General features: G+C 62.3%; 45 protein-coding genes and 3 pseudogenes. 33 read left to right on the top strand and 15 right to left on the bottom strand.

Annotated features, from left to right (window positions below):
- Window positions 1-42 precede the first annotated feature (42 nt).
- From ASE82_RS05650 to ASE82_RS05590, 15 genes and pseudogenes are all read left to right on the top strand, one after another.
- Window positions 43-1,413, top strand: coding sequence for a TolC family protein (locus ASE82_RS05650; RefSeq protein WP_056060090.1), 1,371 nt, complete (start codon window positions 43-45; stop codon window positions 1,411-1,413).
- The gene (locus ASE82_RS05645) at window positions 1,413-2,576 is read left to right on the top strand and encodes an efflux RND transporter periplasmic adaptor subunit (protein ID WP_200910678.1); all 1,164 of its coding nucleotides are present in this window, start codon (window positions 1,413-1,415) and stop codon (window positions 2,574-2,576) included. Before ASE82_RS05650 ends, ASE82_RS05645 begins: the two co-directional genes overlap by 1 nt.
- Window positions 2,577-2,579: 3 nt before the next feature.
- A complete protein-coding gene (locus ASE82_RS05640; protein WP_056060082.1) occupies window positions 2,580-5,825 on the top strand; it encodes an efflux RND transporter permease subunit in 3,246 nt (1,081 codons plus the stop codon).
- The gene (locus ASE82_RS05635; RefSeq protein ID WP_056060080.1) at window positions 5,822-6,163 is read left to right on the top strand and encodes a DUF190 domain-containing protein; all 342 of its coding nucleotides are present in this window, start codon (window positions 5,822-5,824) and stop codon (window positions 6,161-6,163) included. The genes ASE82_RS05640 and ASE82_RS05635 overlap by 4 nt, the downstream gene beginning before the upstream one ends.
- A complete protein-coding gene (locus ASE82_RS05630) occupies window positions 6,150-6,725 on the top strand; it encodes an SRPBCC family protein (protein WP_056405879.1) in 576 nt (191 codons plus the stop codon). The genes ASE82_RS05635 and ASE82_RS05630 overlap by 14 nt, the downstream gene beginning before the upstream one ends.
- 41 nt (window positions 6,726-6,766) lie before the next feature.
- Window positions 6,767-7,102, top strand: coding sequence for a hypothetical protein (locus tag ASE82_RS05625; protein WP_235524600.1), 336 nt, complete (start codon window positions 6,767-6,769; stop codon window positions 7,100-7,102).
- Complete coding sequence (locus ASE82_RS05620; protein ID WP_056060071.1) at window positions 7,099-7,716, top strand: cation transporter; 618 nt, start codon at window positions 7,099-7,101, stop codon at window positions 7,714-7,716. Before ASE82_RS05625 ends, ASE82_RS05620 begins: the two co-directional genes overlap by 4 nt.
- Window positions 7,709-10,284, top strand: a pseudogene (locus ASE82_RS05615) (heavy metal translocating P-type ATPase). Before ASE82_RS05620 ends, ASE82_RS05615 begins: the two are co-directional and overlap by 8 nt.
- A gap of 59 nt (window positions 10,285-10,343) precedes the next feature.
- Window positions 10,344-10,589 (top strand): annotated as a pseudogene (locus tag ASE82_RS20360) (flagellar hook-basal body complex protein FliE); the annotation flags it as partial.
- A gap of 1 nt (window position 10,590) precedes the next feature.
- The coding region (gene fliE, locus ASE82_RS20010; RefSeq protein WP_443025073.1) for a flagellar hook-basal body complex protein FliE at window positions 10,591-10,934 on the top strand (344 nt) is incomplete at its 5' end.
- Window positions 10,935-10,936: 2 nt separating this feature from the next.
- On the top strand, window positions 10,937-11,041 hold a 105-nt coding region (locus tag ASE82_RS19815), incomplete at its 5' end, for a flagellar hook-basal body complex protein FliE (protein ID WP_235524598.1).
- Complete coding sequence (locus ASE82_RS05605; RefSeq protein ID WP_056060068.1) at window positions 11,038-11,442, top strand: hypothetical protein; 405 nt, start codon at window positions 11,038-11,040, stop codon at window positions 11,440-11,442. The genes ASE82_RS19815 and ASE82_RS05605, both read left to right, overlap by 4 nt.
- Before the next feature lie 191 nt (window positions 11,443-11,633).
- Window positions 11,634-12,316 (top strand): annotated as a pseudogene (locus ASE82_RS20005) (transporter).
- 59 nt (window positions 12,317-12,375) lie between these two features.
- The gene (copM, locus tag ASE82_RS05595) at window positions 12,376-12,750 is read left to right on the top strand and encodes a CopM family metallochaperone (protein ID WP_056060065.1); all 375 of its coding nucleotides are present in this window, start codon (window positions 12,376-12,378) and stop codon (window positions 12,748-12,750) included.
- A gap of 76 nt (window positions 12,751-12,826) precedes the next feature.
- Entirely contained in the window at window positions 12,827-13,744 is a 918-nt protein-coding gene (locus ASE82_RS05590) for an NAD(P)/FAD-dependent oxidoreductase (protein ID WP_056060062.1), read from the top strand.
- Window positions 13,745-14,114: 370 nt separating this feature from the next.
- On the opposite strand, the gene ASE82_RS05585 is transcribed toward ASE82_RS05590, so the two are convergent.
- Window positions 14,115-14,810, bottom strand: coding sequence for a DUF6118 family protein (locus ASE82_RS05585; protein WP_183937714.1), 696 nt, complete (start codon window positions 14,808-14,810; stop codon window positions 14,115-14,117).
- Between the two features lie 62 nt (window positions 14,811-14,872).
- Window positions 14,873-17,794, bottom strand: a complete 2,922-nt coding sequence (gene traA, locus ASE82_RS05580; protein WP_056060059.1) for a Ti-type conjugative transfer relaxase TraA — start codon at window positions 17,792-17,794, stop codon at window positions 14,873-14,875.
- A gap of 152 nt (window positions 17,795-17,946) precedes the next feature.
- On the opposite strand from traA, the gene ASE82_RS05575 reads away from it, so the two are divergent.
- The 6 genes from ASE82_RS05575 (at window position 17,947) to ASE82_RS05550 (ending at window position 21,129) form a co-directional block, all read left to right on the top strand.
- On the top strand, window positions 17,947-18,204 hold the full coding sequence (locus ASE82_RS05575) for a hypothetical protein (protein WP_056060056.1): 258 nt from the start codon (window positions 17,947-17,949) through the stop codon (window positions 18,202-18,204).
- Window positions 18,204-18,533: a conjugal transfer protein TraD gene (locus ASE82_RS05570; RefSeq protein WP_056060053.1), complete on the top strand. Its 330-nt coding sequence runs from the start codon at window positions 18,204-18,206 to the stop codon at window positions 18,531-18,533. The genes ASE82_RS05575 and ASE82_RS05570 overlap by 1 nt, the downstream gene beginning before the upstream one ends.
- A gap of 13 nt (window positions 18,534-18,546) precedes the next feature.
- On the top strand, window positions 18,547-18,771 hold the full coding sequence (locus ASE82_RS05565) for a conjugal transfer protein TraD (RefSeq protein ID WP_056060050.1): 225 nt from the start codon (window positions 18,547-18,549) through the stop codon (window positions 18,769-18,771).
- Entirely contained in the window at window positions 18,768-19,052 is a 285-nt protein-coding gene (locus ASE82_RS05560) for a hypothetical protein (protein WP_056060047.1), read from the top strand. Before ASE82_RS05565 ends, ASE82_RS05560 begins: the two co-directional genes overlap by 4 nt.
- Window positions 19,052-19,390, top strand: a complete 339-nt coding sequence (locus tag ASE82_RS05555; protein ID WP_056060044.1) for a hypothetical protein — start codon at window positions 19,052-19,054, stop codon at window positions 19,388-19,390. Before ASE82_RS05560 ends, ASE82_RS05555 begins: the two co-directional genes overlap by 1 nt.
- Before the next feature lie 95 nt (window positions 19,391-19,485).
- Window positions 19,486-21,129 (top strand): type IV secretory system conjugative DNA transfer family protein, encoded by a 1,644-nt coding sequence (locus ASE82_RS05550; RefSeq protein ID WP_056060041.1) that lies wholly within the window; start codon window positions 19,486-19,488, stop codon window positions 21,127-21,129.
- Window positions 21,130-21,712: 583 nt separating this feature from the next.
- On the opposite strand, the gene ASE82_RS05545 is transcribed toward ASE82_RS05550, so the two are convergent.
- Genes ASE82_RS05545 through ASE82_RS05540 form a run of 3 tightly spaced genes read right to left on the bottom strand, consistent with a single transcriptional unit; the run spans window position 21,713 to window position 23,652 of the window.
- Window positions 21,713-22,666, bottom strand: a complete 954-nt coding sequence (locus ASE82_RS05545) for a replication initiator protein A (protein ID WP_056060039.1) — start codon at window positions 22,664-22,666, stop codon at window positions 21,713-21,715.
- Window positions 22,667-22,709: 43 nt separating this feature from the next.
- A complete protein-coding gene (locus ASE82_RS20320; RefSeq protein WP_311725827.1) occupies window positions 22,710-23,000 on the bottom strand; it encodes a ribbon-helix-helix domain-containing protein in 291 nt (96 codons plus the stop codon).
- Between the two features lie 4 nt (window positions 23,001-23,004).
- Window positions 23,005-23,652: a ParA family protein gene (locus ASE82_RS05540; protein WP_056060036.1), complete on the bottom strand. Its 648-nt coding sequence runs from the start codon at window positions 23,650-23,652 to the stop codon at window positions 23,005-23,007.
- Window positions 23,653-23,924: 272 nt separating this feature from the next.
- Between ASE82_RS05540 and ASE82_RS05535 the strand changes: the two genes are divergently transcribed.
- The 3 genes from ASE82_RS05535 to ASE82_RS05525 all read left to right on the top strand — a co-directional run bounded on the left by ASE82_RS05535 (window position 23,925) and on the right by ASE82_RS05525 (window position 25,090).
- Window positions 23,925-24,260, top strand: coding sequence for a type II toxin-antitoxin system RelE/ParE family toxin (locus tag ASE82_RS05535; RefSeq protein WP_321164094.1), 336 nt, complete (start codon window positions 23,925-23,927; stop codon window positions 24,258-24,260).
- Window positions 24,260-24,574 carry a helix-turn-helix domain-containing transcriptional regulator gene (locus ASE82_RS05530; RefSeq protein WP_056060032.1) on the top strand — a complete coding sequence of 105 codons (315 nt, stop codon included), beginning with the start codon at window positions 24,260-24,262 and terminating at the stop codon, window positions 24,572-24,574. The genes ASE82_RS05535 and ASE82_RS05530 overlap by 1 nt, the downstream gene beginning before the upstream one ends.
- Before the next feature lie 63 nt (window positions 24,575-24,637).
- Window positions 24,638-25,090 carry a hypothetical protein gene (locus ASE82_RS05525; protein WP_056060030.1) on the top strand — a complete coding sequence of 151 codons (453 nt, stop codon included), beginning with the start codon at window positions 24,638-24,640 and terminating at the stop codon, window positions 25,088-25,090.
- 76 nt (window positions 25,091-25,166) lie between these two features.
- Here the strand turns inward: ASE82_RS05525 and ASE82_RS05520 are convergent, their stop codons facing one another.
- Together ASE82_RS05520 and ASE82_RS18800 are read right to left on the bottom strand one after the other, a co-directional pair.
- A complete protein-coding gene (locus ASE82_RS05520) occupies window positions 25,167-25,742 on the bottom strand; it encodes a recombinase family protein (protein ID WP_056060027.1) in 576 nt (191 codons plus the stop codon).
- A gap of 590 nt (window positions 25,743-26,332) precedes the next feature.
- Window positions 26,333-27,775 carry a TolC family outer membrane protein gene (locus ASE82_RS18800; RefSeq protein WP_082441329.1) on the bottom strand — a complete coding sequence of 481 codons (1,443 nt, stop codon included), beginning with the start codon at window positions 27,773-27,775 and terminating at the stop codon, window positions 26,333-26,335.
- Between the two features lie 489 nt (window positions 27,776-28,264).
- Between ASE82_RS18800 and lpdA the strand changes: the two genes are divergently transcribed.
- Window positions 28,265-29,659, top strand: coding sequence for a dihydrolipoyl dehydrogenase (lpdA, locus tag ASE82_RS05515; protein ID WP_056060025.1), 1,395 nt, complete (start codon window positions 28,265-28,267; stop codon window positions 29,657-29,659).
- 117 nt (window positions 29,660-29,776) lie between these two features.
- On the opposite strand, the gene ASE82_RS05510 is transcribed toward lpdA, so the two are convergent.
- Entirely contained in the window at window positions 29,777-30,043 is a 267-nt protein-coding gene (locus ASE82_RS05510; RefSeq protein WP_056060022.1) for a hypothetical protein, read from the bottom strand.
- Between the two features lie 108 nt (window positions 30,044-30,151).
- On the opposite strand from ASE82_RS05510, the gene ASE82_RS05505 reads away from it, so the two are divergent.
- The 6 genes from ASE82_RS05505 (at window position 30,152) to fliE (ASE82_RS05480) (ending at window position 35,134) form a co-directional block, all read left to right on the top strand.
- Window positions 30,152-31,321 carry a sodium:proton exchanger gene (locus tag ASE82_RS05505; RefSeq protein WP_082441328.1) on the top strand — a complete coding sequence of 390 codons (1,170 nt, stop codon included), beginning with the start codon at window positions 30,152-30,154 and terminating at the stop codon, window positions 31,319-31,321.
- 502 nt (window positions 31,322-31,823) lie between these two features.
- Window positions 31,824-32,009: a hypothetical protein gene (locus ASE82_RS19275; protein WP_056060019.1), complete on the top strand. Its 186-nt coding sequence runs from the start codon at window positions 31,824-31,826 to the stop codon at window positions 32,007-32,009.
- 29 nt (window positions 32,010-32,038) lie between these two features.
- Window positions 32,039-32,530, top strand: a complete 492-nt coding sequence (locus tag ASE82_RS05495; RefSeq protein ID WP_056060015.1) for an MgtC/SapB family protein — start codon at window positions 32,039-32,041, stop codon at window positions 32,528-32,530.
- A 58-nt stretch (window positions 32,531-32,588) separates the two neighbouring features.
- Entirely contained in the window at window positions 32,589-33,194 is a 606-nt protein-coding gene (locus ASE82_RS05490) for a DedA family protein (RefSeq protein ID WP_082441326.1), read from the top strand.
- 13 nt (window positions 33,195-33,207) lie between these two features.
- Window positions 33,208-34,665 (top strand): phospholipase D-like domain-containing protein, encoded by a 1,458-nt coding sequence (locus ASE82_RS05485; RefSeq protein ID WP_056060094.1) that lies wholly within the window; start codon window positions 33,208-33,210, stop codon window positions 34,663-34,665.
- A gap of 118 nt (window positions 34,666-34,783) precedes the next feature.
- Complete coding sequence (gene fliE / locus ASE82_RS05480) at window positions 34,784-35,134, top strand: flagellar hook-basal body complex protein FliE (protein WP_056060013.1); 351 nt, start codon at window positions 34,784-34,786, stop codon at window positions 35,132-35,134.
- 454 nt (window positions 35,135-35,588) lie between these two features.
- Here fliE (ASE82_RS05480) and ASE82_RS18790 read toward each other — a convergent pair whose 3' ends face one another.
- From ASE82_RS18790 to ASE82_RS20355, 7 genes are all read right to left on the bottom strand, one after another.
- Window positions 35,589-35,915 carry a TFIIB-type zinc ribbon-containing protein gene (locus ASE82_RS18790; RefSeq protein ID WP_082441332.1) on the bottom strand — a complete coding sequence of 109 codons (327 nt, stop codon included), beginning with the start codon at window positions 35,913-35,915 and terminating at the stop codon, window positions 35,589-35,591.
- A 108-nt stretch (window positions 35,916-36,023) separates the two neighbouring features.
- A complete protein-coding gene (locus ASE82_RS05470) occupies window positions 36,024-36,338 on the bottom strand; it encodes a hypothetical protein (RefSeq protein WP_156348781.1) in 315 nt (104 codons plus the stop codon).
- A 196-nt stretch (window positions 36,339-36,534) separates the two neighbouring features.
- Window positions 36,535-37,503 (bottom strand): magnesium and cobalt transport protein CorA, encoded by a 969-nt coding sequence (locus ASE82_RS05465; RefSeq protein ID WP_056060002.1) that lies wholly within the window; start codon window positions 37,501-37,503, stop codon window positions 36,535-36,537.
- A 305-nt stretch (window positions 37,504-37,808) separates the two neighbouring features.
- The gene (locus ASE82_RS05460; RefSeq protein ID WP_056059999.1) at window positions 37,809-38,768 is read right to left on the bottom strand and encodes an IS481 family transposase; all 960 of its coding nucleotides are present in this window, start codon (window positions 38,766-38,768) and stop codon (window positions 37,809-37,811) included.
- Between the two features lie 64 nt (window positions 38,769-38,832).
- Window positions 38,833-39,282, bottom strand: coding sequence for a DUF411 domain-containing protein (locus ASE82_RS05455; RefSeq protein ID WP_056059997.1), 450 nt, complete (start codon window positions 39,280-39,282; stop codon window positions 38,833-38,835).
- Between the two features lie 659 nt (window positions 39,283-39,941).
- Complete coding sequence (locus tag ASE82_RS19810) at window positions 39,942-40,304, bottom strand: hypothetical protein (protein WP_200910677.1); 363 nt, start codon at window positions 40,302-40,304, stop codon at window positions 39,942-39,944.
- A gap of 368 nt (window positions 40,305-40,672) precedes the next feature.
- Entirely contained in the window at window positions 40,673-41,047 is a 375-nt protein-coding gene (locus ASE82_RS20355; RefSeq protein ID WP_443025072.1) for a zf-TFIIB domain-containing protein, read from the bottom strand.
- 56 nt (window positions 41,048-41,103) lie between these two features.
- Between ASE82_RS20355 and ASE82_RS19270 the strand changes: the two genes are divergently transcribed.
- Window positions 41,104-41,370, top strand: a complete 267-nt coding sequence (locus ASE82_RS19270; RefSeq protein WP_156348780.1) for a hypothetical protein — start codon at window positions 41,104-41,106, stop codon at window positions 41,368-41,370.
- Window positions 41,371-41,791: 421 nt separating this feature from the next.
- The gene (locus tag ASE82_RS05440; protein ID WP_056059988.1) at window positions 41,792-42,109 is read left to right on the top strand and encodes a hypothetical protein; all 318 of its coding nucleotides are present in this window, start codon (window positions 41,792-41,794) and stop codon (window positions 42,107-42,109) included.
- The last annotated feature ends 122 nt before the right edge of the window (window positions 42,110-42,231 follow it).

The following is a 42,231-nucleotide window of genomic DNA, read 5'->3' as shown; positions in this document are numbered from 1 at the left end:
CTGCCGCGCGGGGCGAACTAGGTTCGTCAGGAGTCATCATCGATGCATCGTACAATCGCGACCTTCATGGTCGCGGCGTCCTTGGCCAGTGCGGCCGAGGCGCAGACATCACCGCCGCCGGGTCTTCCGGCGGCGACCACCTCGTCACAGGCGACGCCCGCCTTTTCGCTCGATGCCGCGCTCGGCGCTGCCGGCATGCCATCGGCTTCTCGCACGACGGCAACAGACACCACAACAGGCGGGGCGGCGTCCGGTCCCGGCGGGAGCACGCAATCCGCGCTGCCTTCGATCGGAGCGGCGACCGCGAACGTCGCGGCCGCAACCGCCGCAAGGCGTGTAGCGGGGCTGCGCCCCAATCCCGAATTACAAACGCAGGTTGAGAATATCAGCGGCAGTGGTGCCTACAGGGGGGTCAGGAGTTCCGAGACAACCGTCGGCGTAGCGCTGCCGCTGGAGCTGGGCGGCAAGCGCCCCGCGCGTGTCGCGTTGGCGACGGCCCGGCTGACCCGCGCACAGATCCAGGCCGAGATCGCGCGGGCCGATCTGCGCTTGAGGGTCACACAACTCTACATCGAGGCTGCTGCGGCCGAGCGTCGCTCGGAAGTGCTGGGTGAACAGGCGGGGATCGCCAACAACGCGCTGCGCATCGCCCGAGAACGCGTCCAGGCAGGCGACGTCGGCCCGATTGAGATGCAACGCGCAGAGGTACTGCGCATCAACGCACAGATCGCCGCGGACAGCGCGACACGACAGGCGCAAGCGGCACGGGCCAATCTCGAAACGTTGCTCAATGCAGCCGTAACGGGACCGCTCGACCGCGCCTGGTTCGAGCGGATCGATGGCTATGGACCACAGCGCCCTGTCGAAATCGAAGGGACGCTGGCGCTCGTCGCTGCACAAGCCGATGTCCGCACCGCCGACGCGCAGGTTCGGGTGGCCCGCTCGTTACGTGTTCCGGACCTGACGGTCAGCGCGTTCGCGCGGCGACTGGCGGCGACCAACGATACCGCGGCCGTCGTCGGCCTTTCGATCCCGCTGCCGTTCTTCAACAACGGCAGCGCGTTCGTCGCGCAATCGCAGGCTGAACAAACCCAGGCACAAGCACTGCGCAGTCTGGCCATCGTCGACACCCGTCAGCAGATCGCCAGTGCGCAGACCGAGGTAGCGAATGCTGCCGCCACGGCACGGGCGGCGGGTGGTCCCGGCTTGGCCGCCGCGCAGGAAGCCGCCCGCATCGCGCGGATCGGCTGGACCCAGGGCAAGTTCGACCAGATCGCGCTCCTCGATGCCGAGCGCACACTGTCACAGACCCGCCAGACCTATGTCGATGCACTCGCCGCGTATCACGACGCGCAGGCTCGGCTCGATCGGCTCACGACGCCGGCCCCCACGATTTCCGGAGATGAACGATGATGAAGGATAAGCGCCTGCTTGGCGGCGGCGCGGCCGTCGCGCTCGTCGCCGCACTTGGCGGTTTCGGTGTTGCACGCTGTAGCTCGGATCAACCTGCTGCCACGGAAGCGGCGAACGGCAACACCGCAGCCCCGGCCGAGGAGGAAAAAACGCCAGACACGGTGGCGATGACCGCGCAGGCGATCGAGCAGGCCGGCATCGCAACCGAGACGATCAATCCCGGCGGGTTGGGCGCGGAGATCGTTGCGCAAGCGACGGTAAGCGCATCGCCGCAAGGCGAGGCGATCGTCAACGCCCGCGCAGCCGGTGCCGTGACGCGGCTGATGAAGCGGCTTGGCGATCCGGTGCGTGCCGGCGAGACGCTGGCGATCGTCGAAAGCCGCGATGCGGCACAGATCGCAGCCGATCGCAGTGCTGCGGCTGCCAAGTCGACGCTGGCGCAAAAGGCGCTCGCACGCGAAAGCTATCTGTATCGCCAGAAGGTCTCGGCGCGGGTCGAGCTGGAACAGGCACAGGCGGAAGCCGCCTCGGCCGCGGCCGAAGCGCGACGCGCCAGCGTCGCGGCGGGTGCCGCGCGCATCACGTCCGATGGACGCGGCGTGCTGGTGTCGAGCCCGATTTCAGGCCGCGTCACCTCGGAGAATGTCAGCCTGGGCGCGTTCGTCCAGCCCGAAACCGAACTGATGCGTGTCGCCGATGCGTCGAAGATACAGGTCGAAGCTGCGGTCGGACCGGCTGATGCACAGCGGCTTTCTGCTGGCGATCGGGCGATCATCGAACTGCCTGATGGCCGGACGGTGGAGGCGCGGGTACGCGCCGTCACGCCGGGCCTTGCCAACGACACGCGCTCGGCGACCGCGGTCCTTGATGTGACGGGAACACTGCAACCGGGTCTCGCGGTGCGAGTGCGTCTACTCCCGAGCCGGGGCAGCACGTCAAATGCGATCGTGGTGCCGGAAGATGCGGTCCAGACGGTCGAAGGGCGCGATGTCGTGTTCGTACGGACCGCCAAGGGCTTCCGCGCGCAAAACGTCACGATCGGACAGCGCAGCAATGGCCGCGTCGAGATCCTGAAGGGGCTGCCCGCTGGCAGCCAGGTCGCGACCAAGAACGCATTCCTGCTCAAGGCCGAACTCGGCAAGGGCGCGGGCGAGGAAGAATAGACCATGATAGCCAACCTCATGGCGCTCTCCGTCCGCGCCCGCTGGACGGTCCTCGCATTGTTCCTCGTCATCGCCGGCCTCGGCGTGTGGCAGCTTACCAAGCTGCCGATCGACGCGGTGCCCGACATCACCACCAAACAGGTTCAGATCAATACGGTCGATCCGCGGCTTTCACCGGTCGAGATCGAAAAACTCGTCACCTATCCGGTAGAAATCTCGCTCGCCGGCATCCCCGGCCTGGAGACGACGCGCTCCATCTCGCGCAACGGCTTCAGCCAGGTCAGCGCGATCTTCACCGACAGCACCGACCTTTACTTCGCGCGGCAGCAGGTCGGTGAACGCCTGCGACAGGCCGCCGAGAACCTGCCGGACGGCGTGGAACCGCAGATCGGACCGGTAACGACCGGCCTCGGCGAGATCGTCATGTACACGGTCGGCTACGCCAATCCGGACGGAAAAGGCGCGAAGAAGGTGGCCGGCCAACCCGGCTGGCAACCCGATGGCAGCTACCTGACGCCGGAAGGCGAACGGTTGACCGACGCTGTCAAGAAAGCCGGTTATCTGCGCACCGTGCAGGATTGGATCATCGGTCCGCAGCTTCGCTCGGTGAAAGGCGTGGCAGGCGTCGATTCCATCGGCGGCTTTGCCAAGACGTTCGTGGTCGAGCCCGATCCGACAAAGCTCGCCAGCTTCGGCATCTCGTACAGCGAGCTGGGGCAGGCGCTCGAAAACGCCAATCTCGCGGTCGGCGCCAACTATTATAACAAGGGCGGCGAAGCCTATCTTGTCCGCGTCGACTCCCGCGTGCGAACCGTCGATGAAATCCAAAATGCCGTCGCGGCAACGCGGGGCGGAACGCCGATTACGATCGGCCAGATCGCCAACGTCCGCATCGGCGGCGATCTGCGCACGGGTGCGGGTAGCATGAACGGGCGGGAAGCGGTGATCGGCACGGTGCTGATGCTGATCGGACAGAACAGCCGCGTCGTTGCCGAGCAGGCGTCGACCAAGCTCGATCAGATAACCAAGACCCTGCCAAACGGGATACAGGTAAAGGTAGTCCTGAACCGCGCCGAGCTGGTCGGCGCTACGGTGGCTACGGTGCAGCGCAACCTGACCGAGGGCGCGATCCTCGTTGCGGTTGCGCTGTTCCTGCTGCTGGGCAACTGGCGTGCCGCGGTGATCGCGGTGCTGGTGATCCCCTTTTCGTTCCTGATGATGGCCATGGGAATGAACGCGTTCAACGTCCCCGGCAATTTGATGAGCCTGGGAGCGCTCGACTTCGGTCTGATCGTGGATGGCGCAGTCATCATCATCGAAAACTGTCTCGCCAGATTGGCGCATCGACAGGAACATGAAGGCCGGCTGCTCGCGCTTCGGGAACGGCTGGAAGAGACGATGCGGGCGGCGCAGGAGATGATCAAGCCGACCGTCTTCGGGCAAGCGATCATCCTGCTCGCGTTTGCCCCGCTGCTGACCTTCACCGGCACCGAAGGCAAGACGTTCTCGCCGATGGCGATCACGATCATGCTCGCGCTGGTGGCGGCATTCTTGCTGGCGATCACGCTTGTTCCCGCACTGGTCGCTATCCTGATCAGCGGCAAGGTCGCGGAAAAGGACGTGTGGCTGATCCGCAAATCCAAGGCGGGCTATCTTCCACTGCTGGATCAGGCGATTGCGCGGCCGTGGCCGTTTATTATCGGCGGACTGGCCTTCTTCCTGGCGGCAATCCCTGCGTTCGGGTTGCTGGGATCGGAATTTATCCCCCAGCTTGATGAGAAAAACCTGGCATTCGCGTCCACGCGCGTGCCCTCGGTCAGTCTCGAACAATCGCTCTTGATGGAGCGCAAGGTTGAGGCGGCGGTAACGAAAATCCCCGAGGTCGCCTTGATGTTCTCCAAGACAGGCACTGCGGAAGTCGCGACCGACCCGATGCCGCCGAACGTTTCGGACGGCTTCGTCATTCTGAAACCATCAGAGGAATGGGCAAAGGGCACAACCAAAGCCGATGTCGTCGCCAAGATTGAAAAAGCGACGGGCGGACTGCTCGGTAACCTTTACGAGGTCAGCCAGCCGATCCAGCTTCGCTTCAACGAGCTGATTGCCGGCGTCCGCGGCGACGTCGCGATCAAGCTCTACGGTGACGATCTCGACAAGATGTCGCAGACTGCGAATGAGATGGTGCGTGTCCTGCAGACCATCCCTGGTGCCACAAGCGTCAAGGCCGAACAGGTCGGTGGCGCGCCGGCGCTCGACGTGAAGCTCGACCGTGCGGCCATCGCGCGGCTCGGCCTCACGGTGCGCGATGTATCCGATACGATCGCGGCGGGCCTGGGCGGACGTGAATCGGGATTGGTATACGAGGGCGATCGTCGGTTCGACGTCACCGTGCGCGTGCCCGAGGCGACGCGTGCCAACCTCGACGACATTCGGTCGCTGCCAGTGCTGCTGCCGGAAGTCGAAGGACGTCCCCGGGCACAGGTGCCGCTTGCGCAGGTAGCACAAATCCGGCTGACCGAGGGGCTGAACCAGATCAGCCGGGAGAACGGAAAGCGTCGTGTTGTCGTCCAGGTAAACCTTGGCGGACGCGATGCCGGCTCGTTCGTGGCAGAAGCGCAGGCAAAGATCGCGAAAGTGAAGCTGCCGGCCGGCTACTACCTCGAATGGGGGGGGCAGTTCGAGAACCTGCAGGCGGCCTCGGCACGCTTGTCGATCGTCGTACCACTCTGCTTCCTCGCAATCTTCGGGCTGCTCTACATGGCGCTCGGCGGGTTCGGGCGGGCGGCATCTGTGTTCCTGGCGGTGCCGCTGGGGCTCGCCGGCGGCGTGTTCACGCTCGCCTTAACCGGGATCAACTTCTCGGTGTCCGCGGCCGTCGGGTTCATCTGTCTCGCCGGCGTGGCGGTCCTGAACGGCCTCGTGGTGATGACCGCGATCCGGGAAAGCAGCGAAGCCGGACTACCCGTCGCGGAGGCTATCCGACACGGCATGGCCGAGAAGATGCGGGCGGTGATCATGACCGGGTTCGTGCCCGCCATCGGCTTCGTGCCGATGGCACTCGCTCACGGCACCGGCGCGGAAGTGCAGAAGCCGCTCGCCGTGACCGTAATCGGTGGCCTCGTTGCCGCGACCATCCTGACCCTGCTGGTGCTTCCAGCCATCGCCAAGGTCGTCCTGGGGGCGACGTCCGGCAAACGAACAAAGGATGACGACCGACCGACCGACGCACACGAGGAGGCCACGGCATGACCATGATGAAGCTGCTGCGGGTATATACCGACGAGAATGCGTATTTTGGGGACCGCAAGGTCTTCGAACTCATTGCCGAGCGGGCGCGCGACGCCCGTCTCGGCGGTGCGACGGTGATCGAGGCGATGATCGGGATCGGGCGATCGGCGCACACACACCGTCGTCATATCCTCGAGAACGACCGGTCGGTGGTGATCGAGATCGTCGACGACGACGCGAAACTTCGGACCTTCATGACGGGCTTGCGCGACCTGAAGGGAATCGGCCTGATAACGCTGGAGGCGGTGGAAATTATCGACCTCCATGCCGACGCGGACGCGGACGATGACGGACGTTGAGCATGGCGGCGCGATCGGTCCAGTTGGCGCTTCGCCTGATGGTGCGCGCCCGGCGAATGCCGCGCGCGCCGCGATCGAGAATGTCGTGATCCTGACGGCATCGCCGCTGCGCGTCTGGTCGGTCCTCACGGACTTCGCCGCGCATTCGCAATGGAAGCCGTTTGTTCAACTCGCGGGTGAAGCGGTCGAGGGCGGCGAGGCAACGTACAGCTTCCGCATCGGGGGGCTTGGGAAGCCTGTCACGACGACGGCTGACATCACCCGTGTCGAAAAGCCCGTCGTCTTTGCGTGGACTGCGGGTGTGGCAAAAGTGCTGTTATTCGAAGAACTGTACGAACTAGAAAGCGATCCGGCTGGCACTCGCCTGCGACATAGCTTGCGTTTTCACGGTTTACTCAATGGCATATGGACGGCGCTCCTGCGTAAGAAGCTGCAGGCAGGGCTTGTCCAGTCGGATCGATGCCTGGACCGGCGGCTTCGGTCGCTAGCAGTGCGGCCAAATCCGAAACCACGGCTCTTACCTGTCCGGCATGGTGGCAAGAAAACCAGGAGGCATAATTGATGCCACTTTGCAGCAAGGTTGCAACCCTGAGCTTGGCTTCGATGATGGCGCTGTCTGCCTGCTCTGAACAATCCCCGAAGATGCCACCAACCGAGCAGGAGACCCACGCCCGCGACAGTGCCGTGACAAGCGGTACGCCAGGTCGCCACCTTTATCGATGCGACGATGATCAGACGCTCTTGGTCGACTTCAAGGATCAGGGGCTCACCATCGAGTTACGGCGCGATGCGAGTGCGCCCGCGGCCGTTCTGACGGCACCGTTGCAGGGCCTCCAATACGTCGGAGATGCGGAGACTGCGACGTTTTCGGGCAACCAAATCAAAGTCGAGGCACCCGGCAAACGTCCGATGCTTTGCCAGAAAGCGACCCAGTTATGACTGATCCCACTCTAGATGCCGGCGCGACAGATCGTCAGCGACGTACGCTCTGGATCGTCCTGATCCTCAACGCGGCGCTTGCTGTAGCATTCGTCGCTACGGGACTGATCGGCGATTCCAGTGCGCTGATCGCCAATGGTCTCGACAACGGTTCCGATGCCGCGGTCTATGGGCTCAGCATCGTCGCGTTGACGCGCAGCGCACGCTGGAAGCAACTCGCGGCCGGGGTGTCCGGCATCATGCTGCTCCTGTTCGCGGTCGCGGTCCTCATCGATGTCGCGCGCCGTTTCGCGCAGGGCAGCGATCCGATCGGTCCGACAATGATCGGCATGTCGATCGTCGCGGGTATAATCAATTATCTTTGCCTGCGCCTCCTGCAGAAGCTGGAGAACAAGGACGTCAACCTGCGCGCGGCGACGACCTTCAGCCTTAACGACTTCATCTCGAACGGCGGCATTGTCATCGCCGGCGCTTTGGTCATGTGGCTGGGCGTGAACTGGCCGGACCTCGTGGTCGGGCTGGCGACGGCCGCCATCCAATTGTGGGGCGGCATCAAGATCCTGCGCGACGCGAAACAGGATGCGCGCCTAACCAAGGACAATCAGAATGGCTGAGAAAACCAGGCTCGACCTTGCCGTCATCCTGCCCGACGTGCCGGATGCCGCGGACGCCTGCGTCACGCGGCTTGTACAGAGGTTGGTAGACCGCGAAGGCGTCAGCGAAGCCCATGTCGTCCCCGCCAGCGGCGAGACGCCGGCGCAATTGTGCATTCATTACGATCCAGACCGGCTTTCACTCTTTCGCATTCGCAAGGTAGCGTCTGGCGCAGGCGCGCAAATCGGTGCGCGCTATGGTCACGCGATGTTCGACATCGCGGCCATGCATCAACGGCGCGCGCGTACCCTCGCCGATCGATTAAAGGCCATGCCTGGAGTACTGGAAGCCGATGTCGCTGCTGGTGGTCGTGTGCAGGTCGAGTTCGACCGGGAACGCACCGACGAAGCCACCATCCGCAGCGCCGTTGCCGATCGTGACGCGCCCGCTTCCCAAACCTCGAACGACGATCACGCGGGTCACGATCATGGTCCGGGCGAACACGATCACGGCAAGGAGGGACACAACCACAGTCATGGCGGTATCCTCGGACCGAACACCGAGCTGTTCTTCGCGCTCGGCTGCGGTGCCGTCCTCGGCGTCGGCTTCGCGATCGAGAAACTGGTTGTCGGGGCACCGTCCTGGCTGCCGCTCGCCTGCTACCTGATCGCCTATGTTCTGGGCGGCTTCTTCACCGTTCGCGAGGCGATCGATAATCTGCGAATGCGCCGGTTTGAGATCGACACGCTGATGCTGGTCGCCGCGGCGGGGGCGGCCGCGCTCGGCGCCTGGGCGGAAGGCGCGCTGCTCCTGTTCCTGTTCAGCTTTGGCCATGCCCTCGAACATTATGCGATGGGCCGCGCCAAGCGAGCGATCGAGGCACTGGCCGAGCTGGCGCCGAAAACAGCCCTGGTTCGCCGGGAAGGCCGGATCAGCGAGGTCTCAGTCGATACGCTGGTGATGGGCGACATCGTCGTTGTCAAACCCAATGCGCGGCTGCCCGCCGACGGCTTCCTGACACTGGGCTCAAGCAGTATCAACCAGGCGCCTGTGACGGGCGAGAGTATCCCGGTCGACAAGACCGCCGTCGACGATGCGGATCAGGCCCGGGCCGATCCCGACCGCGTCGATGCCGCCAGCCGTGTGTTCGCCGGCACGATCAACGGTAGCGGGGCGATCGAGATAGAGGTCACGCGCTTGTCGACCGAAAGCGCGCTCGCCAAAGTCGTGAAGATGGTCAGCGAGGCTGAGACGCAGAAGTCACCGACGCAACGCATGACCGACCGGTTCGAGCGCGTGTTCGTGCCGGTGGTGTTGGGTCTGGCCGTCCTGCTGCTGTTCGCGTGGGTCGTCATCGATGAACCCTTCCGCGACAGCTTCTACCGCTCGATGGCAGTCCTCGTCGCCGCCAGCCCCTGCGCGCTGGCGATCGCAACGCCGAGCGCCGTGTTGTCGGGTGTCGCTCGCGCCGCGCGCGGCGGTGTGCTGGTGAAGGGCGGCGGGCCGCTGGAGAACCTCGGTTCGCTGACCGCCATCGCTTTCGACAAGACCGGCACGCTCACGGAAGGCCAGCCTCGGATCACCGATGTTGTCGCTATGGCGGGGGTAGCCGATGACCGGCTTCTTATCACGGCCGTCGCCGTGGAAGCCCTGAGCGATCACCCTCTTGCTGCGGCGATCGTCAAGGACGGCAAGACACGCCTAAACGACGCCGCGTTGCCACAGGCTAGCGATCTGGAAAGCCTGACCGGCCGTGGCGTCCGCGCGACGCTGGAGGGCGATCCTGTCACGATCGGCAAGGCCGAGATGTTCGGCAAGGACGGTCTCGCTGCATTGGCCGAAGAAACGATGGCCGCGGTCGAACGGCTCCGCGCGGGCGGGCGGACGACAATGGTCGTGCGACGCGGTGACGTCGATCTGGGCGTGATCGGGCTGATGGATACGCCCCGTGCGGCAGCCAAGGCGACGCTCGCGATGCTGCGCACGCTCGGCATCAAGCGCATGATCATGATCTCGGGCGACAACCAGACGGTCGCTGAGGCAATCGCCCGCGAGGTTGGTATCGACGAGGCATGGGGCGACCTGATGCCGGAAGACAAGGTCGAGGCGATCAAGAAGCTGCGCAGCGACGGCAAGGTGGCGATGGTCGTGGTATCGACGAGGCATGGGGCGACCTGATGCCGGAAGACAAGGTCGAGGCGATCAAGAAGCTGCGCAGCGACGGCAAGGTGGCGATGGTCGGCGACGGCGTGAACGACGCGCCCGCGATGGCGAATGCGACCGTCGGGATCGCGATGGGCGCGGCGGGCTCCGACGTCGCGTTGGAGACTGCCGACGTGGCGCTGATGGCGGACGACCTCGCCCATCTCCCGTTTGCGGTCGGCCTGTCGCGGCAGACCCGGTCGATCATCCGGCAGAACGTCTTCGTCAGTCTGGGCGTGGTGGCGATCCTGGTGCCCGCGACGATCTTCGGTCTCGGGATCGGGGCAGCCGTCGCCATGCACGAAGGGTCGACGTTGCTTGTCGTCGTGAACGCGTTGCGGCTGCTCGCCTATCGCGATCGGTTCGCCGCGTCGCGGACCGCCTGATGTCCTGGAGACCGCGTCCATCCGATGCGGTCTCCGCAGGTTAGGAAGGACCGTTTGAGATGTCCGATACCACCGTCTCCGGCGTCCTAGCCGTTCGTGCGCAGATCCTCGCACGCAGTCAGACGCTCAACCGCCTGGCGTCGCCTGCTGCGGCGCCGGGTGCAGCTACGGCCGTGCCGCGGACCGAAGCGCCCGCGACATTCGGGGACACCCTCAAGAACATCGTCGGCAAGGTGAACGAAGCGCAGGAAGCGGAGGATGTGGCCACCGAGCGCTACGAGCGGGGCGAGACCACTGACATCGCCNGGCTCGGTATCGTTCGCACCGAAGCCTCGCAGATCCTCGCACGMAGTCAGACGCTCAACCGCCTGGCGTCGCCTGCTGCGGCGCCGGGTGCAGCTACGGCCGTGCCGCGGACCGAAGCGCCCGCGACATTCGGGGACACCCTCAAGAACATCGTCGGCAAGGTGAACGAAGCGCAGGAAGCGGAGGATGTGGCCACCGAGCGCTACGAKCGGGGCGAGACCACTGACATCGYCACYGTRGCGTTGATGCAGAACCGCGCTTCTGTGTCATTCGAGGCGACGCTTCAGGTCAGGAACAAGCTCCTGTCGGCCTACAGGGACATCATGAGCATTCCACTCGGATGACNGCGTTGATGCAGAACCGCGCTTCTGTGTCATTCGAGGCGACGCTTCAGGTCAGGAACAAGCTCCTGTCGGCCTACAGGGACATCATGAGCATTCCACTCGGATGACACAGATCAGCCGTGGAATCCTGTCTGGAAGCGTGTTCGTCAGGCGTGCGGGCGTGGTGCTAATCGCTTTGCTCGCCGCGGCGTGCTCGTCCCCAGATGCGGATGCCGATGGCGAGGCGCACAACACCTCGGCGCCCGGTTCCAAGATGCAGATGCATGTCTTCACCTGTGAGGATGGATCATCGATCCTAACTGGCTTGAGTGCCGACAGCTTCGTTGTCGATCTGGTCGGTTCAGCGCCAGAGGACCGTGAAACGCTGACCGTGCCACGCGGACGTGCGCGCGCAGTCGATGGAAGATTGACGGTCGCGATCGGCAAGGATCTGCTCCACCTCGAGCGGATCGGGCAAAAGGGTGGCAACGAACATCTGTCGTTCAGGGGAAAATCATGCTGGCGCTGAGCTATACCATCATTCCGGTCCTCGCGGTTATCCTCGGCGGTGCGTTCGCGACTTGGCGCAGGCCGGGCGACGCGTTCATATCTGCCATGCAGCACCTCGCGGCAGGTGTCGTGTTCGCCGCTGCGGCGACCGAAATCCTGCCTCAGGTCCTGCACGCCGGGTCGCCGCTNGGCGACGCGTTCATATCTGCCATGCAGCACCTCGCGGCAGGTGTCGTGTTCGCCGCTGCGGCGACCGAAATCCTGCCTCAGGTCCTGCACGCCGGGTCGCCGCTGGCGACGTTCATCGGCGGATCGGCCGGGGTCGCGGTCATGCTGGGACTGAAAGCATACGAGGCCCGCGCGGCCGGACCGGTCACATTGATATCCGCGGTCGGGATCGACATCGTCGTCGACGGATTGGTGCTGGGCCTTGCGTTCGTCGCCGGCGCCAAGGCGGGCGTTCTGCTCACCGTCGCGCTCACGCTGGAGGTGCTGTTCCTCGGCGTGACGGATTGGTGCTGGGCCTTGCGTTCGTCGCCGGCGCCAAGGCGGGCGTTCTGCTCACCGTCGCGCTCACGCTGGAGGTGCTGTTCCTCGGCGTGACGCTGACGACGGAACTCGCTGAATCCATCACCTCTAAACTCAGGATCATCCTTACCGTGGTGGGACTCGCGCTGCTGCTGCCGATCGGCGCGCTGCTGGCGATCCCGGTCGCTGGCTTGTCACCCCCGGTGGTCGCCGGCTTCCTGTGCTTCGGCCTGATGGCGCTTCTGTTCCTCGTCACCGAAGAGTTGCTAGCCGAAGCACACGAGAAGCCGGACACGCCGCTGATCAGTGCGATGTTCTTCGTCGGCTTCCTGACGCTTCTTCTCATCGAGGAAATCGCACTTTGAGTAGGCATCGTTCACGCGGGTTCGATCCAGGAACCGACTATTTTAATAAGGAAAAAAGAATGTCGCTCATCAAGGCGCGCTGGCTCATTCTCAGTGTTGCTATGGCTCTGTCCGCCTGTTCCGCAGAAAAGCCTCCCTACCAGTTCGCGTCAAAAGAGTTGGGTTTGACCGATGCGATGCACGGGGCGAACCCTCCGCACGATAAGACAAGCATGGTCGTGCCATCCACGGGCGATCCGGACACCGACTTCCTGCGAGGCATGATTCCCCATCACGAAGGTGCAGTGGAGATGGCGCGTGCCGTAATCGCTAATGGAACAGATCCAAAAATTCGTGCGATGGCGGAGGAAGTAATCCGAACCCAACAGGCAGAGATCAAGACGATGCAGACTTGGCTTGCCGAACGGCAAGCTTCTGAAAAGGGCTCTCGATGACGGCTCGCAGTCATTTCGACAACGCTTCGCTACCCCTCGCGCCCTCTGCCCCTCGGGCTCCGATGGGACGGATGGCGTGACAGAAGCTCGATGCGATGCGCTCATCATCGGCGGCGGACCAGCGGGATTGACTGCCGCAATCTACCTTGCACGCTGTCATCGGCGCGTCATCGTGGTCGATGAGGGAAATAGCCGGGCAAAATGGATACCGCGTTCGCACAATCACGCCGGTTTTCCGGACGGGATCGCTGGTGATGATCTTCTACAACGGATGCGCGAACAGGCCGAGCGCTACGGTGCTACGATTGTGACTGCCCGCATTGATTCAGTAGCGCAAAACGCCAATGACTTCGACGCTCGCGGGGTGGGAATAACCCTGTCCACGCGATCGATCCTGATCGCAACGGGTGTCGAGAACCGTCGCCCCTCGATCGACGCCGCGGCCCATCGCGACGCACTGGATCGCGGCCTGCTGCGCTACTGCCCGATCTGCGACGGTTATGAAGCGACTGGCCAGGCTATCGGTGTCATCGGTGCGGACACGCATGGCGTCGCTGAGGCGCTGTTCCTTCGCACGTTCTCCGACCGAATAACACTGGTGGCGAACGAGGATTTCGAACTCGACGCTTCCGACCGCGGCGCGCTGGAGGGGGCAGGCATCGCTGTCGCGCCAAGTGCACTCGAACAAATCGACTTTTCTGGAGAACACGTAACGCTGCGTCTAGCCGATGCGACCGAAATGCAGTTCGATACGATCTACCCGGCGTTGGGTTCGGACAGCAATAATGCTCTTGCGAAGCAGCTCGGGGTCGAGCTTAGCGATGATCGCTGTATTGTAGTTGATACCAAACAGCGCACTAGCATCTCGGGTGTTTACGCTGCTGGTGACATCGTTATGGCGCTAGATCAGATAAGCGTCGCCATGGGTCATGCAGCTATCGCCGCAACCGCTTTACATAACGACCTACGCAAGCTCGATGGCCATACCCACTGAAATAAGATTATTAGTCCTTGATAACTGCCATGGAATGAGGCTATGTTGTGACGATCAGCGAACTGCCTAATTTGACAATGAAATACTCGCCTCCGTTCATCCGCCATCCCATCCACTGGTGGGAGCTGGCGGTCCCAGCCGGCGTATGGATTGCCAGCGCGAAGATGCTATTGGCATGTGCCCGCACGTTGCGCCGGTCAGGATTTCGGCATCCAAATACTATATTTTTGCTTATTCGATTATCGAGTCGATTTTTTCGCATTGGTTTCCGGATTTGGCGGCACTTAGGAAGCAAGTGGCGCTAAACGCTGTAATGTATCTACGGCGCCGACGGGGTCCTGCAGATTGACATCCAATCGCCAGTACCAGTTCATTGTTTCAACGGATCAACACTAATCGTACATCGCACCGGCGTGCGCCCCTTGTTCGCGCGTTTTCTGCACGCCTGCAAAATAACGCGATTGGCGGTGACAATCCGGTCACCCGCCGCGATGTTAGCAAAAGCATCCGGTGCTGCGGCTTGCATAAGCCGCTGACCGGCTTCCCATTTCGGCAGGCCGAGCGTGCGCACCGCCATCCACTCGGGCACCTGCCATTTCGCCGGCAACTCGCGCGCGACGATCCCCGGCACGATCATCCATAGCAGCGCCCCGCCCAGGAACGCCCCGGCGCCGACCTGCCACAGGGTCCGGCGCTGCTCGTCCGCGCGGCGGGCATAACCACCGATGCCGTGCAAGGCGGTGGTCGCCTTGTCCATCTTCTCGCCGGCGGTCGCGATCAAGCGCCGGTCCTCATCACGGGCATGGGCGCCGGCCGCGACGATCCTGTCGGCGACATAGCGCGGCGCGACATTGTCCTCGGCCGCCTTCGCCAGCACGCCGACATTCTGCATGGTCGCGTTAAGCGCTTTCGCCATCTTCCCCAGCGTCTCGCTGTAATCGGGGAATTCCGGCACTTCGGCACGTTCAGCTGCCAGTCGCTCGACGGCGCGGCGCATCAATGCAAGCTCGCCACGCACGCCCTCGAACGCCTCCGCTGCGGCATCTAGTTCGTGATCGTCACCCATGCATTGCTTCTCCTTTTACCGCACGAAAGCACAAACCGGATCATACCCGAAGGCACGAACTCTCACCGGCTCATCCCCCGGTCCCGATCGCGCCCGCGATCAAGCGACGACGACAGGGCATCGCCGATCGCCCGCTCGCGCTCGGTTTTCAGTACCAGCTCGGGCGCGCGGGCGCGCAACGCGGATTCGAGCTGTGGGTCGCGGTGCAGGCCACCCGCGGCCTTCTCCATCCGCTCGCGCAACCGCTCGGCACCGGCGCTGTCGCCGGCCCGCTCCATGCCCGCCCGCGCCTGCTGCATCTTCTGCCAACCCTCCACGAACCGGTCCGCGCGCGCCTCCGGATCGAGCCGCACGCGCTGCTCTTCGGCCATCGCGCGCGCGGCACCGGTCGTATTGCCGCCCGCCACCTGCTCGATCAGCTTCGGGTCGCGCGCCAACGCCGATGCAAGATCACGCGCGGTATGGGGACGGCTCGCGTCCAGCGTCTCACCGGCTTTCTGCAAGGCGCTTTCCTGATGCGGCAGCACCGGCAGCCCCTTGTCGCGCATCCGGCCTATATCGCCCACGGCACGCGCATAGCGTTCGATCGCCTTGGCCTGGTCGGGCTTGCCAGCGGTCGAAAGCCCGCCGCGATCAAGCACTGGCGACGCCGCTTTCTCCAGCGGCGGTTTCGGCCGGAAGCCGGCGAACATGCCCCTGGCCTTGTCGCGGACCTTCTCGACCATCTGGCGCGCGCGTTCCGGGAACCGGATCTCGCGCCGATCGGCGAACGCGCGGGCCTGGTCCTGCTCGGGCTTGGCGTAATCGCCGGCCATGTCCTTGCCCCGCTCGCGGCTGAGCGTGCGGACAAGCTGGCGCTGATCGGCGAAGTCGTCGCGGCCATAATGGAGCTGCACGTCGTCACGATGCCGCGACATGCCGACATAGGCGCTGTGGCGGTCCATGCCGGGGGTGGCGAGGACATGCGCCCGATCGACCGTCACGCCCTGCGATTTGTGAAACGTCGCCGCATAGCCGTGATCGACATGGGCGTAATCCTTGGTGTCGAACGCGACCCCGCGCCCGTCATCGAGGCGCACCGCCATGCCCTCGGGCGATACCCGCTCGATCGTGGCGAGCGTGCCATTCTTCACCCCCATACCCCGTTCGTTACGCAGGAACATGATGCGGTCGCCGGTCGCGAACTGCCGCTCGCCACGCTCGGCCTTCACCGTCACGTTGTCGCCAAGGTCGCCGCTCGCGCGCAACCGGTCGCGCGCCTCGCCATTGAGGCTCTGCACTTCGGCGTTGGTGTGGGTGAGGATGATCCGGGTGCTTCCGGCTTCGGCCTGGCGCGCGCGATCCCACCCGTCGACCAGTTCGCCCCGCGCCTGCTCGCGGGTGTCGGCCGCGTGGACCATGCCCTTGCCGTCATAGGCGTGGATCGCTTCGCCGGTGCGCCCGGTCGCCAGCGCGCGGGTGGCGTCGCGCTGCCAGTCCTCGCGCTGCCGCCTGATCTCGGTGATCTCGGCCGCGCCGTGGCGCTCGGTGACGCTGCGGAACGCCGCGCCCGCCTCGATCGCCTGCAACTGCTCGGGGTCGCCGACCATGACAACCTTGGCCCCGGCATCGCGCGCCTGCGACAGCACCCGCTCCATCTGGCGCGAGCCGATCATGCCGGCCTCGTCCACCACCAGCACGTCCCTAGGGCCTAGCTGCTCGCGCCCCTGCCCCCATGCGTGTTCAAGACTGGCGATGGTGCGGGACCGGATGCCGGACCCGCCCTCAAGGTTCTCGGCCGCGATGCCCGACAATGCCGCGCCACGAACCGTGTAGCCCTGCCCCTCCCATGCCTCGCGCGCGACGCCCAGCATCGCAGATTTGCCGCTGCCGGCGTAGCCGACGACGGACGCCAGCCCTGCGTCGCCGGTGACATGATCGAAGGCGTCGCGCTGCTCGCCGGACAGGACAAGCCCCCGCGCCTCGGCCGCGCCGATCGCGGCGTCACGCTGCCGATCGCCGACACTGTGTTCGCCCCGGCCCGCCAGCTCGTCGCCGGCCCGCTCAAGCCGGTTCTCTACTGCAATCATGTCGCGCGACGTGAACCGCTCCTGGTCCCGCCCGTCCTTCCCCAATGCGACCAGCTCGGGCGACGCCCGTACCGCCCCCATTACCTGGTCGAACTGATCCTTGCCGTCGCTGTGGCGGAACGCGAACGTCGCAAGGTCGCGGGTGGTGAACGTCGCTTGGCTGCGCGTGATCGCGTCCAGCGCGACATTAGGATTGGCGATGATCTTCGCGCCGTTCTCACGGGCGATGCGCGTGTGATCCTCGATCCGCTCCGCCTCAAGTCCCTGCTCCGGCCGGCGCGATGCTGCGGGTCCGATCTTGTGCTGCGGCTCCAGGCCAATCCCCTGCGCCTCATAGGAGCGATGATCGATCCGACCCTCAAGCCCCAGCTCGGCCATGCGCTCGTTGACGTGCGCGCTCCACGCCTCGCGCCAGTCCTTCAACAGCTCGGTGCTGTTCCAGTCCCGGTTCTTCTTCCCGAAGCCGTCCGGTCCCACGTCGCGCATCGTCATCATCACATGCGCGTGCGGCTTCGGCGTGCCGTCCTTCGCCTTGTCCCAATGCACGTTCAGGTCTGCGACCATCCCGCGATCGACAAACTGCTTCTTCACGAAATCGCGTGCGAGCTGGACACCCTGCTTCTCGTTCATCTCGCGCGGAATCGAGAACTCCACTTCGCGGGCAAGCTGCGCGTCCTTGCGCTTCTCACCGGCCTCCACTTCGTTCCACAAGGTCGAGCGGTCGTTTAAACGCTCCGGTGCGCCCTCCGGCAACATCACCTCGGAGTGGATCACACCGGCCTTGTTGCTGAAATCGTGATCGCGGTTCAGACGGTCATCGTGCAGCTCGGACGCGGAACGATAGGCGGCGCTCGCAACGGCGCTCGATCCGTTCGCGCGGCTCACAACCTTGGCGGAAAAATGGTAGATCGCCATGATGCTCCACACATTGCCTTACTTAGCGCACGTCGGCAACGACGTATAAGCGCGCACTCACAATCCGCTTCGCTTCTCATGATTGACTTGGTGCTACTTCTGGCTTGCGCTTCGCGTCCTGTATGGCAAACTGCTGCGGTGAGGAGAGTGGAATGAGCCGTGCCTACGAAGATGCGATGGAACGCCGCCGCGACGAGTATGTCGCCGGCGCGTTGGGTGTCAGTGTCGAGACGCTGGAGGATTATCCTTTCGAACTGGACGAAAACGCCAGCGATGATGGTGTGGTCTATGGCTGGCGCGTTCTATGGGATGATGAAGCCCCGCCCGGTGTTGATGTGAATGGTTCAGCCGGCTCGCTGTGGTCGGATATTCCGGCAGAGCCCGATGGTCCCGACGAGGATGATTACTGATGCGAAAGGTTCGGGACTACGATGCCGAACTGAAGGCGCTGAATGATAAAGCCCGCGCGCTCAAGGCGAAGCGGGTTGAACAGCTCGGCCAGCTCGTCGCTGCCACGGGTGCCGATGCGCTCGATGCGGAAACCCTCGCCGGCGTGCTACTCGATGCGATCGGGTCGAAAGATGCGGGCGCAAAGGAGGCATGGCGCGCGAAGGGCGCTGCCTTCTTTCAACGGCGTGGGCGCAAAGGTGGCGGCGCTGCTGCAATCGACGGATCGGTCGCTGCGACTGAACCAGGCGGCAACGCTGCGGGCGGAAGCGGCACAACGCCGAACGGATAGCAGGGGCTGGGTCGTGCAACGTCGCGAGCGAACGCGCCATCTGATTGAGCTAGGCGGGCTGGTCCAGAAAGCTGGCCTGGTCGAACTGACCGACGACGATCGCGCCACCCTTTACGGCGCGCTGCTTGATCTCGCCGGGCGTGGTCGCGGCGACGATGCTGGCGACATCCTGGCGCTATGGAAAAGACGCGGAAAACGCGCGTTCGACGCGGAAGCTGAAGGGAGCGAACCGCAATGAGCGATTTCGATATCGAGGCGATCCGCCGCCAGGTCCGCGCGATGGATTTCGTGCGCGGCACACCGGCAGAAATCGCGATGTGGCACGAGGACATGGCGGACTCGCGCGCCAACTTGGTCATCGAGAACATGATCCCGACGCCTAACGACGATACGTTCTTCGCGATGATGCTGGACGAGGGCGTGCCCCCTCCCCTCGTCTCGCAAATCCTGCTCCGGCTGCTCGATCATCCCGACGCCGATCGGTCCCTGCCGGTCACGCCTATTCAACGGACGACGTGATGCCCAAAACCGTCGATCGGAATGAACAGATTGCGTCCTTCGACACAGGCTCTTTGCTGCGGACGGTGGATGATCTGGACGTGATGCGCGATCACCTCAAAGGCGATAATTTCAATGCACCGGAGATGCGGCACGACCTGCTGCGCCTGCACGGGTTAGCCATGCGCTTCGTCAATGAGGCGCACACCGATCCGGTCATGGCCGAAAAAATGTTCGACCTGGCGGCGGACCTTGAATGTCGCATCCAAGACCTGTCCGACGCGCTGGCGAGGATGCTTGCTCCGATCCGCACGCTGCAAGCATTGGAGCCAAGCGATCAGGAGAGACCGGGTTTTTGATGTGCTCGCCTTTGCAGAACGCTATCATATTCTAATCTTGGGATATTCCGAGCGTAACGACGCCCCGGTCATTACGCTCTCGCTGGGGAAGTAGCATGGGCCTTGCGCGCGCCACCCGTAATCTCGCCCGCACCGCCCGTGCCAACCCGATGTGGGCCTTGTTCGGCATCCTGCTCGCCCCTTTCCGGTTCGCCCGGCACATCATTGGCGTGGTCCTGTTCGCAATGGTGCTGTTCGTGGCGTTATTCCTCCTGCTGATGCTGGCGATCTGGTACTTCAGCCTCGATAAGAACGGCGCTGTCGCTCAGCTTGGCGTGTTTGGGATCAGCGGTGCCGTGGTCCTGGTCACGGCCTGGATGTTCGTCCTGCCCCTGCTTCGCCGGTTCGACTATGGTGATAGCGCCGACACGCATGGTTCGGCCCGCTTTGCCACAGCCGGGGAAGCCCAAGCCCTTAACGACGATCACGGCCTGCTGATCGGTCGCGACGTGAAAACCGGCAAGCCGATGCGCTATGCCGGTCCCGCCCATCTGCTGACGATCGCACCCACCCGCACCGGCAAGGGTGTCGGCACGATCATCCCCAACCTGCTCGAATATCCGTTCGCGGTCGTCTGCATCGACCCCAAAGGCGAGAACGCCCGCATCGCCGCGCGCCAGCGCGGCAGGTTCGGCGCGGTCCATGTCCTTGATCCGTTCGGCGTCACCGACTTGGCCTCGGCGGCGTTCAATCCGCTCGATCGCATCGACCCGCACGGCCTCGATCTTGCCGACGATTGCATGACGCTCGCCGACGCGCTGGTCCACGACGCGCCCGGCGAAGCCGGCGACGCGCATTGGAACGAGGAAGCCAAGGCACTGATCGCCGGTATCCTGCTCCACATCGTCACCATTGAACCGCCAGCCACCCGTACCCTGGACACGCTGCGCGACCGGCTGACGCTCGCCCCGGCCGCATTGGCCTCGCAACTCGCCGCGATGCAGGCGCAAGGTGGCCTGGTCGCGCGCGCCGCCAATCGCCAGCTCGGCAAATCCGATCGCGAAGCGGCCGGCGTGCTGTCCGCCGCGCAACGCCATACCCACTTTCTCGACTCCCCGCGCATGGCGACGGTGTTGGGCGGCTCGGATTTTACGTTCGCCGGGTTGAAGGATGCGCCGGCGACGGTGTTCCTCGTGCTGCCGCCCGATCGGCTCGCCAGCTATGCGCGCTGGCTGCGGCTGATGGTCGCACAAGCCCTGACCGAGCTGGCGCGCGCGCCGGGTCGCCCGCCCTGGCCGGTGCTGTTCCTGCTCGACGAGTTCGCGGCCCTCGGCCGTCTCGAACCGGTCGAACGCGCGATGGGACTGATGGCGGGCTATGGCGTCCAGCTCTGGCCGATCCTGCAGGACGTTCACCAGCTCCGCGCGCTATACGGGCAGCGGGCCGGCACCTTCCTGTCGAACGCAGGGGTGCTACAAGTGTTCGGGGTCAACGATCAGGACAGCGCCAAGCTCGTCTCCGACCTGGCCGGGCAGGAAACCGTCGTGTTCGAGACCATGAGCCGCGCGATCGACGCGGAAGAAAGCGGCCTATCCTACGGTCAGCAGCATGTCGGCCGCGCCCTCCTCACTCCCGATGAAGTCCGCACACTCAAACCCGATCGCCAGCTCCTGTTCCTCGCTGGGCAGCGGCCGATCCTTGCCGCCAAGCTGCGCTACTACGACGATCGCGAGTTCGCCGGGCGGTTCGATCCGGCGTGACCGGTCGCGGCCTGCTTGTTCGGCCGCAAACCAACGGGTTGATTTAAGCCCCGCTGGTGACGTTCACTGCGATCAGCACCTGGGATAGTCGAAGGCCCTTTCCCTGCCCTCCACCGCGCTCCTGACGGTCGCTGTGCGACCTTCTGGCCGCTACCTCGCCCACTTCTTTCCCGCTTAGCCAGCGGCGCTTGCGCCGCCCTTGTGATGCCGAAGGCGGCACGAAACGAATGCGCATCGGCCATAGGCCGATTCCATTTGACCTTCTCTCGTAGGGTTCTGGGCGTACTGCTGACGTTAAAAGAATCTGTTAAATATGAATCGTTAAGTAGGTTAAGCCGCAAAAAGTGGCCATTTACTCCTTTAGGATCAATGGGTTGCATAAGTCGGCGGTGGGTGAAAACACGTGATTCGGTGTGTGAAAACACGATAGCGCGGTGTGTGAAAACACGTATCAAAGGTGTGTGAAAACACGATAGAAACGGCTCGAAAATGCCGATCGCGGGTGTCCTGTTGGCCTTGTCGGCTCCTGATCTCAACGGGGCTGCATCGCTTCCGAGGGCGGCGGTGTGTGATAACACGATAGTTAGGAGCGTCCTGAAAGCCGGTCCATCAGGTCATCGACCTCTACGGTGCGCCGTCGATCGGCTTCCATGCGGTCGCGCCGGTCTTGCTCGGCCTGGAGCTGCTCGGAGAGTGCCAAGGCTTCTGCCTCCCCTCTCAACCGAAATAGAATGGCCGGGCTACCGTCGTTCGTTGCCACCATTTCCACCGCATAATCGGGAAGTTGGTTGGTCTCCACGATTTTGCGGAGCATCCGGTTGAACTCTTTTGGCTTGCTGTCGCTGCCGGTTTTGTCGCGCAGCACCTCCACCCGGCACGTCCACCCTCCACGCTGATTGCCAGCGTGCTTGCGCGCGATACGATAAAGCGCCCGCTCAAGCCCGCCGGTTAGCAGGAAGTAGTCGGGGTGCATGGTCAGAAGCGACCGCTCCGCCATGATTCCCTCATAGACCCAATCCGACAGGGTGATGGTCATGCCGCGAGGCTGGTCCGTTTCGGGGTCGACCTCCAACGTCCATTTGTCGAGCCAGTTGAAGCCCGCCTTGCTGCGACGTTTGGGCGCGCGGATCGACGTGGAAATGGAGGTCGTCTGCAACCGCTGTAGGGCGGCCTGGAGATCTTGATAGGCGCGACCGCTGGTGTTGCGCTTGATCGCCCGCAAAAGGTCGTAGGACGTGGTGGTAAGCGTCCTGGGCAGGTCGTTGCCCCCCTGCTCCCGCATCCGATTGAGCGCCGACGTGGCCCATATGATGATATCGGCGTCCCAGATCGTCGCCATGCCGTAGGCCGGTATCGCCTCGATCTTCACCCAGGTCGCGCCGTCCGGGCTGGTATATTCGATCGGCTTGACCCGCTTGCGTTTCTGCAAGGAAAAGAACGGCCGCTCCATCGTCTCACGCTGATCCTTGAGCGGAAGGTCGCCCATGATCGGCAGGAACAGGTCGAACTCCGGGCTAGGGTCGCGCCGCTTCTTCATGGTTCAATCCTGCACGTTTGCAGTTGTGCATATGTGCACACGTTCAAGCACGTCCGAACTGCTTGTCGGCGTCGTATTTGGCGACCAGCTCGGCGATCGCTTCGGCCAGCAATTCCTGATGGCTGCGGCGTGTCCTCGCGGCCAGAACTCGGAACGCCTCGGCGGTGGGGTCGGCCGGATCGAAGTAAGCGCCCAAGTGATATTTGCCCGGTCGTTGCCCGCTCGACCGGGGAGCGCGCGCGTCCGGTGGGGACGTTACACGCTCAGGCGAGGCGGACTCGGACTTTGCCTTTGTGGCGACCGCGGGCGCGAGGAGCGATGATCGTCGTGCCATGATATCAAGCCTTCACATTTGCAGGTGTGCAATTCTGCAATTCATGAAACAGGAATTGGCGAAGTGATGCAATCTCCTGGGCGGCTTTGCCGGACGGTTCATGCTCGGTCACGCCAAGCCCGTAGGGCCATGCTGCGCGATAGGCGCTGCGCTCCCTGATGACTGCGCGCGCGACCTTTAGCCCGGTATCCTCCGCCAGTGTCCTCGCGTCATACAGTAGCGTCGTTGCCGTAGGCGGAGCCGCATTGAGCACGACAAAGCCGGTCCTGCCGGTGCTGATGATGAGCTGGGCCGTGCGCTTGATCGCGTCGAGGTCGATAAGGGAAGGGCGGCACGGTATCAGCACGATATCGGCTCGTTGCGCGGCTGCGGCTGCCTCGGCCCCGGCTGCCGGGGGCGTGTCGATGATGGTGAGGTCGAAACCGTTTGCCTCGGCCGCGTCGATCGCCTGGTTCAAGCGGCGCGCGCTGATCGGCTCTACATGGGGTAGCTCGGCCTCGCGGCGCTCGCTCCACGCCGTCGCGCTTTCCTGTGGGTCAAGGTCGAACAGGGCCGTCCTGATGCCTGCCGCCTGCGCCGCAACCGCCAGATTGACCGCAAGCGTCGTTTTGCCGACGCCACCTTTTTGCGCTGCAAGTGTGATTATATGCACGTGTGCACACCTTCAATATTGAAGACATGATAATATGCAGATTGGCAGGATCGCACAACCTTTCTTGTAGCCGGTCTAAAAGGCCGGCCTCAGGGCTGGGCGGGCGGGACAACAACACGGCCGCCTCGGCGGCCTCTCTGTTCGCGCGAGCGATCGTAGCCCGTCAGGGGCGAGACGCCAGCATGGCGGCTCGATCGGAGCTGCCAAGCGGAGATAGAGCGCGGCCCGCTCGGGCGCGTCCACCCTTGACGATCGGCTCAATGGTAACATATATGGAACCGATGGTGCTAAAGGAGTATAAGGACGGGGAAGGGCGAAGCCCGTTCGGACTCTGGTTTGCCGCGCTGGATGCGGTAGCCGCCGCAAAGGTGACGGTGGCGCTGAACAAGGTCGAACGTGGCGCGCTTTCCAACGTCAAACCGGTGGGAGAGGGCGTCTCGGAATACAGGATCGATTTCGGGCCTGGCTATCGCGTCTATTTCGGCATGGACGGCCAAACCCTCGTCATTCTCCTGAGTGGGGGCACGAAGAAGCGGCAGCAGCGTGACATCGACACCGCCAAGTCGCTGTGGGCGGACTACAAGGCGCGGAGGAAAGGAAGATCGTGATGGCTCTCACTCGCAACTTCAAGGATACTGTGCGCGCCCGTGTTCAAGCGGACTCGGCGTTTCGCTCGGCGCTCCTCACCGAAGCCGTCAATGCCTTCCTCCTCGGTGATATCGACACGGGAAAGGCGGTCTTGCGCGACTACATCAAGGCGACGGTAGGTTTCGAGGAACTGGCCGAACAAACCGGACGACCGTCCAAGAGCCTGATGCGGATGTTCAGCCCGGCGGGCAATCCCGCTGCTGACAATCTGTTTTCGGTCATCAGCACACTGCAACGCGCATCGGGTGTAACACTGGAAGTTCGCGCCACGTAATTTGAACCCGAAAGCGGTAACTTTCCTCTTTCGTTCTGCTGCTGTCTGACTCATAGAATCGTCATGCCGATCGCGCGCGAACATCGCTGGCTCTATCCGATCGACTGGCGCGAACTGTCAAACCTCATCCGGTTCCGGCGCGCGAAGGGGCGTTGCGAGCATTGCCGTCGCCCCCACGGCCGCGACGTGCTGCACTTAGGGAATGGCGTCTGGTGGGACGCGGACGCCGCGACCTGGCGCGACGGGCAGGGCAGGGAGCTTCGCCGGCTGCCGTCGCCAGACGAGCTGGCGCGGGCGCAACCGGGTCTCGCCGGCATCGACCCGCCTGCTCATCTTCGGATCACGCGCGTGGCCCTCGCCAGCGCGCATCTGAACCATGATCCCGGCGACAACCGGCCGCGCAACCTCGCGGCGCTCTGCCAGCGCTGCCACATGGTCCACGACGCCACTGAACATCGCCGACGCCGTTGGCTCAACGCCTTCCGGCTACGTGCGATCGGCGACCTATTCGCCTGACTGCCGGGCCGCAAGGCCAGGCGCTAACGGTTGGGTGGGTGGGACAAAGACGCGGCCGTCGAACGAAGGCCTCCACCTAAGCCGGTTGGCTAAGCGAGCTGCGCCCGCCCGGTATGTGGCGATAGAGCGTCGACGGCTGCACGCCAATCTGATGTGCGACCTCCTCGACGGTGATGGTCGGATCGGCGAGCATCGCTTTGGCTCGCTTGATCTCGGCAGGCCCCATCGCCGGCTTGCGCCCACCACGCCGCCCCAAGGCCCGCGCCTGGGCAAGCCCGGCATGGGTGCGCTCCAAGGTCAACTCCCGCTCGAACTCGGCGACGGCCGCGAAGACGTGGAACACGAGCCGCCCGCCGGGGCTGGTAGTGTCGATCGCCTGGGTTAGCACCTTTAGGCCGATCTCGCGCTTGGCGAGATCCTCGGCCGTCTCCACGAGCTGCCGGACGGAGCGTGCGAGCCGGTCCAATTTCCACACCGCCAGCGTATCGCCGGCGCGGAGATAGTCGAGCGCGGCACGCAACTCCGGCCGATCGCGCTGCGCGCCCGACGCCTTCTCGGTGAACACCTTCTCGCACCCGGCTTCGCGGAGCGCATTAAGCTGTAGGGCAGGGGACTGATCCCTGGTGGACACGCGCGCATAGCCGACGAGCAAGGGGCTTCTCCGAAAACTCGACACGACCTAGCCGGATTTCGGAGAAGGAAACAAGGGACGGTTTTAGGAAGTCAGATGGGCCGTTTTAGTGGCTTCCGCCGCGATCGGCCCGGCTGTCGCGCGAACGACCGTTTGCGAGAGCATTTGTTGATCTCTACCTTCCGGCGATGGTCACTGCCCGGTTGTTCTTTTCGCTTGTGTTGATCGCGGTCCTGACCAGATGGAAGAGCAGCTGCCCGCCCGAGTGGCGAACGGCAGATAACCAAGCTCGTCGAGCATCACGACCTCAAGGCGTGACGGCCGAGCTGCGAACGTACCGGCCTCGCCGAGGCGGATTTCCTCCTCAAGCCGGTTCACTCAGTCGATCGTGTGAAGTAGCGGTCGCGGGCACCATTTGCCGGTAATGGCACTTGCAAGGCACGTCTTGCTAGTTCCGGTAATAGCAACCGAAAATAGTACTGATTATAAATTTGGCTGTTGAAGTGAAATTCAAATAGTTACGACGATCGCCAAGTTAAGGTCGCGTTCACGCTCGGAATTATCATCCGCTCCCCTAGATCACGGGCCGACAAAATAAATAGGCTTTTACCCTAAGGTTCGGTGGACGATAATGAGGCGTTGAAAGGCTGCTCACCCTGCTCAATATTGTCGGAAGGTCCGTAATTGCTATCAAAGCGGCGATCTCGCACCGGCGCCTGATCACGAATTCTTGGCTGATACAACCCACCGCCAAACAATCCCAAGTCCCGCGCCTCTGCGCGTCCCATACTCGCAAGCAAGGCAAAACCGGCCACATAGGCGTCCCGTTCAGCAGTTACCAACTGGACTCTACTATTGAGCAGTTCCTGTTCGGCATTTAGTACATCGAGTACGTTGCGCGTGCCGACGCTATTTTCGGCGCGAACACCCTCAAGCGCCAGTTCGTTTGCCGCTACGGCTGCTTGCGATGACCGGATTACCCGCTCCGTCGCGCGGTGCCGGGTAAAAGCAGCGCGTGTTTCCGCAACTACCCGGCGCTCAACAAACACGATCTGTTCTAGTGATTGACTGGACAAAGCCTGTGCTCGTCGAACCTGAGCAGCGGGCAGACCACCCTGGTAGAGCGGAATCGTAGCAGAAAGCCCGACTGTAGCAGTTCGCTGGGATTGGAGGAACGCCCGACCGGGAATCGTGCTGGTTAGTGTGCCCAGATAGTTATTATAGTTGCTTGAACCCACAGCCGCTAGCCGTGGCAGCCGGGCGGCGTTAGCTACACGGATGTCGTAGCGTGCCGCCGCAGCGTCGAACTTCGCAGCGATCAACAGTGGGTTGTTGCGGAATGCCGTCACAAGCGCCGCCTCTACGTTCGCCGGCAGTCCCAGAAACTTCGGCGGTTTCTCCAAATTTTGTGCTGGAACACCAACAAACCGAATGTAGTTCTCGAGGCTGGTAACCAATTGTGCTTTTACAAGTTCGAGCTGCCCACGAGCGAACTCGAGCCGTGCCTCCGACTGAGCAACGTCGGTCCGGGTAAGGTCACCGACCTGAAAGCGATCACGGGATGCGCTAAGATTGGTTTCAAGAACTTCGACATTACGGGTGTTTAAACCGACAATGGCGCGGTCACGAATGACATCCATGTAGACTGATACAATAGCGGTGAAAACGTCCGCTTCAGTTGCTCTAAGGTTTGCCCGGCCGGAATCCACCCGAGCGTCCGCCGCGCGAATGCCGTTTTTGACACGGCCGCCTTGATAAAGCGGCAGCGACACATTCGCCGCCGCATTAGCGGCTCGCAGTGGTGCAGAGAAGCTATTAGCGGTACGAACGATAAACTCTTGATAATCTGCCGTTGCCGACAGGGTCGGCCGCGCGGCGGCCTTTGCAATCGAAACGCCTTCATCAGTCACGCGCAAACCCGCTCGCGCACCTGTCAGGCTTGGGTTCGTGCGATAGGCATTTATGAGTGCCTCGCCGAGCGTGTCTCCTCGAACCGGAACAGTCGTACTTAAAAGAATTGCGATCGCGCATGGATAAAGGGCGGCGTACTTCATTTGCACTCCCGTGCGTTGTTCTCCCCATAAATGCCTGAATGGGACTCACGGGCTTGGTTGATGTACTATTCAGGTAAACGTTACCCCAGCCTTGTACGGGGGGCCGATCAGACCGGCAAAGAATAGAAAGGGCAATAGCGAGCCTTTGCGCTCAATCACGGAAATTTGATGATTCCGATAGTAGAAACCGTGCGATTGGGGGAACGACCCTATTCAAAATACCGATCATAGTCTCTGAGCTTACCATGGCTTGTTGAAACATACGTTACAAGTTGCACCATCTGGTCGGTCCTCCAACACCGGTCCCATGCGCAGTCGTTTAATGGGACCTGAGTCAAGTCACTCCTCTCCGGTTGATGGAATTAACTCTAGATTTCCTGCTTTGGCAAGTCGCGTTTCCGCCTTCCTGCATAACCCATTGTCAGTTGTCAGTGTTCGTGCTCCTGAGCAAACGGCGGTGTCCCGCCATCAGGCCGAACGGAGTTTTAAATGGGTGACTACGACTACGACATTCTTGTCATAGGTGCCGGTCCCGGCGGCTATGTCGCTGCCATTCGCGCGGCGCAGCTCGGGCTGAAGACAGCCTGCGTAGAGGCGCGCGAGACCCTTGGCGGAACGTGCCTCAACGTCGGCTGCATCCCATCGAAGGCACTGCTCCACGCCTCCGAGCTGTACGAGGAAGCCAAGTCGGGCGCTCTTGCGAAGTTTGGAGTAGAAATCGAAGGCGCTCGCCTGAATTTGACGCAGATGCATTCCGAGAAGAGCAAGGCCGTCGGAGAGCTGACCGGCGGCATCGCCTTCCTATTTAAGAAGAACAAAGTCGAGTGGCTCAAAGGGCTGGCCACCTTCACCGGCAGGGACAGCGTCGAAGTCGCAGGCAAGACCGTGCGCGCAAAGAATATCGTGCTCGCTACCGGTTCGTCGGTGACACCCCTTCCGGGTGTCGAGGTGGACGGCGAAGTGGTTGTGGACTCCACAGGCGCGCTGGCGTTCCCCAAGGTCCCCGAACATCTCGTCGTCATCGGTGCCGGCGTGATCGGCCTTGAACTCGGCTCAGTTTGGAAGCGGCTTGGCGCCAAAGTGACGGTGATCGAATATCTCGACGAAATTCTTCCTGGCCTCGACGGCGAAGTGCGCAGGGAAGCGCGCAACATCTTCGGCAAACAGGGGCTCGCGTTCAAGCTCGGCACCAAGGTTACCGCGGTCGCACGCAACGGCTCAACCGCAACCATTACGGTTGAGCCCTCTTCCGGTGGCGAGGCTGAAACGATCGAGGCCGACGTGGTACTGGTCGCGATCGGACGGCGCCCTAACACCGGAGGCCTGGGACTCGACAAAGCCGGGCTTGGCTTGAACAAGAAGGGGCAGATCGAAGTCGACCACCGCTTTGCAACCGCTGTTCCCGGCATCTGGGCGATCGGCGACGTCGTTCCTGGCCTTATGCTTGCGCACAAAGCGATGGACGAGGGAATTGCGGTCGCCGAGAATATTGCGGGGCAAATCGGTATCGTGAATCACGCGGTGATACCATCCGTTGTCTACACCCATCCTGAGATCGCGGGCGTCGGCCTGACCGAGGAGGAGGCGAAAACACGCGGGGAAATCACGGTCGGCAAATTCCCCTTCGCAGCCAACAGCCGCGCCAAGACCAACCGAGATACCGACGGCTTCGTCAAGGTCGTTGCCGATGCCAAGACCGACCGCGTGCTTGGGGTTCACATCATCTCCACACTCGCCGGCACGATGATCGCTCAGGCTGCCCAGGCGATGGAATTTGGCGCAACTAGCGAGGATATCGCCTACACCTGCCATGCCCATCCCACGCACTCGGAGGCGCTCAAGGAAGCGGCGATGGCGGTAACGGGCAAGCCAATTCACATGTGAGGCAAAATCTTTGGCTGCCCCAGCCTCCTCTCCGCAGGGCGTCTTGTCCAAGGGGTCACTGCACGAAAGTGAAGTTTACGTACGCTAGGACCGAACGAACGGCGAACGCTGACGGTGCTAACGTCGGAAGGGTATGACGACGGCATGGTCGAGGAAGGCGCGCATACCTTCTTCATCGACGGTCTGACGAAAAACAGCATGCGCGGCATCATCAGTCGCGAACAGGTCGTCCCAGACCGTAGAAGTTCCATGCTCGTTTTCGACTTCAAGCGACCAGCCCGGCTCATTTTCCAACCGGATGATGTTCACTCTCACGGTGACGCCCTGTTCGGTGACGAAACCAGACAGGCTCGAGGTGACGATGTTGGGATCGCGTTCGTGCATCACTCTTTCCTCATGTTTTGTGTGCGGTTTTAGCAGCGGTGGGGTCGGTTCCGGTTGAGGGCGGAATGACACCCTAAGCGTGGGGCACGAAGCACGCAGTCTGAGTTTATGGTCGCCGCGCTCTTCGGCATTGCGATCCTCGCAGCGGGCTTCATGCTGTCCTGGGGTGCGGAGGCCGCAGAGAAGCGCGTCAGCCAAGGGCTGATCGTGGCGGCAATCGCGCTCGTCACCGTGCTGCCGGAGTATGCGGTCGACTTCTACTACGCCTATGCCGCGGGACAGGACCCGTCGTCTAACTATGTTCACTACGCTGCCGCGAACATGACGGGCGCCAACCGCCTGCTGGTCGGACTGGCGTGGCCGCTGATGGTGCTCGTCCACTGGTTTCGCACCCGCCAGCGCCGCATCGACCTTGCACCGGTCAACGCGGCAGAAGTCGTGTTCCTACTGATCGGCACCGCCTGGTCGTTCACGATCCTGATGCGCGATGCGATCGGGTGGATCGACAGTGTCGTGCTGGTCGCGATCTTCGCCGCCTATGTCTGGCGCGTCAGCTATCTCCCCGAGGCGGAAGAAGACGAGGACGACGAACCTGGCCCCGCAGCCGCGCTTAGCCAGCTGTCGTCGGCGCGTCAGTGGGCCGCGATGGCGGCGCTAACGGTCGTTGCGGCGACCGTTATCCTGGTCTCGGCTGAACCGTTTGCCGAGGCAATGGTGGACTCAGGGCGCTCGGTCGGCATCGATGAGTTCCTGCTGATCCAGTGGCTCGCGCCACTCGCCAGCGAGGCGCCTGCGGTGACCATCGCGGTACTGTTCGTGCTCTCGGGGCGGGCGGCTAACGGCCTTGCAACGATGATCTCGGACAAGATCAACCAATGGACCCTGCTGGTCGGCATGCTGCCGTTAGCAATGAGCCTCGGGGCAGGCGGACTCACCGCTCTGCCGCTCGATGCGCGGCAGCATGAGGAGTTCTTTCTCACTGCCGCGCAATCGCTGTTCGGCATTGCCCTGCTGTTGCGGTTGAGACTGGGTGTGTGGGGTGCGCTGGCGCTCGCCGGCCTGTTCGCCCTTCAGGTCGGCTTGACGCTGAATTTTCTCGGAGACGATGCGCGAACGATCGCCAGCCTGACGTGGCTTTCCTGGGGCTATCTGGCGCTTTCCGCGATCGTCGTGGCCACGAACGCAAAGTCGCTTGGGCATCTGATTGCGGTGGGTCTCTTCGCCAGCCACCCGGAAACCCATCCTTCGAGCGTCGCTTCAGCCGGGGGCAAGCGGTAGAGCATCCGAATGGGCGCAGCTGATACCGGCGCATTCCGGCCGCACGCGGCGACGTGCAATGCTTGGGAACTACACCATATGTACTTGGTGTGGCAGCCTCGCTGTCAATCAGGAACGAACGGAAGCATCATGCCGAACATTCGCAAGCCGATCATGGTCCCGCTGGCCGGGGCAGTCCTGCTGGGCGGCTGCGCTACCTATGCGCCACGGCCCTCTTCCTATTCCTACTTCGCAGTGTCCTGTGACACGCCCGGCGCGATCCGGGCGGTACCGATCGCCCGACCGGATGAACTGCCCGGGGCAACATCCACCGCTCCGCCGGCACCCGCCACGCCGCAAACGGCCGTCCCCTCTGCGCCGGGCAGTGCGGTTCAGGCAGACAGAAGCGAGTGCCTGATCGCCGTCGCCAACCGCGGGCGTGGTTCGCGCGGCGCCGGCTACTATGGGGGCGGCTATCCCTACCGCTATGGAAGCCCTTACGGCTACTACGGCTCCCCCTTCTATGGATCGCTCGGAATCGGGATTGGCATTGGTGGCGGCCATCATCGGGGCGGTCATCTTGGTGGCGGGCATTTTGGAGGTGGGCATTTTGGAGGTGGCCACGGCGGCGGACATGGTGGTGGCCGTCATTGATCCCGCCATGCGATCCCCAGGTCTTTCGAGAGGCAAGTTCCGTTGCCTTTGCTAGCTGGTAGCTTGTTGGAAACCCTTTGGCATATGGTCAGCCTTGCGGCCGCCTATGCTCTGGCTCTTCCGATCGGTTGGGATCGGGAGAAGGAAGAGCGCAGCGCGGGCGTGCGCACTTTTCCGCTCGTCGCAATCGCCAGCTGCGGTTTCGTGCTGATCGCGATTGCGGTACTTGGTCGGGCTTCGCTCGGCCAGGCACGTATCCTGGAGGGCCTGATCACCGGCGTCGGCTTCATCGGCGGCGGAGCGATCCTGAAGCAAGGGAGTCGAACATCAGGGACGGCCACGGCGGCGAGCCTGTGGGCGACAGGGGCCGTTGGTGCCGCGGTCGGATATTCGCTGTACGATATCGCCATCATCATCAGCGCTGTCACCTTCCTAACTCTCCGACTTTCACGTCCACTCAAGAAAACCGCGGGCGAACAGGGCGACAACGTGGATAGCGCACCGGCACTGTCAGGCGGGGCTAACGCCCGACCGGAACCGGATTCGGATAGTCGATTGCTGCGCGGATCGGATTAAGGTCGGGCGCTACGCGACGACAAATGGTTTCGACCCACATAAGATAAGGAGAAGCAGTTTGGGCCAGTGGATCCAGCAGCTCGTGGATCAGCTCGGCTATCTTGGCGTCGCGATGCTGATGTTCGCCGAAACCGTGTTCCCGCCGCTCCCCTCGGAGGTCATCATGCCGCTTGCCGGCCTGCGTGTTTCGCGCGGAGCATTGTCGCTGCCGGGCGTGATTGCCGCCGGAGCGGCGGGCGCCATGGCGGGCAATCTCTGCTGGTACGCCGTCGCAAGGATGCTCGGCATCGACCGGCTGCATGGCCTGGTCGATCGGCACGGCCGATGGCTAACGCTCGAATGGCAGGAGGTCGAGCGCGCGAAGACCTGGTTCCGCGGCCACGGTGGCCCGTTCGTCTGCATCGGGCGGATCGTCCCCACGGTGCGATCGGTCGTATCGATCCCGGCCGGGCTCGTGCGGATGCCCCTCGGACCCTTCCTCCTGTGGTCGACGATCGGCACGGCAGCCTGGACCGCGATGCTGGCCGCCGCCGGCTATCTGCTGGGGCAGCGCTATGGGGCGGTCGAGCGCTATGTGGGTCCGGTCTCGACGGCGATCATCATCGCGCTCGTGCTCTGGTACGCTTGGCGGGTAGCCACGTGGGGGCGTCGTCATGGGCGTTGAGGTGCCAAAGCCCATGAGCGACGCCACCATTCGGCGCGCGTTCTGGCGGACCGCCACGGCAAGCCGTGCGGCCGTCATCGTCGACGCCGATGACTATTTCAGGGCCGCCCGCTCCGCGATGCTCAAGGCCAAGCGGCGCATCGTGCTGATCGGCTGGGACTTCGACGCCCGGATCCAGTTCGCCGGGGAGGGGCAGGACGAGGGTCCGCCGACGGTCGGAGCGTTCATCAGCTGGCTGGTCAAGCGCAGTCCCCTGCTGGATATTCACATACTGCGCTGGGATACCGGTGCGCTCAAGACGCTGTTCCATGGCCGAACCCTGTTCACGATCCTGCGCTGGATGCGCGACCGCCAAATCCACCTCAAACTCGACGGGCATCATCCGGTCGCCGGATCGCATCACCAGAAGATCGTGGTGATCGACGACTGCATGGCCTTTTGCGGCGGCATCGACATGACCCGCGAACGATGGGACACGCGAGACCACCAGGACGAGGAACCGCGCCGCGTCCGACCGGACGGCACGCCGCACGGGCCGTGGCATGACGCGGCCATGGCGCTGGAGGGCCCGGTGGCACGCGCCCTCGGTGACGCCTGTCGGGAGCGGTGGCATGCCGCCGGCGGGTATTCGATCGAGCCCGTGACCAATGGCGCGGATTGCTGGCCTGATGGGCTCGAGGCAGACTTCAGGGACGTGCCCGTCGGGATCTCGCGCACGCTGCCAAAGCTCGCCGACCAGGAACCGGTCCACGAGATCGAGGCGCTGTATGTCGCGCTCATCGCGCGGGCGCGGCGGCTGATCTATGCCGAAAGCCAGTATTTCGCCTCCCGGCGGGTCGCGGAGGCAATCGCCAGACGACTCGACGAGACCGATGGTCCGGAAATCGTCGTCATCAATCCGACGACCGCGAACGGCTGGCTCGAACCGATCGCGATGGATACGGCCCGTGCCCGGCTGGTTGCCGAACTCCGGAAGTGCGACGTGCACGGCCGCTTCCGGCTTTATCACCCGTTCACCGCCGCGGGGGCACCGATTTATGTCCATGCCAAGGTCACGATCATCGACGACGTCGTGCTGCGGGTGGGATCCTCCAACTTCAACAACCGGTCGCTGCGCCTCGACAGCGAATGCGACGTGACGATCGACACGACCGGGGCATCCGACGCCGATGGGCATCGAAAGATAGCCGACATCCGCGCCGGTCTGCTCGCCGAGCACCTTGGCGCCAACAAGGACGCGGTCATCGCGAAGTTCGCCGAAACCGGCTCGTTGATCGCAACGATCGCGGCGTTGCAGGCACCGGGTCGCTCGCTACGCGAGTACGAGCTGCCCGAACTGTCTTCGATGGAAAAATGGCTGGCCGACAGCAAGCTGCTCGACCCCGAGGGACCCGACGAGATGTTCGAGCCGTTTTCGCGACGCCGAGGTCTGCTCTTTCACCTGCGGCACCGACACCGCCATCATCCGTGACCCGTACTGCCACGACCAGAAGGACCGGGGGCCAGTCCCGAACAAACATCCTTAACGATTTCTAATCATTCTTGCGCGAAGATGCGCGCTCTATCGTTCGCGTGAGAGGTCGACAGGCATGAATGTGAACGGCGTGGCCGATGTCATGGCGATGCGCAACGCGGTGCTTCAACGAAACGCCGCACTGAGGGATGTCGGCTCGGCTTCGTCGCCGAATGCGCTGCGGGGACCGGATGGCACTGCCCCATCGACGAGCTTTGCCGCGACGATGCAGACCGCGCTTCAAAAGGTGAATGCGCTCCAGGAACAGGAGGATGTCGCGACCGAAGCCTACGAACGAGGCGAGACGACCGATATCGCGACCGTGGCGCTGATACAGCAACGCGCCTCGGTTTCGTTCGAGGCCACCTTGCAGGTCCGGAACAAGGTTCTTTCGGCCTACAAGGACATCATGAGCATGGCCGTCTGATCACAGCCTGCGTCCATCGAGTGCCCGATGGCCGCGGGATGGCTCACCTGCTGTCAAGACTCCGAACCGCCGGTGGTGATGAACGACGATCTTCATGCCGGACGGCGTGATCGCTGCTGTCATTTTGGGCGTATGGCGTGCGAGGTTCATGCATGGGATAAGGCGTAGGCTGCGGCATCTGGTACGCGGGACGGGGTGCGGACGAGGCAGGGTAACCGCCGTAGCTTCCGCCCTCATAGGCATGCCCGCCATCCCAGTTGACCCCGCCATGCGTGCCGCTCCAGTTGACGCCGGCACCATGGGACATGACCTGCGCGCCAGCCGGCGCTGCCGCCAAGCCGGCAAGGATCATGATTCCAAGTGTCAGCCCGCATCTTCTGGTCACGCTATTTCTCCCTCCATGCACCGACAACCATGAAACGGCTGCCTGTTCAGAACGCCAGCCGAGTGCGGATCAATGCCGAAACAGACCGCCAAGAAAGCCGCCGGGACGATAGCCGCCGTGGCCACCACGGTCATGCCCGCCACCATGACGTCCACCGCCATGAGATCCTTCATTGTACCCGCTCCAGGGAGCAGGCTGAGCATATCCAGGTGCAGTCGGTTGTGGCGGGTAATCGGGTGCCGGCCTCGACGTCGCCTCGTACGAAGCGTTCTTCTCGATGATCTTGTCGAGTTCGCCGCGGTCCAGCCAGATGCCCCGGCATTGCGGGCAATAGTCGATCTCGACCCCCTGCCGGTCGGCGAGCACGAGGTCGACCCGGCACACGGGGCAGAGCATGCCCTGCAACCGGGTGGTCGCGGGTACTGTTGCGGCATCCGTCATGGTGCATTCCTCTCTTTGGTCGGCACCGCTGGGGCGGTCTGCCCGGGAAGCGCTGCTTTCATCTTAATAGCCATAACCCCCGTAGCGCTGATTGCGCTCCTGGCGCTCATGCCGCCGTTCACGACGTTCCTCGCGGCGATCATGGCGATTGTTGTAGCCATAACCGCCCTGGTAATAGCCGCCACCATTACCGCGCCAGGACTGCTGATGGCCACCGCCTCGATCGCGGTAGGCGTCGCCATATCCGCCGTGTCCTCGGACCTGATTGCCGTAGGACGGGCCGCCATTATGTCCGCCGTAACCGCCATGGGACTGGGCCATCGCGGCCGGCGCAGCAAACGCCAGCGCCGCCGCGGCCAAGATCAAGGATCCTCTCATGACTACCTCCATCAAGCGTGACCGAATGTCACGTCTAGTAGATAGGACCGCGATATTGAATGCAGGCGGAATGCGATCGACAGCTTACATTCACTAACAAGAGATGATATTATATTAATTGCGTAGTCAGGTAAGAGTCATGGCATAAAATTATCTCATCGAACCTTTAAGTGTCTCAAGGCACTTGTACCCTCGACTAGATCCATTTTGCGCGCTTGAACCTGATATAGAGCATGCTGCACACCGTAGCGGCCACCGCGAGTACGACGAAATATCCATACTTGGTTTTCAACTCTGGCATGTTTTCGAAGTTCATACCGTAGATGCCTGCGAGGGCAGTCGGCACGGCCAGAATGGCCGCCCAGGCCGCAAGCTGCCGGGTACTCGCACCAGTGCGCTGCTGTTCGAGCAGATTGCTGACCTCAAAGACCGATGTGAGCACTTCGCGAAGGCCACCCACCGTGGTTTCAACTCTATGAATATGGTCTAGCACATCTCGGAAATACGGGATTACCTCCCGGTCGATGCAAGGCATGTCGGGGTGGGTGAGTTTGTTCGCTACCTCGCCCATGGGGCCAAGGACCCGTTGGAACCGCATTAGCTCACGTCGTAGATTGAAGATGCGACTGATTTCCTCCCGGGCCAGGAAAGCGTCAAGCGCCCGTTGCTCCATTATGACGACTTCCTCCTCGATGGCCTCCCCGATCGGCAGATAGCCATCGACGATGAAGTCGATAATGGCGTGCAGAACATAGTCGACACCATGCGCGAGTAGTGACGGCGCCGCCTCAAGCTGGCCGCGCAGCGTGCTGTGCGAGCGTGCCGATCCATGCCGCACGGTGATGACATGACTGGGACCCACGAATATCGCGGTTTCACCGTAGGCGATAACCTGATCCTCAAGCCGGGCAGTCAGCGCGACCACGAACAGCTGATCGCCGTAGACATCGACCTTCGGATGCTGGTGGGCTTTCAGAGCATCCTCAACCGCAAGCGGGTGAAGGCCGTAGTGCTCCTGGAGCTTCCGAAGCTCCTCCTCGGACGGCTCCAGCAGGCCGATCCAGACGAACTCCGCCTTGTCGTCCGAACAGAATGTCGGCTCGTCGATCGAAAGCGACCGGACCCGCTGGCCGTGGCGATAAAGGGAAGCAGCAACAACGCTCATCAGGACCCTCTAAACATTGATAGACAATCGCCCTAACAGGAGACGATCCTTACGTCGCTGCGAACGCCTATCCCCACTGCTGAAGCCTCAGACATGCCTGGGGCTTCCTCACGGCCCCTGTACATTATCAGGACATGGAATCACGGTAGTGGCTGATCGGGTATCTCGGGCAACCAACCGCATCAGAATATCAACTGATTGCAACGGCAAAAAGCATCAGTGCTAAGGTCATAAGCAATCCGCCGACGCCTAATCGCGTCCTCGATCTATCAGCGGGGCTTACGTTAAGTGAGCTAGCAGCCGGCCTAGGTGTTTAGTCCCGGCATCTGGTGGATCGGATTGACGATGAACCTATCCGGCTCTGACGTCCAGATTTTGGCGATGTATTCGTAGGGTGTGAGTCCGCTGAGCGTCTTGAGCCGGCGGGCAAAGTTATAGGCAGCCATGAAGTCAGCGAGGTGCGTCCGTAGCTGGTCATGGCTCTCGTAGTGGAAGCGTTTGACGGTCGCCTCCTTGATGGTGCGGTTCATCCGCTCGACCTGACCATTGGTCCAAGGGTGGTTCGGCTTGGTCAACCGGTGCTCGATGTCGTTCGCTTCGCAGATCATATCGAAGCGCATCTGACGCGACCAGGCGGTGTTACGGTTGCGCGGCTGGTCGGCGAACTGGATGCCATTGTCGGTCAGGATCGTGTGGATACGGTAAGGTACAGCTTTTAGCAGGTGTTCCAGGAACTCCCACGCCGTTCGCCGATCAGCCTTGTCGACCAACTGGGTGACGGCGAACTTGCTGGTGCGGTCGATGCCAACGAACAGGTAGAGCTTGCCTTCGGCGGTCTGCACCTCTGCAATATCCACGTGGAAGAAGCCGATCGGGTAGCGCTTGAAGCGCTGTCGCTTCGGCTTGTCCCCCTCGATGTCCGGCAGACGGGATATGCCATGACGCTGGAGGCAGCGGTGCAGCGCTGAGCGCGTCAGCTGCGGGATCGAGGGCTGCAACGCGTAGAGGCAATCGTCGAGCGGCAGTAATGTGTGACGCCGGAACGCGACGACGGCCGCCTCCTCAGCTTGGGTCAGGGTCGTTGAATGAGGGGCCTTCGGCCCAGTCTTTTGATCCTCGACCGTCGCCCGCTTACGCCACTTCGCTACCGTCTTAGGGTTGATCCCAAGCTCTCGGCTCAGCGCCGAGAGCGAAGCTTGCGATCGCTGTATTGCTGCTCTGACGGCGTGCGTGGTCGTGGCGCTCCCGTGACGTACCTGTCCCATACGGCTTCCTTCCATTCTAACGAAAGGATCGCACCATCAAACCGTGGGATCAAACATCTAACACCTAGCCTCCGTAACGGGTATAAACGCGCTGGCCAGCCGGGCCGAACGCGATGACGTCGAAGGGTTGCGGCTTCGCGCCTGGCACCTCCATCCCCGGCGAACCAAGTGGCATTCCTGCTACGGCTAGGCCGTGGACGCCCTTTGGATGCTGCGCAAGCACGCGCTTCATGTCGGCGATCGGCACATGCCCCTCAAATGCCATGCCATCAATGATGGCGGTGTGGCAGGATCCGAACTGCGCCGGTACACCCACACGGCGCTGAAAGGCGGCCCGGTTTGCGTCGTCCAAGATCTGTACCTTGCGCCCGAACTGCTGGTGGACCTGATCTGCCCATTTCTCACAGCAGCCACAACCTGGGTCACGGTGCATGGCAATATCGGCTGCATCCGATGCTACGCCAGGAAGGACCGTCAACAGGAGGACGGCGAGACCAGCCATTCGATATTTCATGTCAGATGCTGCCACCTGGCTTCTCCTTCTTGAGGCAATAGGCTGCTGCCACGGCCAAAATCGCTAATTAACAAACGCCAGATACATACTTTCTGCTGCACAAGAAACGGCAACAACATCGCAGTACCTCGCTTCAATCTTACCCGCGACCCTATCCTCACATTGTTTTTCCATCACACATTCGGAAAGCCGCGAAGGCAAAAGGTAGTATTCAACGGAATGGCTATTATTCTAGCCTACAACCACTACGGTAAGGCAAATATAAGAGACAGAAAGGGTTAAGATGCGTCTCCCTGCCATATCCACATTGGCTTTTTCAGTGTGCGCGCTCACCGCATGCACTGGTCCCCTTGCCCGCCCCCGCCACTCAGCCATGTCTGTCTACGATCATGTTTCTTGCAACACCCCCGGCGCGCGCCGTGAGGAACCGATCCCGTCAAATGCGGCGGAGTCGGAATCTACTCCGGTGAAGGCCGATCCGAATAAATCTCGTACCATCACTTGCGTGATTGAACATCGGCCTGGCTAAGAGCGCATTTGACATGCGGTTCTGCCGCTTGCTCGACGGAGATTTTGGCATGGCGACGTCTGCCAACCCTGATTGCGTTCAGGAATTGGCCGGGCAATTTCTCGGTGCTTATTCAGTCAGTGAACTCTTGCTAGCGAACCCCCTTGGCGGAAGCGTCCTTGGTAGCCTTATCCAGCGCAGCGACGGCCCGCGCTGCCGCCTTACAGTCATTGCCGCTTTCCTGACCGCGCTCGCAGCGTGTCACGATCAATCTGGCTTCTTTAGCATGAGTGCGGAAATATCCCTCGTCGGGCGGCGTGATCAGACTACAACCACATAAGGCAAGCGTGACGGCAAAGGTGACGGTCAAACGTGTCCTGTCAATCATCGAAATATCGCTTTTCTGATGTTGGGGTGTCCAAAAGAACTGAGGGCCAATTTGGTTTGAAGCTTGTTTACTATCAAGGCCTGTACGCCGGGGTGGTGGTGAACGAGCAATTTGCTGACTGATCAATCACTTGGGTCGAAACCCAGAACCGCCTGTTCCGATGAACGACGATCGTTATGCCGGACAGCGTGATCGCTGCTGTTATTTTGGGCGTGTGGCGCGCGAGGTAATTGCATGGAATAAGGCGAAGGCTGCGGCATTTGGTAGGCGGGACGGAGTGCAGAAGAGCGAGGGTAGTCTCCGTAGCTTCCTCCCTCATAGGCATGCCTACCGTCCCAGTTGACACCGCCATGCGTACCGCTCCAACTGACGCCAGCGCCATGGGATATGACCTGCGCGCTGACAGACGCTGTGGTCCATCTGACAAGGATTAATAAGGCCACGAGCTTGAGCCCGCATCTTCTGGTCACGCTATCTTCCTCTATGCACCACGACTATGAGACACCTATCTGTTTAGAACACGCGGCCGATTGCCGATCAATGCTGGAACAGACCGCCAAGGACGTCGCCAGGGCGATAGGCAGCATGACCACCGTGGCCATGCTGGCTGTCACGGTGCCCACCGCCATAAGGTCTCTCATTGTATCCGCCCCAAAGAGTAGGCTGGGCGTATCCAGGCTCAATCGGCTGTAACGGAAATCGGGTACCGGCCTCGCCGTCGCCTCGAACAAAGCGTTCTTATCGATGATGATCTTGTCGAGTTCGCCGCGATTCAGCCAGATACCCCGACATTGCGCACAACACTCGATCTCACCCCCTGCCTGTCCGCAAGCATGAGGTCGATCCGGCACACGGGACAAAACATGCATTGTATCCGGGTGGTCGTGGTTACCGGTGCGGCGTCCGTCATGGTGCAGCCCCCTGGTTGATCGACGTCGACATGAGCGACTGCGTATCGGGCGTCGCTTTGATGTTAGTAACTATACCCGCCGTAACGCTGATTATGCTCGCGACGCTCATGCCGGCGCTCGCGATGCTCCTGATGCTCCTGATGCTCCTGCCGACCATTATAGCCGTAGCTGCCACGATAATAGCCGCCATTGCCACGCCAAGATTGGTTATAGCCAAGATCACGATCACGATCGCCAAAAGAGCAATCATGCCCAATGTTGCGCGGTATTGGTCACCGTAAACTTGGCCTCTACCCTAACCGCCATAGGATTGGGCCGTCGCAGCCGGGGTCAAAAAGGCGATGACCGCAAAAATTAAAATAATATTACTTTAATAAATAACTCCATTGCAAAGCGACTAAAAATTTCACAATTCAACTTATATGATATTATAAGTAAAAAAAGGTAATACTACCGGAAGCGAATACTCATAGAGGTACAATATTACATATCTTTGCATAAAACTGTGCCTATGATTGGCATTATATCTAAGCCGATAAGACGGCGTACTGAGGTCAAGAAATTCGCAAACATCGAAAGTTGAAAATTTCGGCAACAGGATCGGTCGCACAGGGGTGCCGTTGCAATCCGGACTATCACTTCATCGTCGTTGATGCTACGGCGCAATCCGTGCGACGCCTCTTGAACATTTTTGCCTGCCTAATGCTCGTTTTCTCTCTTGAGACGACGGCAGCGGCGCATGTGTTCGAACGGCCGGATGCCAGCATCAGTGCAAGCGAGACGCCGGGCGAACAAATCGCCGAAGGGCACACGCCCGGCGACGCCGATCAGGTGCCCTCGGATGGCGACAAGGGTTATCCTCATCACCACGGTGGGTGCCACGGCGATCATGTCGCGGCGCCGGTCAAGATCGCCAATGCCGCCGTCACGCGCGACCTCCGCCTTGCCCCCGTTTTCGCAGGCCGATCGATGCTGCCTCTGTCCACGGCCGATCCCGCATTGAGGCCGCCACAAGCCTGACGACCCGCTAACCCCGCCGGCTGCTGCCGCGCGGGGCGAACTAGGTTCGTCAGGAGTCATCATCGATGCATCGTACAATCGCGACCTTCATGGTCGCGGCGTCCTTGGCCAGTGCGGCCGAG

It is taken from the genome of Sphingomonas sp. Leaf230 (assembly GCF_001421745.1).
GTDB lineage: Bacteria > Pseudomonadota > Alphaproteobacteria > Sphingomonadales > Sphingomonadaceae > Sphingomonas.
The sequence above is the reverse complement of the archived record's forward strand: the minus strand, read 5'-3'. Positions and strand labels throughout refer to the sequence as shown.

Coding starts and splice junctions, on each gene's coding strand:
- ASE82_RS05650 (WP_056060090.1), top strand. CDS start 43: ATGCATCGTACAATCGCGACCTTCATGGTCGCGGCGTCCTTGGCCAGT.
- ASE82_RS05645 (WP_200910678.1), top strand. CDS start 1,413: ATGAAGGATAAGCGCCTGCTTGGCGGCGGCGCGGCCGTCGCGCTCGTC.
- ASE82_RS05640 (WP_056060082.1), top strand. CDS start 2,580: ATGATAGCCAACCTCATGGCGCTCTCCGTCCGCGCCCGCTGGACGGTC.
- ASE82_RS05635 (WP_056060080.1), top strand. CDS start 5,822: ATGACCATGATGAAGCTGCTGCGGGTATATACCGACGAGAATGCGTAT.
- ASE82_RS05630 (WP_056405879.1), top strand. CDS start 6,150: ATGACGGACGTTGAGCATGGCGGCGCGATCGGTCCAGTTGGCGCTTCG.
- ASE82_RS05625 (WP_235524600.1), top strand. CDS start 6,767: ATGATGGCGCTGTCTGCCTGCTCTGAACAATCCCCGAAGATGCCACCA.
- ASE82_RS05620 (WP_056060071.1), top strand. CDS start 7,099: ATGACTGATCCCACTCTAGATGCCGGCGCGACAGATCGTCAGCGACGT.
- ASE82_RS05605 (WP_056060068.1), top strand. CDS start 11,038: ATGACACAGATCAGCCGTGGAATCCTGTCTGGAAGCGTGTTCGTCAGG.
- copM (WP_056060065.1), top strand. CDS start 12,376: ATGTCGCTCATCAAGGCGCGCTGGCTCATTCTCAGTGTTGCTATGGCT.
- ASE82_RS05585 (WP_183937714.1), bottom strand. CDS start 14,810: ATGGGTGACGATCACGAACTAGATGCCGCAGCGGAGGCGTTCGAGGGC.
- traA (WP_056060059.1), bottom strand. CDS start 17,794: ATGGCGATCTACCATTTTTCCGCCAAGGTTGTGAGCCGCGCGAACGGA.
- ASE82_RS05575 (WP_056060056.1), top strand. CDS start 17,947: ATGAGCCGTGCCTACGAAGATGCGATGGAACGCCGCCGCGACGAGTAT.
- ASE82_RS05570 (WP_056060053.1), top strand. CDS start 18,204: ATGCGAAAGGTTCGGGACTACGATGCCGAACTGAAGGCGCTGAATGAT.
- ASE82_RS05560 (WP_056060047.1), top strand. CDS start 18,768: ATGAGCGATTTCGATATCGAGGCGATCCGCCGCCAGGTCCGCGCGATG.
- ASE82_RS05555 (WP_056060044.1), top strand. CDS start 19,052: ATGCCCAAAACCGTCGATCGGAATGAACAGATTGCGTCCTTCGACACA.
- ASE82_RS05550 (WP_056060041.1), top strand. CDS start 19,486: ATGGGCCTTGCGCGCGCCACCCGTAATCTCGCCCGCACCGCCCGTGCC.
- ASE82_RS05545 (WP_056060039.1), bottom strand. CDS start 22,666: ATGAAGAAGCGGCGCGACCCTAGCCCGGAGTTCGACCTGTTCCTGCCG.
- ASE82_RS20320 (WP_311725827.1), bottom strand. CDS start 23,000: ATGGCACGACGATCATCGCTCCTCGCGCCCGCGGTCGCCACAAAGGCA.
- ASE82_RS05535 (WP_321164094.1), top strand. CDS start 23,925: ATGGAACCGATGGTGCTAAAGGAGTATAAGGACGGGGAAGGGCGAAGC.
- ASE82_RS05530 (WP_056060032.1), top strand. CDS start 24,260: ATGGCTCTCACTCGCAACTTCAAGGATACTGTGCGCGCCCGTGTTCAA.
- ASE82_RS05525 (WP_056060030.1), top strand. CDS start 24,638: ATGCCGATCGCGCGCGAACATCGCTGGCTCTATCCGATCGACTGGCGC.
- ASE82_RS18800 (WP_082441329.1), bottom strand. CDS start 27,775: ATGAAGTACGCCGCCCTTTATCCATGCGCGATCGCAATTCTTTTAAGT.
- lpdA (WP_056060025.1), top strand. CDS start 28,265: ATGGGTGACTACGACTACGACATTCTTGTCATAGGTGCCGGTCCCGGC.
- ASE82_RS05510 (WP_056060022.1), bottom strand. CDS start 30,043: ATGCACGAACGCGATCCCAACATCGTCACCTCGAGCCTGTCTGGTTTC.
- ASE82_RS05505 (WP_082441328.1), top strand. CDS start 30,152: ATGGTCGCCGCGCTCTTCGGCATTGCGATCCTCGCAGCGGGCTTCATG.
- ASE82_RS19275 (WP_056060019.1), top strand. CDS start 31,824: ATGGATCGCTCGGAATCGGGATTGGCATTGGTGGCGGCCATCATCGGG.
- ASE82_RS05495 (WP_056060015.1), top strand. CDS start 32,039: ATGGTCAGCCTTGCGGCCGCCTATGCTCTGGCTCTTCCGATCGGTTGG.
- ASE82_RS05485 (WP_056060094.1), top strand. CDS start 33,208: ATGAGCGACGCCACCATTCGGCGCGCGTTCTGGCGGACCGCCACGGCA.
- fliE (WP_056060013.1), top strand. CDS start 34,784: ATGAATGTGAACGGCGTGGCCGATGTCATGGCGATGCGCAACGCGGTG.
- ASE82_RS18790 (WP_082441332.1), bottom strand. CDS start 35,915: ATGCTCTGCCCCGTGTGCCGGGTCGACCTCGTGCTCGCCGACCGGCAG.
- ASE82_RS05470 (WP_156348781.1), bottom strand. CDS start 36,338: ATGAGAGGATCCTTGATCTTGGCCGCGGCGGCGCTGGCGTTTGCTGCG.
- ASE82_RS05465 (WP_056060002.1), bottom strand. CDS start 37,503: ATGAGCGTTGTTGCTGCTTCCCTTTATCGCCACGGCCAGCGGGTCCGG.
- ASE82_RS05460 (WP_056059999.1), bottom strand. CDS start 38,768: ATGGGACAGGTACGTCACGGGAGCGCCACGACCACGCACGCCGTCAGA.
- ASE82_RS05455 (WP_056059997.1), bottom strand. CDS start 39,282: ATGAAATATCGAATGGCTGGTCTCGCCGTCCTCCTGTTGACGGTCCTT.
- ASE82_RS20355 (WP_443025072.1), bottom strand. CDS start 41,047: ATGCATGTTTTGTCCCGTGTGCCGGATCGACCTCATGCTTGCGGACAG.
- ASE82_RS05440 (WP_056059988.1), top strand. CDS start 41,792: ATGCTCGTTTTCTCTCTTGAGACGACGGCAGCGGCGCATGTGTTCGAA.